The sequence below is a fragment of the Cellulophaga sp. BC115SP genome (assembly GCF_009905545.1).
GTDB classification, from domain to species: Bacteria; Bacteroidota; Bacteroidia; order Cytophagales; family Spirosomataceae; genus Flectobacillus; species Flectobacillus rivi.
The window spans coordinates 115,343-164,649 of the sequence record NZ_JAAALB010000012.1 but is presented as its reverse complement, the minus strand read 5'-3'; the positions used below and the strand labels follow the sequence as shown (position 1 = coordinate 164,649).

Genomic DNA, 49,307 nt, shown 5'->3' with positions numbered 1-49,307 from the left:
AACTAAAGGTACTTTAGGCTCAAAACCCCGACTTCCAATTGATAAATTTGGGATAATCCACTTCTCTATTGTATTTTACTCAACATTCCCTGTAAGTGATATTTTATGATTAGATACCACAAAATTCTCACTTATTTGGAAATGTTTTGCATTTGTTTAAACAGCTTCATTTCCAACATTACTAACGCAAAATCCCCTTTTTTGTTATCATTTAGCCATATTAATACAATTTCTAGCTTGGTATCTTATTTATTCAAGTGCTTTAATATTATCAATATATTTTTTTCCAACTGGTAATTCAACCTTCGATAATAAGACTTTCGAATGATGAAAACCTGTGATTTTCTGTTTGTTGACAATGTAAGAATTGTGAATCCTTACAAAGATTTGTTCCGACAATCGGCTTTCGATTCCTCGCAAATTACTACGTGTCAGAATAGGGTACGTTTTTTCGTGAATATAGATTTTTACATAGTCTTTTAAGCCTTCGATATAGATAATTTCGTCATAAAATATCTTAACTTTTTTGTATTCAGCATTCACAATAATGTACTGTTGAACTTCCTCTTGTGGGGGCAAAGTTCTCAATTTTAGTCTATCCTCTATCTTTTTAAGCGCAGCCGATATCCTCTCTTTTCGAATTGGTTTTACCAGATAATCTACCGCATTTAGTTCAAAGCCTTCCACTGCATATTGATTGTATGCTGTCGTAAAAACCACCAAGGGAGGATTTTCCAATGTTTTGACAAATTGTGTTCCCAAAACCTCAGGCATTTGAATATCCGAGAATAGTACATCTACCTCCTGAACTTGTAGAAAATCTAGTACATCACTTGGATCATGAAATTTACCAAGGACTTCTACTTCTGGAAATTGCAGTAGGTCATCTTCCAGAATATTGAGCGCAAACGGCTCATCATCAAGTAAAATACATCTAATTTTCATCTAAAATAAGTTCAAGTTTTACCTCAAAATAGCCCTCTTGATTATTAATTTCTAAGTTATATTTATGAGGATAAAGTAGTTCTAATCGTCGTTTGATATTACTAAGACCAATACCCTCTGTGTTGAGCGTTGTCTTGTTCAACAGCACTTTATTTTTTGACAAAAACAAAATTCCATGCTCTGTATTCTGTAAAGTAAAAATGATTTCTGGTGAATTTTTACTATCGATTCCGTACTTAAATGCATTCTCGACAAAATGAATAAACAGCAAAGGTGCAACGCTATATGGCTTGATAGATGGAGACACTTGAAACTCCACCTTCCCCTCAATGGGCAATCGCAAAGCTTGTAATTCTATATAGTTTCTCAGATGTTCAATTTCTTTGTTGATGTCAACATTCGAATCGCTTACTTCATAAATAATATATCGAAGTATTTCTGAAAGCTTAATAATAGTGTCTTCCGAATTAGGGTGACTTTTGCGGACTAGCCAACGAATATTATTGAGGGTATTAAATAAAAAATGAGGACTAATTTGGAGTTTGAGCATATTTAGCTCAGCCACAGTTTTTTCCAATTCCATTTGTTTGTATAATTCCTTTTGGCGCGCTTGCTCATTATACAAAAACAACATCGTACTTGCCAAAATACAAACTGTATAAAAAAATAAAGGACCAATAATTCTAGCAAACAAAAAATCCAAAGTACCTACTTTTACAGGATGTGGCGGTCCCATCAGTGAGATTAAATAATTGACACCCGCATAGGTCAACCCTCCTAATAACAACACGCCAAAGTATTTCCATCGCTTGGTCGAAAAGAATAGTTTAGGACCAATGTAAAGCAGGTGTGAATAAAAAATAATTGCCCAAACAATCATGTTGGTTGTATGAGTTTTGAAAAAAGCAAAATCTAGCTTTTGAAGCTTGCTGGGTTCATACAAAAAAATGATATAGGGAAACAGATAAAGGATTGTCCACGTAAGGATATGTCCCGTATATGGTTTGATGGCTTGTTTCAACATAAGTTTAACATGTTATTGATTAATTGTAAGGTTGTTATCAGTCATGGAAAAGTCCTACTTTGAGACTATTTTTTTATTTAGCTTAAATAGCTTTTTGTTAGACATTTTTAATCTGTTGATTTTAAACAACTTAATACAAAACACATAATCTTGTGACTTGTTATTCATTTCGACAACAAACTTACTGAATAGATTCTAATCCACGATGTTCATCCATATACAGTTCACATCATTGCGTCTACAGCCGAATGGAATTTCGAGAAATTGCCCGCAAATTTGAATCATCAATCGCAAGAGAGAGTGATGTTATTCAAAATGTAGTAAATAAAAATTTCCTCTGATAAACTCTCGAATTAACTCTATCAATCATGAATAAGATATTAACAATTATGTTGGTGCTTTTCTCAATGTCGGGATTCGCACAGATGCCCTCAGGTGGTGCAGGCAAAATGCCTGAATGGAAAGCGTATGGCAAAATAGTAGATGAGCAAGGCAAACCCGTAGAATTTGCTTCAGTCGTAGTACTTAAAAGCGTTGTTGACAAGGATACTAAGAAAGAAAAAGATGTTTTGGTAAAAGCTCAACAGACCCAATTGAATGGTGATTTTAGTTTTTCTGGTTTACCTATGATGGCTAAATTAAAACTTAAAATCAGTTCGGTAGGCTATAAAACGTTGGAAATGCCTTTGGCAGTATCTATGCCTAAAATGGAAGGTGGCGCACCAAAGCCAGGTCAACAACCTGACCCTGCGATGATGGCGAAAATGATGGCAGCGATGGACAAAGATCTAGGAAATATCAAATTAGCTTCAGAGTCTACTCTCCTTGATGGTGTAACCGTTAACGGTTCTAAGCCATTATTGGAAATGGATATTGACAAAAAGAGTTTTAATGTTTCTAAAAACTTAGTTACTTCGGGCGGTACTGCGGTAGACATCATGCGCAATATTCCTTCGTTGCAAGTAGACATTGACGGTAATGTTAAGCTAAGAAATGCATCTCCTGTATTGTACATAGACGGTCGCCCAACAACATTGAGCCTAGACCAAATCCCTGCGGATGCTATCGAAAAAGTTGAGGTAATCACCAATCCATCAGCTAAATACGATGCTTCTGGAAGTACTGCTGGTATCTTGAACTTGGTTTTGAAGAAAAACAAAAAGAGTGGTTACAATGGTATGGTAAACGTAGGGGCTGACCGTTTTGGTGGCTCAAATATCATGGGAAACCTAAGCGTTCGTCAAAACAAAGTAAACGTTTCATTGATGTTTATGAATATGCGTATGCGTAACAACGTTACAGGTAACAGCGACCGCTCAAGCACCATTGGTGGTACACAATCGAGTATCGCGCAGGACATCAATAGCAAAACAAAAGGTAACATGACTTTTGGTCGCTTAGGTATGGACTACTATGTATCAAACCGTGCAACACTTTCGGTGGCTGGTTTCTTCGGACAAGGTAATTTTGATCCAACTGAAGATTTGAAAATTACGACCAAAATTAATGGTGTTACGAGCTTTAGTAATAGACTTTCGAATACGGAAAGAGCTTTCAAACCAAGAGGTTTGCAATTAGGATTTAAACAAAACTTCAAAACAGAAGGAGAAGAACTTTCTGCTGACTTAAACTACTTTGGTGGTGACAACTCTTCCAATGCAGTTTACTCTACCAATTATTATAATGCACAAAATGTTATTACTGGAAATCAAATTCAGAAAAATATTGGTGAAGGGAACAACAAAGTTTTGACCGTTCAGACAGACTATGTAAAACCTTTGAAGGGAAAAATCACTCTAGAAACTGGTGCAAAAATCCAAATCAATTACAATAAAAACCTGAATAACAACACCTTAAAAGCTGTAGGTTCTGATATTTACAAAGATATTACTTCTGCTTCTGTAAATTATGAAGGTGAAAATTATGTGTATGCTGCTTATGTTTCATTTGCTGGAAAATTACCAAAATTGTTTTCTTATAAAGTTGGTTTACGTGGTGAAAGCTCAAAATATGATGGTTCGCTTTTAGCCAACAACCAAAAATTTAGCAACGAATATCCAATAAGTTTATTCCCTTCGATATTCTTAACCAGAGAATTATCTAAGACAGACCAATTACAATTGAGCGTAACAAGAAGAGTAAATAGACCAAACTTTTTCCAACAAATTCCTTACGTAGATTATAGCGATAGCTTGAATATTACTAGAGGTAATCCCAACTTGGTACCAGAATTTACTACCTCAAGCGAGATATCATATAGTCACTCAAAAGGTAATTCAACTTTCTTAGCTTCGGGCTATTACAAATATACTAATAACCTAATCACTAGATATTTGAGTCAAGAAATCAACCCAATAAGTGGTAAAACGGATCTGATTAATACCTATATCAATGCCAATTCGAGTGTAACGTATGGTACTGAGTTTACTTACACAACTAAATTGAAAGCATTTTGGGATTTAACGGCGAACTTGAACTTTTATAACTCAAAAATCAATACCCAAAACATCGAAAACGCGCAAGCTACAGATGCTCTTTGGACAGTGTTTGGTAAAATCAACAACAGTTTTACTTTACCTCAAAAATGGGTAATCCAGCTTTCGGGTGACTATCAAGGCAAAACCAATATGCCAATTACTCAAAACCAAGGTTTTGGTCCTCCAATGAGTCAGGCACAAAGTTCATCACAAGGGTATATCAAACCTTTTTATGGAGTTGACATTGCCATCAAGAAGAGTTTCTTGAAAAATGATATTGCCTCGGCAACACTTTCGGTTAACGATATTTTCAGAACTAGAGGAAACACACAAGTATCGTACGGTGAAGGATTTACACAAACTTACTATCGTTTGAATAACCCACAATTGGTGAGATTGAACCTCTCGATTCGTTTTGGACAGATGGATATGAGCATATTTAAGAGAAGTTCTAAAAATGCCTCATCGATGGACGGTATGCAAATGCAGTAGTTTTTTGGATAATAAATCATAGAAATAGTGACAAGGTGTATTATGATATTGTAATGCACTGAATAAACCACCGCGCATTTTGTACGGTGGTTTTTTGTTTGGCTTTGGGTAGCAAGCTTTGGAATACAAGCTAAAATCGAATTCAGTTTTGAGGGCAACCTATTTTAGGCAAGGGCAAAGGACAATTCATCACTCACAACTCAAAACTCCACACCATTAATTGATTCCTTGTTCGCTCAAGATATTTTTCAACAAAGGCTCAAGGTCTTCCTTTTTAGTTTGTGAACTTATATGCTTGGTAAGATTATCATAAATAGATTGGTCACCAATTTGGTCTATTTGATAAGTCAACACCTTAATCAGTCTCAAATACTTTCGTCGTTGATACCACACAAATCCAATAATCAGTAACGCTGCCAAAGTGATACCTCCGATTATCATGGAGGCTTGACGCTGTACGAAAGGTATATCTTTATGAACAATCTTGTCAATCCTACTTGTGAGCGTATCTATGGTCGGTTGAAGGGTATTATTGACTAATTGTTGGGTACGCATAGAAGTTTTTTCACTTAAGATATTACCAATAATTGAATCCAATTTTGCTTTAGAGGCAGGGCTATTCATGGAATCCAAGGCATTTTGAAGCATATTAGTCAAAAGTCTTTGCGAATTTTTGTCGAGTGTTCGCATGATTTTGACAACCAATTCATCGGTGAATTTCAAATCGCCTTTGAGCCGCCCAATTTGCCAATGCAGATTATCTCCCAATTTTGTCAACTGAATATTGGTGGTATCGCCTGCAATAGCAATCGCATGAATGAGTTTTTTAATATCAGGGTTCAGCGTATCTGCAAATCCCTTCAGTCCAGAAGCAGCATGTGGTAGGGCTTTGGTAGCACCCAGTACAAAGTTTTCTCCTGCTTTTGAGGTTAAATCACTTAAGGCAGGTTCGGCTTTATTGAGGGGTTTGGTCAAATCAATTTTGTCAACCTCATTTTTGAGAACGTTACATGAGGTAAAAAGTAGGGACAAAATCATCGCTAAAACAGACTGTTTTAGGATAGAAAGTGGTAGTAGGTGTTTCATAAGAGATTAAAAAGTGTGTTATGATAGATTTTATGCAAAATAGGCAATTCAACATTCATAAAACATCATAATCTATTATTCGGTCAAAAACAAAAGAGGGATGATTGTTTAAAACAATCATCCCTCTGGTATATTATATTCTGCTTAAAGCAATCTTATTGTTCTTCCAACACTACAGCTTTAGTTTTTCTAACATCCAATTTTTTACGATTGATTGTCAACAACAATGCTGGTAACAAAATCAAGTTGGTACACATCGCAATCAAAAGTGTAATAGAAACCATCACACCCATAGCAGCAGTTCCACCAAAACTTGAAGCTGCAAAAATAGAGAAGCCGCAAAACAATATTATCGCAGTATAAATCATACTTAAACCTGTTCCAAAAATCGTATTAGTAATCGATTCGCGAACGCTATTGCCTTTATCTTCCAATTCTTGACGATAGCGTGTCAAGAAATAAACTGTTCCATCCGAAGCAATACCGAAGGTAATACTAAAGATCAGAATTGTTGAAGGCTTGAAGTGAATATCAAAAAAGCCCATAATTCCCGCTGTCAATGCCAATGGAATCAAGCAAGGCAATTTTGATAAAATAATGATAGGAATCGAACGGAAAAGTACCATACCCACCAAAGCAATCAACACAATGGCAATCAATAAACTTTCGTACAAGTTGCCCAATAAGTAATCATTACTTTTCAAAAACACCAAACTATGTCCCGTTAGGCTTACTTTATATTGGTCTTTCGGGAAAATTTCATCTACCTGTGGTTGGATTTCTTTCATCAGTTCTTTGATACGAACCGAACCCACATCAGCCATTTGGTAACTGATACGTGTGATACTTTTATCATCGTTCAAAAACGGCTTGATTTGTTTTGAAGCTGACGAAGAATCTGTTTGAAGATATTCCGACAGTTTTGACAACTCAAACACACTTGGCATAATAAAGTATCTTGCTTCGCCACCTTTATAAGATTGATACAAGAAACGAACTGCTTCCACAATCGATAATGGTTTTGAAAACTCTTTATATTGTTTCAAGCGATTTTGAAGCGATTTAATTTTGTACAAAGCCTCTGCTTGATTATCAAAAACACCATTTTTACGTTTTGTATCAATCATAATTTCAAACGGCAATACTCCGTTGAAGTTTTCTTCGAAAAAGCGTAAATCTGTATAAATTGGATCCTTTTTAGGAAGATCATCTACCACATAACCAATCACGTTGATTTTGGTCACACCATAAGCAGATACCAACACAACCACCAACGCCGTCAAGTAAATCGCTGGGCGGTTATTATGTACCGTATGGTCAATCCAAGACAAGAATTTCTTTGCCCATTGTCCGTCCAAATGCTTCAAATGCTTTACCTGAGGCAAGCCCATATAGTACACCGAAATAGGAACCAACACCAAACATAGCACATAAGTTACCATTACGTTGAGCGCTGACACTACCCCGAACTCGACCAACAAGCTACTATTAGTAAAGTAAAATACCCCAAAACCAATAGCAGTAGTCATATTCGCCAAGAATGTAGATAAACCAATACCCGTAATCATGTTGCGAATGGCCAATTGTTTGTCACCATGCGCTAACAACTCAGCTTGGTAGCGGTTAATCAAGAAAATACAGTTTGGCACACCAATCACAATCAACAATGGTGGAATCAAACCTGTAAGCATCGTAATCTTATAGCCCATCATCACCAATGTACCTACCGAAAATACTACGCCAATCAGCACCACAAGAATCGAAACTAAGGTAAAGCGAACCGAACGGAAGAAAAACCATAAAATCGCCGCAGTTACCAATACCGCCAATCCCATAAACAATTCCATTTCATGAGAAACCTTTTGCATCGTAGCAGTACGAATAAAAGGCATACCTGAAAAATGAAGTGTTGTTTTGTGTTTTAGTTCAAACTGATGAGCTAAGTCTCTGATTTCCTGAACAATTGAAATACGTTTCTTCGAATTCAAATCCTTCTCATTGAACGTAATTGCCATCAAGGTAGTGTTGGTTTTCGAATTAACAACCATTCCTTCGTAGAACTTCAGATTAGCAATTTTGTCTTTGATTGAATCAACCTCAGCTTGAGACTTCGGCTTCTGAGTCAACAAAGGTTTTACGTCAAAACGCTTCGTTGTTTCATTTACTTTCAAATCAATCAAGTTAGTCAATGAAATTACATTCTTGATACCTTCATGTTTTTTGATTGCCTGCGAAAGGTCATACCAATCGTTGAAGTTATCTAATTTATACATCTCAGATGATTGGTATCCAATCACCATTAGACTACCATCTTCACCAAATAATTTTCTAAAGCGTTGATATTCTTGTTCAATAGGGTCGTTGGCAGGAAGGATTCGAGCAAACTCATACGAAAGTTGGATTCTACTCGCTTGATACCCCATATAAATGGTTGATACTATAATCAATCCAATCCAAAATAATCTATTTCGGATGATTAGCTCGGCAATTTTATTCCACATAATGTGTAATGTTAAATGATGATTGGGCCTTTTTTTAAATCACTGTTTGTATGCGATACTTCAAAAAGGCGGTGTTCAGTGATTTGGCTTGTTCCTAACTGTAAAAATAAATTGTATGTCTGAAGAGTTCAGTGATATTACCCAAAATTCATGGAGCATTGATGTCGATATAATATTGGGTTAATAACTGATACGGAACGAGAAGAAATATATTACTTAACGCATTTGAAGGCTTGAATCTTATGAGTGCGTTAAGGCAATTAAATTCTAATTTGAAACTTAGTTTGTCAAAGTCATGTAATATTTTGAGAATACTTCCTATGTTTTTTGAAAACGCTAGCGTCATTTCATCAAAATAGGTATCTGCTTGTTCGAGCGTCAATTTGGCCAATAGGCCATTTTCGCATTGATATTGCAACATAGTTCGCCCTGTAATGCTGTAGCTAATAACCATTACTGATAGCATCAAAGCAAAAATGGGCAATATGTTACTTTTAAAATATATCATGCTTTGTTACAAAATTAGTGTAGATGTCGGGAGTTGCCCAAAAAAATAGGACTTTTCCAAATTTTTCATCTTATAATCATACATAAAATAGTAAAAATCTAATTTACCATTTTGAGATAAACAAAAAAAGACAGCCCTTCAAGAGCTGTCTTCCATTCAGTATTTTGTATTTTTCTTATTTCTTTACCGAAAACTTATAAACAGTTGTTGTTTCGTAAGTTTCACCAGGCTTCAAAACTGTACTTGGGAATTTTGGTTTGTTTGGAGAATCTGGATAGTGTTGTGTTTCTAAACAAAGACCAAAGCGATGCTTATACACTTTACCGCCTTTTCCTGTGATAGTTCCATCCAAGAAGTTACCCGTATAAAACTGAATAGCTGGCTCTGTTGTGAATACTTCCAACACACGACCGCTTGTTGGCTCATATACAGAAGCTGCTAATTTCAAATTCTTTGTTGAGTCTGTTAATACCCAGCAATGATCATATCCTAATCCAAATTTAATTTGCTCATCCTTAGTATCATTGATTCTAGCACCAATTTTAGATGACTTTGTAAAATCAAATGGAGTTCCAGCTACTGGCTTCAATTCTCCAGTTGGAATCAACGTTGCGTCTACTGGTAAGAATTTATCAGCATTTAAAGTTACTTCATGATCTAGGATATCGCTATCAAAACCACCTTTCAAGTTGAAATAAGCATGGTTTGTCAAGTTTACAACCGTCGCTTTGTCTGTAGTTGCTTTATAGTCGATTTTTAATGAATTATCTTTTTGCAAAGTATAAACAACTTCTACTGACAAATTACCTGGGTAGCCTTCCTCACCATCTTTTGCGGTGTAAGTCAATTTCAATGATGGCTCTTCACCTTCAATTGGAGTAGCTTTCCAAAGAACTTTATCAAATCCCTTCAAACCACCATGCAAAGCATTTGGTCCGTTGTTTTTAGCAAGTGAATAGCTTTTACCATCCAATGTAAATTGTCCTTTGGCGATACGGTTGCCATAGCGACCAATCAAAGCGCCGAAATACGGAACACCTTTTTGATAACCCGCAAGTGAATCACATCCGAGTGTAATATCATCAAATTTACCATTTTTGTCTGGAGCTGTCCACGATACAATCGTACCCCCAAAATCAGAGATTTGAACGGTAGTTCCTGCTGCATTGTGCAAGGTGTAAAGCGTAGCTTGTGTACTATCAGAAACTTTTCCGAAAGCCGATTGTTCGATTTTCAAGCTATCAGAAGTACCTTGAGTAGATTCAGATTTTTTACTTTCGCAAGCCCACAATAAACTGGCTGTTAATAAACTTGCTACGAGAAGATTGTTTTTTTTCATAGTTTTTTTACTGTAAAATGGAAACATTTGGGTTATCAAGAATTATATCGGATGTCGGATTTTTGATTTCGAATTGATAAAGTTTCCCATATCTTGAAATCAAAAATCCTATCCAAAATTGCCTATTTTTTTTCTAATAATTCAAAACGCCACGCTCAATTAGTTCCACTTTCCTGCCATATCCTTCATAAACTTCTCTAGACCGATGTCAGTCAAAGGATGTTTAAGTAATGCCAAGATAGCACTCAAAGGACCAGTCATCACATCCGCACCGATTTCAGCACACTTAAGAATATGCACAGGATGGCGGATAGATGCCGCTAGAATTTCTGTTTCGAAACCATAATTGTCATAAATCGTACGAATTTGCTCGATTAATTCAGTGCCATCAAAAGAAATATCATCTAAACGACCCACGAACGGAGAAACATAAGTTGCACCAGCTTTTGCCGCTAATAAAGCTTGTCCCGCTGAAAACACTAAAGTACAGTTGGTTTTAATTCCTTTATCAGAAAAATAGCGAATCGCACGGATACCATCTTTAATCATAGGAACTTTCACTACGATTTTTTCATCCAATGCTGCAAGTATTTCTCCCTCAGCAATCATGCCTTCATAATCAGTTGAGATTACTTCGGCACTTACATCTCCATCAACGATAGCGCAGATAGCTTTGTAATGTGCAATGATATTGTCTTTGCCACTGATGCCTTCTTTCGCCATCAATGATGGGTTGGTTGTTACACCATCTAATACACCTAAATTTTGTGCTTCTTGAATTTCCTGCAAATTGGCAGTGTCAATAAAAAATTTCATGTCAAATACGTTTTAAAGTTGAAAACAGATTAAGGGTTGTGTAATCGGGCACGCAAAACAATACGCTTGCAAACCCGTCAAACTCGTCCGCTTTGTGCGTCGTAGTAATAATGACAGCCTTCATTCCAGCATTGAGTGCGGTGCGGGCTCCTGTGGGCGAATCCTCAAATACCAAACATTGCTCGTAAGGCACGTCCAATTGGTCGGCTACCTTAAAAAACACTGTTGGGTCTGGTTTACCCAAAGTCACATCGCGATCGCAAACAATCGACTTGAAATAATGACGAATGTTCAAATTGTCTAACACAAAATCTACATTTTCGGCACGCGCCGCTGTACCAATACCTATCGGAATACCAGCTTCATGAGCCGTTTGTAGCAATTGTGCTAACCCATCCACCAATCTGAGTTCAGGCAAAAATACCTCTCGGTAAATTGCCTCTTTCTCAAATGAAATTTTATCACGTTCTTCAAAAGAGTATTGCTCTCCAAAAATACGCTGTAAAATTTCATCATTTTTGCCATGACATGTAGCGATAACTTCCTCCAAAGTCATTTCTTTCCCTAGTTCGGCGAGTTTCTTTTGCCATGCACGATGATGAACCATCATGTTGTCCACCATGGTTCCGTCCATATCAAAAATTAGAGCATTTTGCATCACAAAAATTATTGTTTTAGTAAAAACTCAACATCTGCCTTACTTGCCTTAAATACCGTTCCATGACGAGTACCCTTCGGAAAATGAACTTCTTCAGAAATATCTATCCAATTTTTTAGGTCTTTCGATTTCAAAGCTCCCATTTTGTGGCGTGTATATTGGTCGAAATATACAACCCAATCCTCACCAATTTTAGTTACCGTTGGTCCTTCAATCCAATCTAATTTTGAGATTGGTTCAGATGCAGGCGAAAAACCACTGTTCAAATGTTTGCTCAAAGCAAGCTTCAAATTCTTTTTTACAGGGTTTTTGGTCTCATCTTTCATAATCATAGCATATTTTTTCTTGGAAACTTGAAAAATTGATACATCGATTACGTTGAAACCAGGGTCATAAAATAAGCGAGTAGGGGTAAATGTCTTGAAATCCTTTGTTGAAGTCGAATACATACGGTGGTTGTATTTGCCATCGCCTTTGCCACCTTCGGTACTGGCAAATCTATCAGGAATGGTAGTAGCCCAATAAATCAAATATTCCTTGGTTTTAGCATCATAATTAATCTCTGGTGCCCAGCAGTTGAGCGCAGTTGGCTCATGTGCCATCACAGGGATAAATTGTTGTTCTGACCAATGCACCAAATCTTTCGAACGTGCATAGCCGATGCCAAGGTCATTCCAAGAAACTGTCCATACCATGTGAAAGTAACCATCTGGACCTTTCAAAATACAAGGGTCACGCATGAGCTTGTCTTTGCTAACTGTTGGACGTAAAAATGAACTATCCTTTTTCAATGCAGTCCAATTATAACCATCATAACTATAAGCCAAATGCAAACCATCTTGACCATTATCTCTGAAAGAAGAAAACAAATAGACATCATTCTGTGCCATAGATGTTGTTCCAAGTCCAAGAAGCATTCCAACAAAGAGTCCTAAAAAAAATCGAATTTTCATATCAATAACTGAAATATTGGGTGGGTATAAGTATTGAGTGATTTATTGAATTAGTGGTTAAGTGATTTATTGAAATTTGTATCCATGGTTAGGAGTACTCGCCACAGATACAAATTCATTTTCAAATTATAAAATCTTCAAATTTTCAAATCGAAAATCTTACCAGAATATCGTATAAATCAATACGACAACGGCAGTAATCAATAGTGCACCAAAACGGAAAGCTTTGTCAGATTTAAACCAAGTACTATCCACAACAAAAGCTTTTGGATGGTCTTTTCCTTTTGATTCAATTAAACTGATGACAACAGTTACCAGTGCACAAATCCAGAATACAACACCCATACGGTTAAGGAAAGGCATATCTGGCGCTTGAACTTTTAACAATGCCGACATCGGAATACTCAAGATAGTAGCAGCTAATGCACCGTTGGCAGTAGCCTTTTTCCAGAAGAAACCTAACAAGAAAATTGCTAAGATACCTGGAGAAATAAATCCTGTGTATTCTTGAATGTATTGGAAACCTTGACCTAAGTTTTTCAACAATGGACTAATAGCCAATGCAATTACAAAAGACACTACAATAGATACACGACCCATCCATACCATTTGCTTTTCGTTTAGGTCTGGTGCGAAGAATTTCTTATGAATATCCAATACATAAATCGTCGAGATACTGTTGGCTTTTCCTGCCAATGACGCTACAATCGCTGCGGTAAGTGCTGCAAACGCCATACCTTTCAAACCTGTAGGAAGGATATTTAACAAAACTGGATATGCATTGTCTGGTTTCACAATACCGCCTTCTCTAATTCCTTCGACAATTGCCATATCTGCATTTTCTTGGAATAGTACATACGCTGCCAAACCTGGTAATACAACAATGATTGGCATCAACATTTTGAGGAATGAAGCAAACAACAAACCTGAACGAGCTGTTTTTAAGTCTGCACCTAAAGCGCGTTGCGTGATATATTGATTACAACCAAAGTAATTAAGGTTTACAATCCATTGACCACCAACAATAAACATTAATAAGCCTGGCAATTGGTTGTACGCATCAATCATACCTCCCTGACCATCATGCACTTGGTATTGTCCTTTGGCAAAAATCATGTGCAAATGACTATCCGCTTTGTCTTTAATCAAACTTAAGCCTTCGAAAATACCTGCTCCAGAACCCACTTTTGCTGAAAGTAAATCTAATGCCAAGTAAGTCGTTGCCAAACCACCTACGACCAAACAAACAACCTGAATTACATCGGTATAACCAATTACCTTCATACCTCCAAGGGTAATAAAAATCGCAAATATGGTCAAGAAGGTTGCACAAGCCATAAAACTAAAGCCTGTCATCGTCTCAAGACTCAATGCTCCTAGGTAGATAATAGAAGTTAGGTTGACCAAAATGTACAAAAACAACCAGAATACTGCCATAATCGTACTGATACGATTGTCATAGCGACTTGCCAAAAACTGTGGCATAGTGTAAATATTGTTTCGGATATACATCGGTAAAAAGAATACCGCAATCAAAATCAGCGAGAAAGCTCCCACCAATTCGTACACCGAAATAGCAATACCTAATTGAAAAGCCTGTCCACTCATACCGATAAATTGTTCGGCTGAGATATTTGAGGCAATAATCGACGAACCAATAGCCCACCAAGTAAGTGAACCTTCCGCCAAGAAAAAGTCTTTTGAGTCAGCAGTTTGCTTACCCTTATTTTTGTAAACCCAATAACCGTAGCTTGCCACGATAACGAAGTACACAAAAAAGATAATGTAGTCGAGAGATTCTAATCCGAGCTTCATAGATTAATAGAAGGTGATAAAAGATGGTGAGGCTTCACCAAGGGCTTTTAGGTTTAATTTGAAAATTACGTTTCTGTACCGAATTGAGAATGAAAAGTTTAGTTAATAAAAACCTTCCTTATCTTCTCAACTCAGTACGCTTATTTATTTTATAGTGTTTGACTTGTAGGTTGTTTCGCTATTAGTTTTCAAGAAAATAAAAACCAATAGCGAAACCTTTTTTACTTTTAGAGAAATGCGCTATAATACTTAGTTTTCAAAACTCAGAAATCTAAACTCATCACTTAGCATCCTTGACCGTAATACGCATTTTTGCCATGCTTACGCTCATAATGCTTTAAGCGCAAAGTGTCTTTAATGCGTGGGGTATTAGGATTGATTTGTAATGTCAAATAAGCCATACGTGCGACTTCTTCTAGAACAGCTGCGCTATAAACTGACTTTTCAGCCGTTTTTCCCCAAGTAAATGGTCCATGGTTTTGTAAAAGAACCATTTCCATTTCTTTGTAAGAAAGACCTTTATCAGCAAAACAGTTGAAGATTTGATTACCCGTTTCAAATTCATAATCACCTTCAATCATTTCGTCAGTCAACACAGGTGCGCATGGAATATCTTGGTGAGTATGATCCGCATGCGTAGTTCCGAAGATAGGAATGTCTAAACCAGCTTGTGACCAAGCCACAGCATACGTACTATGTGTATGTGTGATTCCGCCAATACCTTCCCAGTTTTTATATAACTGAGCATGTGTTTTGGTATCTGATGAAGGACGCATTTTGCCATCTACCACTTTGGCATCATAGTCCATAATAACGATATCCTCAAGTTTCAAAAACTCATAAGGTACACCACTTGGTTTGATAGCAAACACCGCTTGCGAACGGTCAACAGCACTTACATTACCAAAAGTAAAAAGCACCAAACCTAGTTTAGGAAGCTGCATGTTTGCTTCATAACATTCCTCACGTAGAGATTGATAAGTCATGATTGTAATTAATTTTAGGTAAAAGACTCGCAAGAGGTTTCTAGCGAGTTTTTACAATTGTATAGTAAAAGCTTTATTATTTCAGCTCCAATACTACTACCGAAGTAGCAGGTAATTTTACTTTAAGCGTACCTCCAGAAATACTTGCCCCTGTAAAAGTAGTTGGCTTTACTTTTTCAGGATTATCAAAAGTATTGTGGTCTTGTACTTTTGCCGACGTTAACACACGACCTGTAACCGCTTTCGCCGTGATTCCTTTCAAGTTGATAGAAATCTCTTGTCCTTTGTTAATGTCAATGTTAGTTAATGAAATATGAACAACACCCGCTTGGTCTTTTGAAGCCGAAACCGAAACCGCTGGCAATTTTTCAGTACCAAATACATAGTCATTCGACTTTATTTCAACAGGAATATTGGTCGCATCTTGGTGAACATTGTACATTTCCATGACGTGGTAAGTTGGAGTCAAAATCATTTTTTCCTCCTTTGTTAGCACAACTGCCTGCAACACGTTTACGATTTGAGCCAAGTTTGCCATTCTCACACGTTCAGAATGTTTGTGGAAAATATTCAAAGTTGCACCCGCTAACACAGCATCACGCATGGTATTTTGTTGGTACAAAAACCCTGGGTTTGTTCCTTGTTCAACTTCATACCAGCCGCCCCATTCGTCAACTACCAAAGCAACTTTCTTTTTAGGATCGTATTTATCCATAATCGCAGTATGCTTTTGGATAAGCTCGTCCATAAACAAAGCTTGTTGCATCGTTTTGAAATAATGTTCTTCTGTAAAATTCGCTGCTGGACCTTTTTTGTCCCAATTAATAACAGAATAATGGTGTAACGCAATACCCTCCAACATGTGGTGAGGAATATCACGCATCAATACTTCCGTCCAATTATAATCTTTCGAGTTGGCTCCAGAAGCAATTCTAAACAACTTCGAACCGTTATCCCAATCCGTCATAAAAGTGGCATATTGACGATAAATGTTGGCATAATATTCAGCCTTCATATTACCACCGCAACCCCAAGCTTCGTTTCCAACACCCCAGAACTTCACACCCCAAGCTTTATCCTGTCCGTTTTCTTTACGCAAATTTGCCATTGGACTTACGCCATTATGGTTTACGTATTGAACCCAGTCAGACAATTCTTTTACCGTACCACTACCCACGTTACCAGCCAAGTATGGTTCTGTACCTAATTCTTTACACAAATTCAAAAAATCATGTGTACCAAAGCTATTATCCTCTGTAACACCACCCCACCAAGCATTAACGATTGAAGGACGTTGTTTTTTAGGACCAATACCATCTTTCCAGTGGTAAGTATCGGCAAAACATCCCCCTGGCCAACGAAGATTAGGAATCTTCATTTTTTTCAAGGCCTCAATTACATCCTTACGAGCACCGTTGATGTTTGGAATCTTCGTGTTATTTTCACCAACATACAAACCTCCATAAATACAAGCCCCCAAATGTTCCGCAAAGTGACCATATATCTGACGGTTGATTTGAGTTTTAGCTTGCGAGGCATCAAGCGTTACTTCGTTTTGAGCAAATCCTTGTAATGACATAGCTGCAAGCGCTAATGTCGAAATCCATTTTTTCATAGTTTAGTTAATTAATTTAGGAGGACAGTTTGAGTGCAGTCTTTAAAGCAATGAGTATATTTTAAACACCATTCATCACTCAAAATTCTGCCGTATTACTTGCAAGGTTTAACGAGCGAATAGTGTCGAGAACACTACTCGCTCGTTTAGGATTATTTGAATGCTACTTCATTCCAACGCAACTCATTTTTAAGATTACGCAACTGAGTATCTTTATTGATTACGACTAACTCTACGCCAAACATATCAGCTAAATCCTCGATATATTCTGTAGTAAGGTTTTGGCTAAATACTGTATGGTGAGCACCACCAGCCAAAATCCATGCAGCACATCCTGTTGCCATATCTGGTTGTGGTTTCCACAATACGCGCGCTACTGGCAATTTTGGTAATTCTTCTGTTACATCTACGCCGTCTACTTCATTTACCAAGATTCTGAAACGGTTACCCATATCAATCAAAGAAACGTTCAAGGCTGCACCAGCACCACCATTGAATACCAAACGTACTGGATCTTCTTTACCACCAATTCCTAATGGATGTACTTCACATTTTACAGCACCTTTAGCAATACTTGGACAGATTTCCAACATGTGTGCACCCAAAACCATTGGATTAGCTGGATCGAAATGGTAAGTATAATCTTCCATGAAAGAATTACCTCCTTCCAAACCACTAGCCATGAATTTCATGACACGAACCATAGCAGAAGTCTTCCAGTCACCTTCACCACCGTAACCATAGCCAGCGGCCATCATACGTTGAGATCCGATACCTGGTAGTTGTTTCATACCATACAAATCTTCGAAAGTATTGGTATAGGCACCAAAGCCACCATCTTCTAAGAATGCTTTCAAACCAAGTTCGATACGTGCTGCTTCAAACAAAGACTCACGCATAGCACCACCTGCTTTCAAAGAATCCATTACTTGGTAAGTATCTTCGTATTCTTTTACCAATTGGTTGATTTCAGCATCAGAGAATTGGTTGATTACCTTTACTAAATCACCAACACCGTGTGTATTTACTGAGAATCCAAAAGTCATTTCAGCACCTACTTTATCGCCATCTGTTACTGCTACTTGACGCATATTGTCACCGAAACGAACCACTTTCAAACGTTGCATTTCGAAACGACCTGCCGCTACACGTGCCCAAACATTGATTTTTTGTAAAACATCTTCTTGCTGCCAGTGACCAACCACAACTTTACGGCTCAAACGCATACGAGACATAATGAAACCAAACTCACGGTCACCATGTGCCGATTGGTTGAGGTTCATAAAGTCCATGTCGATGCTCGACCAAGGAATATCACGGTTGAACTGTGTATGTAAGTGCAACAATGGTTTTTTCAAAATATTCAAACCACGAATCCACATTTTTGCTGGAGAAAAAGTGTGCATCCATGCGACAATACCAATACAGTTAGGAGCGAAGTTTGCCTCCTGACAGATATTATAAATTTCATCTGGTGTTTTCACCACTGGCTTGAAAATCACATTTACAGGGATAATCGAAGATGCTTGGAACGAGTCCGCAATGATTTTCGAATGCTCATCTACCTGACGAAGTGTTTCTTCACCGTATAAATGTTGGCTACCTGTTACAAACCACACTTCTAATGGCAAACCGCCAAATGTTTTTAAATTACTCATTGTTCTGATTGTCTTGATGTTATATTTTTTTGGAACTAGATTTGGCAATCGGCTATCGGCAGTCGGCTATCGGGAAAAACTGAAAGCTGACTGCTGAATGCCGACTGCTATTTATATATTCTCCTCGATATACTGACCGATGCCTTGGTATCTTTGATATAATGCTTCGTAGATAGGCACAACTTCTGGACGAGGTTCGTAAGTTGCATCAAATGCTGAAGCCATATTTTTCTGTGCCGAGGCCATATCTGGATATACACCAGCTGCAACCGAAGCACAAATCGCTGCACCCAAAGCACAAGCCTGATCTGAACTCGCTACCTTAATCGGCATATTCAATACATCTGCCAAGGTTTGCATTACAAATGGTGATTTTTTGGCTACTCCACCAATGGCAATAACTTGCTTGATAGGTACACCTTCTTGTTGGAATCTGTCAGAAATAGCACGAGCTCCAAAAGCGGTTGCCTCAACTAGCGATTTAAAGATTTTCACAGCATCGCTACCCAAGTTTAAGCCAATGATTCCTCCCTTGAGGGTATGATTTGCATCGGGTGTACGACGACCATTCATCCAGTCAACAGAGACAATATCGGTAGCTTTTACAGGCAATTCCAAAGCTTTTTCTGAAAGGTAAGGAATCAATTCGGCGCTAAGTTTGTCGGCTGCTTCCTGACCCAATAAATCACGCACAGGTCCTACAATCACCTTTTGGAACCAAGCATACAAATCGCCAAATGCCGATTGTCCAGCTTCCATTCCTAACATGCCAGGAATTATTGAACCATCTACTTGACCACAAATACCACGAATCAACAAATGTCCAATTTCCTCGTTTGGTGCTACCAACATGTCGCAAGTAGACGTTCCTATTACTTTACACAAAGAGTAAGGTTGAATGTCTGCCCCAACTGCCCCCATGTGACAGTCAAAAGCACCTACACCAATTACAGCTTTATCTGAAATACCTAGTTTATCAGCCCATTCTTTTGAAATGGTACCCATACTATTGTCTGAAGTATAAGTTTCGCTAAAAAGTCTATCTCTTAACCCACCCAAAAGTGGATCTAATTTTGTCAAAAATTCTTCAGAAGGAAGACCTTCAAACTCTTGATGCCAAAGAGCTTTATGACCCGCAGCACAACGGCTTCTTTTCATGGCGATTGGATCGGTATTTCCTGTCAATACGGCCGAAATCCAGTCACAGTGTTCTACCCAAGAGTACGCCTTTTCACGAATGGTTTCATCAACACGTAGGGTACGAAGGATTTTTGCCCAAAACCATTCAGACGAATAAATTCCACCAACATATTTCGTAAAATCCGTATCCCAATGATGTGCCAAGTGATTGATTTCCTCAGCTTCAGCATTGGCAGTATGATCTTTCCAAAGAATAAACATACCATTCGGATTTTCAGCAAATTCTGGCAACAAAGCCAAAGGTGTACCGTTTTGGTCAACAGCTACGGGAGTTGAGCCAGTAGTATCTACCGAAATACCTACAATATTTTGTTTTACCTCATCGCTCACACCTTCTAATGCTCCAGCTATCGAATTTTGCAATCCCTCTAAATAATCCAAAGGGTGTTGTCTAAACTGTGATGAAGCAGGGTCGCAATACAAACCTTGCTTCCAACGAGCATAATAATGAACGGCTGTACCAACTTCTTCGCCTGTTGCGGTATTTACTACCAATGCTCTTACCGAGTCTGTTCCGTAATCAACTCCGATTACAAATTGATTTTTCATTCGTTGAATATATGTTTAAAGCCGAGCTGAAATCAGCCAAATGCGTTAAATTGACACAATTTTATTTTTCAAAAAAGCGAATAAGTATTTTTTCTTATAAACCTTTTGTTATTTCCCTAAGCACAAGTTATTTACAAAATACTCATGTCCTATTCAGATTTATATGGCTTCACTTATTCGCTCTTAGTATTTTAGTGCTTTAGACTTTAAAATCAGACACAAAATAATGAAAAGCATTAAACTGTTTCTGATATTTTTCTTGATCTAATTTATATAAAATCGCCTTTTTGGTCGCCGAATTTTCGTTTTTCTCGCCTGTGTCTATCAATAATTTTGTCGATAGAATCTTACGGCTAAAATTGCGTCGGTCCAAAGGCGTATCATAAATCGCTTCATAAAGTTTTTGCAATTGAGGAATCGTAAATTTCTCAGGCAATAACTCAAACCCAATCGGATGCAAGGCTGCACGATATCGCAATCTTTCAAGCGCCAAATCAACCATATTGCTATGATCAAAAATCAAATCTGGGCGGTCTTTCAGACTAATCCAAAATGCATTTTGTGCTTTTGCTGCATCCTGACTGTGTGCGTGGATATTAATCAAAGCAAAAAAACAAACTGAAACTGTTCGCTCCACTGGGTCACGATTGATTTCACCAAATGTCTTAATTTCTTCGAAATATATATCCTTCAAACCTGTCAAGTCGTACAAAATACGGTTGGCTGCTACCTCTAAATCCTCATCCTCATTCAAGAAACCACCCATCAATGACCACTTGCCACGCTCAGGTTCAAAATCACGTTTGATTAATAATAACTTCAACTCTTCTCCATCAAACCCAAATACAATACAGTCGAGGGCTATAAGGATTCGAGTACTATGATTGTATCTTGTTAACATTATTTGTTATAGTTTTTATAAAGCTTTGGGCTTTGTCATAAATAGCCTGATTACTCCTAGTAAAATAAGTTATTCGATTAAGGTAAAGTGGAAAATAAGCCTTGTGAGATTTATTTTCTACTTTAAAACATCGAAATAACTTATTTTCACTCAAAAAAGGACTAAAATGAAGAAATTATTTCAATTTTAATCCTTTTTCAGGAAGTGAAGGGAACCAGTGATTCCCCCACTATACACTATTTATGAAATACAAATCGCTATGATTATTCAAAACGTGTTATTATGACACAATTTTAAATCAAATATTTGATTAATACAAAAAATAATGAGAAAAATTTAGAAGATTATAAAAATTATACCCCATAAGCCCCTGTAAACAAATGATTTGAATACTTAAACATCTACAGAAAAGGATAGGAGTATTCAGTTTTGAAAAAATGGGCTATCTATGTTACTTCCAAGAAAGCACTGGCCAATCATTTTTGAATTTCATATTTATCAATCCAAACTTTGACTTTCCTTCTTCTAAAGCATCGTAGAAATGTATGGAAGTAATAAGTTTTTTTCCATCACGTAGTAATCCCACATGTCCAGGTCCCAACCTCGTATCTTGACTGCGAAGCAAAACTGTACCGCCACCTTCGGTAAGCTTACGACCAGATTGATCTATGAAAGGTCCCAATGGGTTTTCCGAACGACCCACCACGATATAATAGGTACTATTCAAACCCTTACAACATAAGCCATTATTCACGAAAAGATAATAGTACTTTCCTTCACGAATCAAACAGGACGCTTCCCAATCGGATTCGCGACCACCAGCTAATTTTACAATTGAAGCTCCCACTTTGATCTTACCTGTTAAAGTATCCAACTCAACCCCTGCAATACCCGCATGAAAAGAACCATACGCCATATATACCCGTCCATCAGCATCTTTCAAAATGCTTGGATCGATGGCATTAAAATCCTTTTTCTCTTGTGACTTTACGACCATACCTTGGTCTGTCCATCCGTAGTTGTGACTATCAGGATTAAGGCTTGATGACGTCACCAATCCAATAGCAGAGGTTGGGGAACCAAAAGTTGAACATGAATAATACACATGATATTTTCCATTCATAAAAATCACATCAGGTGCCCAAAAATGCCCCTTGAAGCCTTTTACAGTGCTATCAATCCAAGCAGGATGTTCTCCGTTTTTGAATATGGGAGGCGTTTTGGTTTCCCAATGTTTCAAATCTTTTGAAAATGCTGGCGTAATTCCCCATCCAGTCGAAAAATACCAAAAGGTATTACCTTCCTTCACAACAGCACTAGGATCATGTACATAAGGATGCTCAGTTTGAGCCAAAGAAATTTCATATTGACACCACAACAGTAGTGCCATACAACCGATATAAATAGATTTCATTTTTGGAGGAGTTGAAAAAAAAAGGGGAAAATTGCTTTAATTTTCCCCTTCAAACTAACCTAATATTGAATCAAATTCGCAAATGATTTGCTATAATGTTTTTATCCTCACCACATAGAATGAATATGGTGCTAATTCAAGACTAACTTTTTTAGTCTTCGCATTTACCAAAATTTTCTTTTCAGAAGGACTCACTTTTAGGGCTTCCTCAAATGTATTTACGGCATTTGGATCACTTTGCATCACAATCAATTTAGCGTTTGGATCTAGTTTTTTTACGCCATCCAATTGAATTTCACGCACTTGAGCTTGACTATTATTGTTCGCAATTTTCAAGATAATTTCATTACTAGCTTTGTCCCAACTTGCTGAGGCATACAAACTGTCTTGTCCTATCAATGGTTGATTATTTTGAGTCATCGATAAAACGTGTGTGCCTTTGTTTAATGAATAAAGTTGTTGTACATAATAACTTGGAGTACCAAATGATTGCAAGTTGTCCACCCAAATCAAATCAGGATTCCATTGCCAACCTTCAACATGGGCAAATAGCGGAGCATAAGAAGCCATTTGAACCACAGCAGCATTACGTTCCAAGCCAGTCATAAATGCAGCCTCAGAAAGCGCAGCTCTCCAAGTGTTACGATTGCTAGCAGAAGCGCCATTGTTGGTATGAGATGCATATTCTCCTGCAAAAACTTTTGAACCATTGCGATCGTAGCTATCATAACGCCCTGCATTTTTCAAGAACCACTCTGGTGCACGGTAATAATGCTCATCAATAAAATCAGCGTTCATAGCACGCAATTCTTTATTCAAATAGTCAAAACGGTCGCCGTTAGGGTCTGTACCAGAGCTATTTATCAATTTGAAATTAGGATATTTTGCTTTGATAGCTTTCGTGAATACTTTCAAACGCTCGATGTATTGTGGTCCCCAGTTTTCATTACCAACCCCCATCATTTTCAGATTAAAAGGTGCAGGGTGCCCCATTTGCGCACGAACTTTTCCCCAAGTAGTATTGATATCGCCATTGGCAAACTCAATCAAATCTAAGGCATCTTGTACATACGGTTCAAGTTGATCCATAGGTACAACTTCTGCCGAATTGAATTGGCAAGCCATACCGCAGTTTAAGATAGGAAGTGCCTCAGAACCAATATCTTCTGCCAATTGTAAATACTCAAAAAATCCTAAACCAAAAGTTTGGAAATAATCTGGTGCAGGACGATGTGCAAACTCGATATTCCAACGGTTCATGATCAATTGGCGTTCTTCGATTGGGCCAATTGTTTTTTTCCATTGGTAACGGTTGTTCAAATCAAAGCCTTCAACAATACATCCTCCAGGGAAACGAATAAAGCCTGGTTTTAAATCGGCCAACTTCTGAATCATATCGGCACGCATCCCTCCAGGGCGTCCTTTCCAAGTATCTTCTGGAAATAGAGAAATCATATCTAAGTCGATTTGACCATTTCCTTCAAACCACAAACGAAGTTTACCTTTTGCCTCAGTAGCTTTGGCATTGAAACTCACAGCTTGTCTATGCCATTGCCCATCCGTTTGAGATGGCGTCAGCGTACCTTCTCCAATTACTTGTCCTTTGGCATCAAGTAACTCAGCATGAACTTTAACAGGACTTCCTGACTGGCGGTACATCACGGAAAAATCATATCTTAATCCATTTTTGATACCCATTCCACGGAAACCCTCATTGGTCAATCCAAGGTCTCCTTTTTGTGCGTTTTCAACCTTAACACTCACAAAGCGAGGGTTGGCAGTGTTTTTATCAGCACGATTTTGAATCAATACTTCTCCTTCATGAAAAGTTTTTCTTTCTATTTTCCAACCCATCAATGGTTTTTGGAATTCGAAAGAACGGTTTTTAACCAATTCGGCATAAATACCTCCATCGGCACCGAGGTTGATATCTTCAAAAAATATCCCCCACATAGTAGGTTGTATTTCTGAAACTGGTTGCGCAACATTCACCTTTATCGGAGTAGGTGCTTGTGCTTGCGCCAACAAAGTGGTAGCCACAAATAGACTAACGGTCTTTATTATACGGTTCATATAAATAGATAAATGGGATAAGTTAATGTTTCGTATGTATATTGCTTTTAGTAAAAAAATTATCGGTTAATAGTGTATCAGTTATTAGATTAAACTCACAATCAAAAAGACAAATCAAAGAGCATTACAGACATATTATTAATTTAATCTTTATTATCACTTAGAGCGTAATATTTTAGTCTTTGATTATTTTCTGATACCACCAAATAAGACTTCTGAGCACTACGAATGAGTTGAATTGCCTTAACGTCACCTCTTAAAAATAAACCCTGATAACCAATAGGTTGAGGTACAAAGCGCTTTTGTTTTGTTCCTAATAAAATTAACCCATAACTGGCGTCAATTCTTCCTGTGGTTATTTCGGTTTGAAATTCATTGCCTCCCAGAATCAAATCTAGTATTCCATCGGCATTGACATCAGTAGCTTCGATAGCGTTAATTGGCGCTAGTTGAGCCTCAATGGGTAACTCATGCGTGACAAACTTCCCTGCTTGATTTTCGAGCCAAACGCTTTGACCATAGTCACAGCTCAAATCAATAAGTGACTCTTTTCCAATATGTTCCAATAAATCAATCATATTTATTTCAGCAAAATCGCGGTGCAATAAAAATTTCTTTTTTATCGTGGGCGTTTGTTCCGCAAATTGATTGCGGTCTAAATCGGGATACAATTCAAAATTTCCTGTTTTGTTTTTCAAAAAGTAGGCTGGAAGCAACTCATTTGTACAATTATTGTCAATATCTTTGGCAAAAAGATGATACGGTCTTGTTTCTGAAATATGATATTTTTGATTCATTCCCCAATTTCCCAACACCAAATCTTGGTCACCATCGGCATCTAAGTCTTTGGCAATAATACTTCGCCACATTCCTTTTCTTTGAGTCAATTCGCTAGCTTCAATATCTAAGCTTAATTTTCCATGTTGATTTTTGAAAAATTGAACGGAAGTCCATTCTCCTACGATTACTAAATCAATCTGATTATCGTGATTATAATCTGTCCAAACTGCCCCTGTAATCATTCCAGCATACAGAAGGTCAGGTGCTAATTGAGCGGTTTGTTCTTTAAAAAAACCATTTTGGTTAATCAATAAATAACTCTGAGGAAGTTGAGGAAAATGTTCGGCATCGAGACGACCACCTACAAAAATATCTTGGTCGCCATCATGGTCAACGTCTGCAACTGCTAAGGTAGTACAAAAAGTTTGAAGCTGTGCAGGGATTGCCATTAAATTCTGTTGGAAATTGCCTTTCCCATCATTTAAAAATAATTGTACCGAACTTTGATAGCCTCTTGGGTACTCGGTACTTCCACCTGCCAGAAGCAAATCCAAATCGCCATCGTTGTCGGTATCTACCAAAACCGAAGCCAAATCTTCTTGCAATTTTGAGGTTTGAACTAATACTTGCGCTTTAAAACCACCCGTTTTTTCCTGCATAAAAAAACATCCATTTTGACGAGAAGCTCCTCCTACAAAAATATCCTCAAGCCCATCCCCATTGACATCACCTTTGGCAAGACATGGACCTAATTGTGAATACTTTTGAGGTTGTAATCGACGATTATAGTAATCAAAAAAAGAAGTTTCTTGATGTACAAAATCAAGTCCAATACCTTTGTCTTCAAAGAATACAGTATGGATATTTGCTTAATCATTCGCATCACTTTGTTTTAAAAGTAAGCTTGTATTTACTTTTACTCGAAAAATCTTTTGCACTTTTTGATTAGGCCAAGTTACTATTAATGAATCAATTAGATTAGATTCTCCTAAGCCAATATGTAAACGATTTTCGACAGAAGAAGCATATCCACGAACGGGTTGTTGTTCGAGCATTTGTACTTTACCTTCTGTATAAATTTCAACCTTTGTACCAAAACCATCTAGATTTCCTTCATTTCCCTTTAAGGTAATCGTTAAAAAGTGAACCTTATCATTATCATCATTCAGGGTATTCTGGTAAAGAAACGCCTTTTGATTAGTATTATTGATGACTAAATCTAAATCACCATCATTGTCAAAATCGGCATAAGCAGCCCCATGCGAAATAGAAGGATTTTCGAGTCCAACATCTTGAGTAATATCTTCAAATTGAAGGTTTTGAGTATTTCTAAAGAAAAAGTTATTCAGCTTAATGGCTCCAAATTCATCCAATTTTTTCCGTAAATCATGAATACTTTTTGTGTCAAAAGCATTTAAACTATTGTTTCCACCGCCAAATTGGTAACTACTTTGTTGGGCTTCTTTGGTAAAATTTAGAAAATCATTGTTGGTCAAATCCTTGGCTAATCCATTAGTGATATGTATGTCTTTCCAGCCATCATTATCAAAATCAGCACAAAGCACACTCCAACTCCAATCTGTTTCTGCCACTCTAGCCAGATTACCTATTTCACTAAAAACAGGAATCTGTTGTTGATTCACACGTTGATTTCCTCGATGAAGCTGTAGCATATTTCGAGAAAACTCAGGTTGATAACCCAATTTTCTTTGCAAATCATATTTCTCAGGACTAACACCCAATGCCATCATTTTTTTACGCTCATTGGTGGGTGGGAGCATATCCAAAACCATGATATCAGGCAACAAATCATTGTTGAGGTCAGCGGCATCGACCCCCATACTGTTATAGCTCTGATGCTGTGTGGCTTGAGCTATAACATTTTTGAAAGTTCCATTTTGTTGGTTCAACCATAGTTTATCATTACCAAGATAATCATTGGCAACATAGATATCAGGATAGGTATCTTGGTTAAAATCGGCAACTGTTACTCCCAAGCCATAGCCATCTTCCAAAATACCTGTCTGCTGAGATACGTTCTGAAAAACAGGATGTCCTAATTTCTTATCAAAGCCAAGATTTTGATAAAGGTGATCAGCAGCAGGCGATGTTCCAGAAGAATCTGGCGAAACCAGTTTATTGGGTTGAGGATTAAATAGTTGGTGATTCAATACATATACATCCAAGTCGCCATCTTTATCATAATCTAAAAAACAAGCTTGTGTCGAAAAGCCTTCATCAGCCAGTCCATAGGCTTGAGCTTCTTCCTTGAATATCAAATTTTTCTGATTAATCAATAAAATATTTCTTCGATTTTGAGGATTTTTATGGTGTGAAACACAAAGGTAAATATCCTGCCATCCATCTTGATTAATGTCTACGATGCTCACACCTGTACACCAAGACAACTCTGGAATATTAGCTTTCGTAGTGATGTCCTCAAATTGCATTTTTCCTTTATTCAAATACAAGCGAGGACGCACCTGACTACCTACAAAAATCACATCTTGTAAACCGTCATTATCGAAGTCACCAACACCTACGCCTGAGCCAATGTACATATATTCATTCGTGTAAAAATTCACAGAATCAGATTCTGTCAAAATATTACTAAAATCGATATGCGACTGACTACTCGAAACGGACACAAAATGCAAAGGGCTGTTAGACTTCTTTTGACATGAAGTAATTCCACCCAAAAAGATGAAAAACAAAAGGGTATATCTTTTTGAAAATGTCAACAAAAAATGGCTCGTAAGCATTTGGTAAGTTATTTTAGTGGTACGTCGTTTATTATGAGCTTATCAATTCCTGAATATTGAATTTTAAAGTTTATGGTGTGACTACTACTAATTTTTTACACAATGCCATTTCTCAAAACTATTTCTTCTTTCCCCAAATAGCAGTTCCTTTATTATTTAACCCTGAAAAAAGGATTGTTTCCTTCTTGTTTTCCCAATCACGACCTCTCTCGACCAATACTTCGTCGGTAAAACCATTACTCCATTTCATAGTAAGCCAAGGCGCTGAATATGACCATGTATTGGCAGTACTTCCATTAATGCCGCCATTGGCATCTAATGAAATAGTAGTGGCTACTTGAAAATCAGGCGAATTTTGTTCCTTATCATACCCAGGTACAACTCTATAACCTAGAATAACTTGCTCCCAATCACCCACTAAATTTTCTTTCGTAATAGCAGTGGTAAATTCTCCTGCATAACGTTCAGGCGAAACCACTGGCCAACCATCTTTTGTCCAAAATATTTTACGCACATGCAAAATCATAAAATTAATATCTTGTCCCGGACGACCCTGATGCGCCATATAATACTGTCCAGCATTTTCGAAAACACTACAATGCGCCACACCTTGCCAACCCGCATGACCTGCAAATTGATAAGGAGCCAATATCATCGGACCATGGTCAATATCCTCATTCAGGTTTCGGCCTTCGAAATCATAAAAAGGTCCTTCGGGAGAGTCAGAACGCCCTACTCGGACATTGTACTTGGTAGCTAACCAATCATAAGAGATAAATAAAAAGTATTTTTTGAGGTCTTTGTTATAGATAATTTCAGGTCCTTCGATATTACCATTATATTGCCCATTGGTAAATCCACGATTCGCGATTCTTTTACCTTTATCACCTGCTACCAATGGTAAACCAGCGGCAGGATTAAGTTTCAGCATATAAATTCCATCCCAAGCCGAACCATAATAAAAATAGTGTTCTCCTGTTGGTGTAACTACCACAGTTGGGTCAATCGCATTAGTTTGTCGTGTATTATCATTTTGAGAAGTAACCACCAAACCTTGTTCTTTCCAAGGTCCTAAAGGCGAACTAGCCGTGGCCAATCCAATCACACTTAAACGAGGGTCACCAGAAGAAAGTGAGTAGTACAATCGAAATTCATTTCCAACTTTCATTACATAAGGCGCCCACAAAGAATTAAATGGCTGAATTCCTTTTTGCTTGATAAAATTTACTCCTAACGTTGGCAATCCATCAAATACCCAACCATAAAACTTCCATTCTATCAAATCTTTTGACTGACGAATCTGAATTCCTGGGCGAATATCTGTTCCATAAGCTACATCGGTGTTGTAGCAATAATAGGTATCACCTTCCTTGATAATTGATGGGTCATGTACGTTATAAGGTCCCCAACGCAAATAATTACTAGCCGCTGCCACATCTGCATAAGAGTCTTTGATAGAATTAATATCAAAAGCTGGCGCAGTAGGAGTAGGATTGGGGGTTGGAGTTGGCGTGGGATCAACTGCACTTTTTGAACAAGCACTTATTCCCAAGATTAGTAAGAATAAGGTAATGTATAAATATTTTTTTGTTGAGAAAAGCATACGTCTTTAAGTTGAAATACCTTATTGGTAGTTACCAGTGAAGCATCAAATACTTTTTAGGTTTAGAGGCAAAGCCTAAATTTGAGAGATGTAAGCCATAGACAATAGGCAGCATAAGTAATTTTTAAAGAGAAACACTTACTTTGCCTACTGTCGACAGCCTATCTATATTTTACTAGTAATCAAACTATTACAAAAAAGTTCTAGTAACCAGCATTTTGCTTAACACCAGGATTCGTATTCACCTCACGTTGTGGTATTGGATAAAACTCTCTACCTGCTTGGTAAGTGTTAAACTCAGGGTCACGAAGCTTCAGTTCTGCTAGCTTTGTGGCATCCTGCAACCAACCCCAACGACGAATATCATCAAAACGGTGACCTTCTAAACAAAACTCCAATAGTCTTTCGTGTGCCAATTGCTCACGCATTTGAGCAGGAGTCATATTTGGTTTTGTGGTTGCCAAATTTGGTAACCCTACACGCGAACGAACTCGCTGAACATATTGGTAAGCCTGCGCTGTTTGTCCTGTTTCATTCAAACACTCTGCATACATCAGCAAAATATCCGAATAGCGCAACAATCGATCGTTGATGCCCGAACGCCAATCAAATTCATCGGCTTTAGTTTCATCGTTTTCATATTTGCGACAGAACAAATCATTTAAGTCGTTGGGATTTGTATAAAAAGTAGCAAAGTCTTTTCCATATAATTTCATACCACCGGGTTTGTTATAAAAAATCGTTGCCTCCAAACGAGGGTCATCTTTCCCTGCGGCGGTTTTTTCGACCAAAAATTCATTGAATACCGAGCGAGTTGGTTGCACGTCTGTCCAGCCAAAACCACGCGGCCCATAAGTAATTGCACGACCCGAAACCGCTCCCCAACCTGGAGCAGGCTCGCCACCCCAGTTCATATCTTTACCGCCCGCATCACGAGAAAATTGAACTTCAAACAATGATTCTTTATTATTCTCTGCAACTTCAGTGAAATTATCACGGTAATTTGGCATCAAATCATATACACCCAAATCGATAATCGCCTTGAACTGCGTAGCAGCTTCGGAATATTTCTTAGTAAACAAATACGCTTTTCCTAAAAACCCTAAAGCTGCACCCTTGGTCGCGCGACCTGTTTGACCTTTATCAGGGCCAGCCACATTATCATAACTTACAGGAAGTAATTCAGAAGCTTTTTTCAAGTCAGAAATTACTTGTGCCCAACCTTCCTCTACAGTAGATTGTTTAACATAAAAATCTGCTGTGCTTTTTACCGAAGTAGTTGGAAGCATCACATTGCCAAACAAATTGACTAAATGATAAAAGTAAAGTCCGCGCAAGAAGTAAGCCTGTCCCAAAACACGGTCTTTTACTGCTTGATCCATGGCAATTTTTGGTACGAAATCTAATACCTGATTGGCTTTAGAAACACCTTCATAATACGCACCAAACGCCCAGCCATAAATCGCATCATTCCCTGTATTCAAGGCAAACTTCCCTGAATTGTACATTTGGTCCCAAGGACTATTACTCTTAATATCATCGCCACGGGTATCGAGCAACAATGGCGTACTACGCATATAGCCACCATCGATAATCAACGTTTGGTAGGCAGCATTTACCCCTTTAATCGCATCATCTTGTGACTGCCAAAAAGTAGCCGAAGTTTGCTGGTTGGGGTTTGTTTGCTCCAAGTCTTTTTCACAGCCTGTAGCCAACACCATTGTGGCAACGAACGCTATTATATATTTTTTATTCATGGAAAATCTAAAATTAAACGATTTTGTAAAGTAACTCACAGACCGATAGTACTCCCAAAATGGCATGTATAACAGTCTACATCAAATTAGAAACCTACTTGCAAACCAAGCATAATGGTACGAGGGTTTGGATAGGAACCATAGTCTAATCCTCTACTCAACAAACCATCACTTGCAAAGTCAGGGTCATATCCACGATACTTCGAAATCAAGAAAATATTCTGACCCGATGCGTATATTCTGATTTTACTTACACCTTTAATTTTGTTTAAAATACTCTGAGGAACGTTGTATCCAATTTGTGCATTTTGCATACGCAAATACGAGCCACTTTCTACGAATCTGTCAGAATCACGTGTATTGGCATTTGGATCACCAATGACTGGACGAGGCACATTGGTATTGGTATTAGTTGGTGTCCAATAATTCAGAGCATCTACGTGATGATTACCGTATTGCTCAGCCATCAAATCACGATATACACCATTGTAAACCTTGTTACCTGCCTGACCTTGCATAAAGAATGATAAATCAAAGTTTTTGTATGATGCGCCAAAGTTCAAACCGTAGTAAAAGTTTGGAATAGAAGAACCCAAATAGGTGCGGTCGCCTTCGGCTGTGATTTTGCCATCGCCATTGAGGTCTTTAAACTTAATATCTCCAGGAGCAGCGTTTAATTGTGTAGCATGATTTTTTACCTCATCCGTATTCTGGAATATACCTTCGGTTACATATCCATAAATCTCTCCTACAGAATGTCCAACTTCTGTTTTACTGGCCGCGCCGTAAATCGGTTCGTTGTTTCCACCCAAGGCTAATACTTTGTTTTTGAGCGTATGTGCATTAGCAGAGATTTCATATTTAAAATCTCCTGTCTTTTTACGATAAGTTGCCGTTAATTCAACACCTGAGTTGCTAACAGAAGCGATATTGGTCGTAACGCTTGCGTTGGTAGAACCCACCGAAGCAGGAATAGGGATACCCACCAACATATCGTAAGCACGGTTATCAAAATATTCAGCTGTAAATGAGATTTTATCATTCAAGAAACCAAAATCAACTGCTACATTGGTTGTTCTTTTAGATTCCCATTTAATAGATGGGTCAACCACTTGCGTACGAGTAGCACCTGGAGCTAAAGTATTGTTGAATACATAATTAGCATTGGTATTGACATAGGTATCATAGAGATATTGCCCAATAGACTGATTACCTAATTCTCCAAAACCACCTCTTACTTTCATACTATTGATAAATTCTGGCAACTGAATATCATTGTGAACATTCCAAGCAGCAGCCAATGACATGAAGTTACCAAAGCGATTAGATGGACTAAATCTTGAAGAGCCATCACGACGGAAATTGAATGTCAATAAGTATCTATCTCCATAATTGTAGTTCACACGCCCCAGATACGATTGAAGTGCAGCATTCCACTGATATTCGCTAATTCCACGACCTCCTGAAGCCTCTAATCCAGAACTTAATGTTAAAAAATAAGGCTCCGTAAGACCTAAAGCCGTACCAGTCATAGACGCCCACTCATCTTTTTGATGTGTAATACCTGCCAAAACATCAATCTTATGTTTACCAATTTCTTTCAGATACGTTGCAGTATTTTCAATCAAGAAAGTATTAGCCCCCCCACGTGTTTGAGATAAAAACGCCAATGGAGTAAGGTAGTAAAAACCTAAATCATATTTTGGTTCAAAGAAGAAGTCTTTCCAATCTGTACGGTCGTAACTAACACTTAATCTATACTTTAGATTTTTAGCTAATTCCAATTCGCCCCAGAAATTGCCTAAAATACGATTACGATCTCCTGTACTTTTCAACAAAGCATTCATCCCTACTACGTTCAAAGTAATAGCTCGTTGTGTGTTATTGTCGCTACCACCATAGCCGCCTAAACGATTTGAATCATAAACTGGCATAGTCGGAATGGCAGTCAATAAACTGGTTACACTTCCACCAAAAACAGCATGCTCACGGGTATTGGCATTATTTACCTTATGTGACTGTGTGTAGGCAAACTTTGCCCCAAAAGAGAAAATACCTTTTTTACCTGTCAAGTTACCATTCAAGCTATAACGTTTATAGTTTTGTGGGCCAGTATAGGTACTACTTTGGTCAAAATAGCCTACAGAAACACTTCCTCTTAGTGCCTCAGTACCACCCGAAAAGTTGAGGTTATGGTCGGTAATTTTACCAGTTTTAAAACCCTCTTTTTGCCAATCAGTATCTACTTTACTGATAAAAGACGGGCTTTTCGGGTCATTTGCAGGCGCTACCAATAAGCCAGCATTCAACTCTGCTGCACTTGTAATATTTTGATAACCAACGCGATTGGTCACAGGAATACGTCTGGCAATTTCTTGCACACCAGCATATCCTGAATAATCAACTTTCAACGGTCCTGCTTTTCCTTTTTTCGTTGTAATAATCACAACGCCAGTGGCTGCACGAGCTCCGTAGATAGCACCAGCAGAGGCATCTTTCAAAACTTGAACACTTTCTATATCATCTGGTGAAAAATCAAATGGAGCATCTACAGGAACACCATCAATCACGAACAATGGACTGTTGTTATTGAAAGAACTAATACCACGAATCTTGATACTTACAAATCCACCTGGCTCCCCAGAGCCATGCACTGTAACCCCAGCCACTTGACCTTGAAGCATTTTGGCTACATCATAAGTCGCTGTTTTCTTGGCATCTTCCATTTTAACGATACCAACAGAACCCGTCAAATCTTTGACTTTTTGCGTACCATAACCAACCACAACAACTTCGTCTAGTTTGGCAATGTCAGCCGTTAACTCAACATTGATAGTACTGCGACCACCCACACGAATTTCTTGTTTTAAGAACCCTACAGATGATATTTCAATGACAGCATTGGCATCGTCTACCTCAATTTTGTAGTTTCCTTGTGCATCAGCTACCGTTCCTTTGTTCGTTCCCTTAATTCGAATAGTAGCACCAGCCACAGGCTGATTATCTTCACGGCTTGTCACTCGACCAGACACGTGCAATACTGCGCCAGACACTATAATATCTTCGAGAATGGCGTTTGACTGTACGTTTGGGTTAAAATTTCGGTCGGTATTGGCTGTATTCAAAACATGGATATTACCACGTACTTGCTTGAATTGAAGGTTTACCTCTTTGGTCAAGAAATTAAGAACTTCCGAAAGCCTCTTGTTTTGCACATTCAACGTAACTTTTACCTGCTCGTTGAGATAAGCATCATTGTATGAAAAATGAAATTGCGTTTGCTTTTCGATTTCTTTGAATACCTGAACAATCGTAGCTTTTTCTACTTTCATGTTCAGACGAGTATCCTCGATATTTTTGGCTTGTGCACCAAAAATGCCTAGAATATTAATTTGTAAAATACTCATGAGGAGCATTAACATAGTCGTAAATCGTTTTTTTAACTGGAGAAGCGACTTGGGTCGAAGGATTTTCATATATTTGATTGGGATTTTGATGATTGAAATAATTAAAATTCCTAGTTCTGCTCTATCGCACAGACGCCAATCTTTTTAGATAGCTCAGAACTCAATCAAGGAGCCGACGCATAGTCGGCTTTTTTTGTTTGGTTAGCTGGAGTTTTGAAGCAAAGAATTCATAATTAATGTTTAGATATGTTAGCGAAAAATATGAATATGGTTGGTGATATTGCTTTTGGAAATAGCTTATCTATTTGATACGATTTTTACTTCTTTTCCCTTGATTTCAAAATCAAATCCTGAAGTAAATCCTATACCTGTCAAAACATTTTCGAGAGATTCGTCATAAAACTCACCACTGTATCTCCCTTTCAATTTTAGGGCTGGGTCAACTATAATTTTAACACCATACCAAGTTTCGATTTTTGATAAAACGCTTGGCATGTCTTCCTTAGAAAAGTACAATATATTATCCTTCCAAGCGAGCTCAGATTTTGGGTCAAACGTACTGACCTCTATCTGCTTTTGAGTTTCATGCCAGACACCCATTTTACTAGGAGTAAGTATTTTCGATTGATGATTTTCGACAACACTCATACTTACTTTTCCTGTTCTTACAGCCACCTTTCCAATGGCATCTTTTTCAGAATCATTTACAGAAAAACTTGTTCCCAAAACTCTAGTTCTCAAATGTTTTGATTCTACCACAAACGGTTTTTGTAGATTTTTCACAACATCAAAAAATGCTTGTCCATTCAGTTCAACTTTTCTAATTGTATCTTGAAAATCAGAATTATACGAAATAGAACTTCCTCCTTGAAGCGTGACAATTGAGCCATCAGGAAGAATCACTTTTATTCTTTCGCCAGGATTAGCACCATAAAATTGCTTATTTCCCATGGTCAAAACAGAAGTCATCAAACGCTCTTTAGCAAATTCTGTTTGTAATGAATAGGTAATTCCAATAACCACGGAAGCTGCCACCCACCAAAATCTTTTAAGATTATTCGTGAAAATTGAAATAGCGTGTTGCTTTTCTGCGTCAGAATTTTGAGCAACAGTCGATTTGATACTTTCAAACATCGCATCTAACTCCTGTTTGTCTAAATGATACTGATGCTTATAGGCAAGGTTTTGAATAATATTTTTGGCAAGCTCAAACGTCTCTTTTTTGTCAGGATTATTCAAAAGCCAATTGTTCCAAAACTCGTTTGAAACATCATCTGGCTCTTTTACCCATTTTACAAATGAAGAGTTACTCAGAAATTGCTCTATATTGGGTTGATTCGATTCCATAGTTTAGTTCTTTCAAATACAGAAAGACAAAAACTCAAGGAATGACCATAGTAATCGAAGAAAAAATTTTACTTTTTTTAGAAAAAATGAAATATTACCATTTAACATTCTGATAATGAAATATTTACATTATCAATAAAAATTATCAAATACTAGCTATTTAATAACTTTATAAATTTTTTTTTGCATTTTATTGAGTAGTAAATCAAAAAATATCCTACATTTGACCTAAGGAATGAACAATTCCCTTTTTAATTAGCCTCAATTGTGTAATAATGACACATATAGGCCTTTAAATTGAATTAACAAGCCATATATTTTAATTGAATAGCCATGAAGAATTTCTCCGAAGAGCAAATTTGGAAAGCATTTAAAGATGGAAGCGATGAAGCCTTAAGTTTTATCTACTATCAATATGCCCCAAAGTTATATAACTATGGCAGACAGTTTTGTGCTGAAGCAGACCAAGTAAAGGATGCAATTCAGGATTTATTTTGCGAAATGATTCAATCAAGAGGGCGTCTAGGAGATACAACTTCGATTAAGTTTTACTTATATGCGAGTTTGAAACGTAAACTGATGAGAGTTCAGGAAAAGCAACAAAAACAGTTTGCTTTTATAGGCTTAGAAGGCGGTTTTGAACTTAATATTTCTGATGGAAATGACTTATTTAATCAGATATTTTCAGCAGATACCAGTCAGATCATAAAAGAAGCATGTGCAAAGCTTCCCGAAAAACAACGAGAAGCTATTGCCTTATACTTTTTTGAAGGGCTAAGTTATGAAGAAATTGCCCAGATTATGGCTATGACTAAAGTGAAGTCAGCGAGAGCCTTAGTCTATCGTGCCCTAGAATCATTATCTGAAGATTTGACCATACAACAGCATGTTTCACAGGCTATTACAGCTTTGTGGGCTATATGCCTAACCACTAATTAATGATTGGCTTGCTGAGCCATTTTTTCGCCACGCTTTCGGGCTAGATAACTTGCACCAATAAGTTGTCTAGCATGATAAATCATAATGGGTAATAAATAAATCCCAACCTCAGCACCTGCACCAAACAACACTTTACTCATAACAGTACCATGCACTAATGATTTTTTGGACCCACAGAATATGGCCGTTGAAGTGTCAGCTTCGTTAAATCCAAGTCGATGTGCACACCATTTTATCAATTGATACACTACTTGAAATAGTACAATCATACCTACAGACAACCAAATAATATTACTTATGGGTAAAGTTGCAAATATATGGTGGTCAAACGAATCACAAAAAGATTGATATACAATCAAAATGATTACTGTTTGATCGACCATCTTTAAGGCAACTTTGTTTTTTTGTGCCCAAGCGCCTCCAAATTTGTTTAGACTCATCCCGATAATTACAGGTACTATTACTTGTAAGACTAACTTCATTAGGACATCTGTCAAATCGAAATTACTGTTGACTTGCCCCATAAACATTGACATCCATAATGGTGTTAATACAATTCCCAACAAGCTCGAAAGCGTAGCATTGAAAATAGCAGACACCACATTACCACCTGATAATGAAACCATTACAACCGAAGAAGAAACCGTAGAAGGCAATGCGCCTAAATAAAATATTGCTAACCATAAGACAGGTTGCCCAATAGAATCGAACCAAGGTTTGACCAAAAGTGCAAGTACAGGAAAAAATATAAAGGTACTCGTTTGGATCAAAGTATGTAGTTTCCAATTACTGATTCCGACTAATAACTGTTTGGTATCTAATTTCAAACCATATAAAAAGAAGGTCATACTAACCCCGTAAGTCGTTGCAAAACCCAATGCTTTATCTAAGGTAACTGCTCCTAATTGTGGATATAGATAAGCTAAGACAATAGCTCCTATCAAAGAAAGAATAAATCCATCTATTCCATATTTTGCCAAAAATTTCATATTTACTTTAATTATTGATTTCCTAAAAAAACAAAAATAGGGCTTCATGGCTTTGTTTTAGCATTTTCAGAAAATTTTAATAAAATATCTTGCAATTAAATTGTTTACAATTTAATTTTACACAAAAAAAACAAGCAAATGAATCAACTCAAGTTAGAAAACCAGCTTTGCTTTCCTTTTTACGCTATTTCAAGGCAAATAACTGCCCTGTATAGACCATTGCTCGAACCACTCGACTTGACCTACCCACAATATCTAGTCTTGTTGGTTTTATGGGAATCCAAAAGTTTATCTGTGAAGGATTTAGGGAAAAAGCTATTGCTCGATAGTGGGACATTAACTCCGCTGTTAAAGCGTATGGAACAAGATGGATTAGTAATCCGCCAACGTGACAAAGCAGATGAAAGAGTCGTATTGGTAAGCTTGACTGAGAAAGGAATTACACTAGAAAATGAGGCGAAAGATATCCCCTTCAAGTTAGCCTCATGCTTGGCACTTTCGATGGAAGAGTTTATCAATTTGAAAGCCCAATTAGATAAACTAATGGAGACAACCTCAGCTTTGAAATAACAGAAAAATACAATTTTAATCATAATTCAATAAACTAATATTTGCTCTTATTAGTGGTATGTTTTTCTAATAAAGCAATAAAATTATACAATCATGCAAGCATTATATCAGGCATCGGCAACAGCGACAGGTGGTCGCAATGGACAAGTAAAATCTTCAGACGGAGTATTGGATTTAGAAGTAAGAATGCCCAAGGAATTAGGAGGAACAGGAGGTGCATTTACCAACCCTGAACAACTTTTTGCTGCTGGCTATTCAGCGTGTTTTGATAGCGCTTTGAATCTTGTGATTCGTATGCAAAAAGTAACTACGGGTACAACTTCTGTAACAGCAGAGGTTGCTATCGGTAAAAACGACGCAGGAGGCTTTGGTTTATCAACAACATTGAAAGTACATATTCCAGGTGTAGAAAAAGAAGTTGCACAAGCGTTGGTTGAAAAAGCCCATGAGGTATGTCCATACTCAAATGCAACGAGAGGTAATATGCCAGTTACACTAGAAATTGTGTAAAACTGGCAATAGCTTAAGTTTTGTCAAAAAGTCTGATCAGCACACGAGTTGGTCAGACTTTTTGTCTTTAAGAGTGGATGTCATTTGGACTTATGTATTTTTCTATTATTTTTACAAGACAATAACGAGCATTGTAGCCTTGTAAAATTTTCTAAACTGTTATATGAAGAAGTATATAGCCTACCTGAGAGTTTCGACTAAAGGACAAGAACGCTCAGGCTTAGGATTAGAAGCACAGCGAGCTATCATTTATCATTATGCAACTCTTGATAAAATTGAAGTAGCGCAAGAGTATATCGAAGCGGAGTCGGGTAAAGATATAGACAACAGACCGATGCTTCAATCTGCGATTGCCGATTGCTTAAATGACAAAGATGCGTTTTTGATAGTAGCCAAGTTAGATAGACTCAGTCGTGACGTGAAAGATACTTTTGATATTTTAGAAAAAGTTCGAGGGAAATTTGTAAGTTGTGACATTCCTACTCAAAACGGGGTTTTGGATACCTTCACGTTAGCAGTTTTTGCAGGTTTGGCGCAACGTGAACGTGAACTGATAAGCATCCGAACTAAAGCTGCCTTACAGGCAAAGAAGAATCGGGGCGTGAAATTAGGTAAACCTGAAAATTTTACAAATGAATCAAGAGCCGTGGGAGCCGCATCGACAAAACAAAAAGCCTTAAAAAATTTAAACAATCGCTTGGCTTCGGCCTTAATTGAAAGATTCGACCGAGGATTGTACACCCTTCAACAAATTGCAGATGAGCTAAACTCTAAAGGATTTAGGACTTCGAAGGGAAAAATGTTTCACCCAACTACCGTAAAAAGATTAATTGAGCGCCGAAAAGTACCTATTTCAAGCATTTTGAAGGCGTCGTAGGTAGCTTATTGTAAGGCGTCGTAGGCTGTTATCGAGAATATTCAATTCTCAGCGCCTTCGACGCTTTTATTTTTTTAGCAAACTCCTTAAAAAAGAGTTAGTTGCGTGCCTATCAGATGCTCTATTTGAACACGCTTATTTCTTTCAAAATATTCAAGTGCACGAGTCAATTCCTTTCTATTCCGACAAATTAAATACGGCTTCTTATTATGTGGACGTACCAGTCGAACATCCAATTTAAAAACCGTACCTACTCCATATTTCTGACGAAGTTTTCGACTGCACTCTATACGAAGTGTGCTATCAGCTGTTTGTCCATCCAGAGGGCGTAATCGTACACGACCTTTTTCTAGGATAGATTCAGCAAAAACATCCAAATACCAAATAGGTTGTTCGTTAAAAAGTGAATATCTCATCGGATTCAATCAAAATTACCGAGTTGGCAAACTCAAACCAAACTGTTAGTAAGATACTAATTTTTTCAATATCTTGTATAATTCCAAAACGTAGGAAGAATCAAATTCCTTTTATCTCATAGAAGCTTATTCAAAAATAATTTTGCCTAAGAATCTGTCCGCTTAATAAGTTTGGCTAAAAATTTGAGGATATTTTATAGTAAAGAATAGGCAAAGTGTGCTTTTAATAGTGGAGTTTTGAAAAGAAATATTCAAATTATTACTATCATAATCCAAACGAAAACGTTACCGATAACGATTGCGTAAAAAAAATATTCATCCTCGTTGGAATAATTTGAATACTATCCTAATTTAGTTGTCAAATTTGCGGTAATATATTACTTTTACAAAAAAATCTTATTTTCCTGTATCACAGGTAATTCTCATGATTTTAAGCGCTCTCTGAGCTAAAACATATTATCATAGTTTTTATAGAAAATTGGGTGTAGTTACTGGCACTATAATATTTATGGTGTCAGTTTTTTTTGTGCCTATACCAAAGTGATTATTCTCATTTCAAGAAAATATTAAACTTTTCTTTGTAAATTCCTATCATAATTCACTTTGAAAAAACATTGTATGAACTTCTCTCATTCTCCTAAAACACTTGACTTGATTCAAAGAGTTGAGCACTTCGTCCATAAATACATTTTACCCATTGAAGAAAAATTTCGAGAAGAACCCTTTATCTCGAATCCAAAATTTCAAGAATGGTCTCTCGATGAAGGGATAGAATCTTTAAAGAAACTAGCAAAATCTCAAGGATTGTGGAACCTCTTTCTTCCAGAAGTTAGTGGCTTGAGCAATGTTGAATACGCGCCTCTTGCCGAAGCAATGGGATATTCGTTATTGGCTCCAGAAGTTTTTAATTGTAATGCTCCTGATACAGGCAATATGGAGGTACTCTGGAAATACGGAACTGCTGAACAAAAAGAAGTATGGCTTACTCCTCTCTTGGAAGGCTCTATTCGCTCTGTTTTTTGTATGACCGAACCAGCAGTTGCCTCAAGTGATGCAACTAATATGAAGGCTACGATTGAAGACAAAGGCGACTATTTACTCATAAATGGTACCAAGTGGTGGAGTACGGGCATAGGGCATCCTAATTGTAAAATTGCGATATTTATGGGTTTATCAAATCCAGAAGCAGCCAAGCACGCCCAGCACTCAATGGTACTAATTCCGCTAGATGCAGAGGGAGTAACCATCAAACGAATGTTGCCTGTATTTGGTACTTATGACCCGCCGTATGGTCATGGGGAGGTGAGTTTTGAAAATGTCAAAGTCCCTAAATCAAATCTTATCGGCGGACTAGGAAAAGGCTTTGAAATAGCACAGGGTCGCTTAGGTCCTGGTCGAATCCATCATTGTATGCGGGTGCTTGGAGCAAGTGAACGAGCCTTACAACTAATGATAGAAAGAGGAAAATCAAGAACCGCTTTTGGAAAGTCGCTTATTGAACTTGGAGGAAATACAGATATTATAGCCAATGCTCGAATGGAAATCGATATGGCAAGATTGCTCGTTATGAAAACTGCCTTTTTACTAGATACTTATGGTATCAAAGGTGCCTTAAGTGAGGTCTCACAAATTAAAGTAGTTGCACCGACAGTTGCTTGTAAAATCATAGACCAAGCAATGCAACTATTTGGAGGTAAAGGACTTAGCAACGATACGCCACTCGCTGGGTTATATGCCTACGCTCGAACCTTAAGACTAGCTGACGGTCCTGATGAAGTTCATAGAAATGTGGTGGCAAAACTAGAACTAAAGAAATATCGAGAATCCTAAAAGGGCTGAAAATGGAAAACTTATTGATTGATAAACCCAAAGAAGTTCGTAACGAAGACCAACTAGATTTGGATACATTGAAAAGCTATTTAGCCAAAGAGTTCTCTATCACTATTGACTCCATTACCTTGAAGCAGTTTAGTGGTGGAGCCTCTAATTTAACGTATCAAATTACAATAAATGATAAAGAATACATTCTGAGGTGTCCGCCTAAAGGTACCAAAGCCAAGGGGGCACATGATATGGCAAGAGAGTCTAGAATAATGACGGTATTGTCACCTTACTACCCCTACGTACCCAAAATAGAGTTACACTGTAAGGATACTGCCATAATAGGTCGAGAGTTTTACATAATGGAAAAAATCTCAGGAATTATTCCTAGAGCAAATCTTCCTAAAGGTTTAGAATTAAGTCCTGAAAAGGTACGAAATCTATGTATTAGGGTAATAGACAAATTAGTTGATTTACATAAAATCAATATTGAAAATACTGATTTACAAGAATTTGGCAAAGGAAAAGGCTACGCAAATAGGCAAATCACGGGTTGGGTAGAACGGTACAGAAAAGCCAAAACATGGAATGTGCCTTCTTGCGAATATGTGATTCATTGGCTAGAAAACAACATTCCGTCTGAAGAATATACCTGTTTTATTCACAATGATTTTCGTTTCGATAATATCGTTCTTTCAGCAGATGAACATTTAGAAGTAATCGGTATTCTGGATTGGGAAATGGCAACGGTGGGCGATGGACTGATGGATTTGGGCAATAGTCTAGCTTATTGGATTCAGGCAGATGATGATTTTGTTTTTAAAATGTTCAGAAAACAACCCACACATCTAAGAGGAATGCTAACTCGTAAGGAAGTCATTAGCTACTATTGTGAACGAATGAGCCTAAAAAATGTAGATTTTACCTTCTATGAAGTATATGGACTATTTAGATTATTGGTGATAATTCAGCAAATTTATTTTCGGTATCATCATAAACAGACTAGTAATCCTGCATTCAAAAACTTTTGGTTTATGGTCAATTATCTCAACTGGCGTTGCAAACGAATAATTAAGAAAAATAATTAAAAATACAGGCGATAAGGAACTCTTTTCGCCTGTATTTCTAATTACAAATAATGGATCATGTTATATTATTTTTTATACAACTTAACACGACCGTCTTTGATAACACCTTTCCAGTTTAGGCCAAAACCAAAATCGTAGATATTACCTTCTGAGTCTTTATGACATTCCATATCCTGCGGAACATCCTCAGCTTGTTTTTCTACAGTACTCATATTGGCTGGCATCTGAATTGGCAACAAAGCAGATGGTTCTTTTTTACCAGAAATAATTTCAAAAATGGCTTGGTCTTGTACTTTAAAGTTTACTAAAATACCCTCTACCTCCTTCTCAAATTCATTAAATACCATCGGATTATCCATAGAAACTGAAACGATAACAGGCTTTCCTTTCATTTTAGCTTTTGTCTCTAAAATCATATCCAAATCTGTAGAGTTTGCAGCTTTAATGGTTTTACCCTTATAAGAGCGGTTCGTCGAAGCCTCCAAAGGATCACCACCAGCAATACTCGTCTCACGAGCCTCAATAGCAGTGTATTCTTTATACTGCAGACTTATCGGTAAATAGCCATTACCGCCTTTTGCTAAATCAGCTTTATCATAACCAATACCAGAGGCAGGGTTATTCACAAATACGATAGCACAATCTGCCTCATCAGGATTATCTGTAACATTGTAATACTTTTTAACAATATTCAAATTGACAGGATAATCTAATGATTCAGGGGTTTCCATGCCTAGGAAGTTACGAGATTTGGCAACGAAACGCTTAGGTATATATACCGTTTTACCCAAACGAAGTGGTAAGGTATTTCCTTTGTTTTTTAGCATTACAATCGAACTCGTCTGCGCTTCGAAACCCTCACGCATAAATGTAGGATTACCTACTACTTTCACCGTTTCTTGAACATCCAAATAAGGGTTTTCAAACAAACCTACACGGAAAATATTACGTAACAAACGAACCGCTGATTTTTCCATGCGAGCACGCATCCAAGTCTCTCCGTGCTCCTTTACACCCATCGCATAAGCATCGATAATAGGTTTAGAATCATTGTTACCACCAAATTGATCAACACCAGCCATCAAAGCTTTATAATGCAATTCCGCTTCAGTAAGTTTTTCCAAGCCCCATGGCTTACCATCAACAAAATTATCCATCACTGTATGCGCATGGGTAATACTCCAGTCAGTACAAACTACGCCATCATAATGGTATTTATCTCTAAGTAAGTCTGTAATGATATATTTGTTGTAACTATTACCTACGTTTTCATTATTCTTTGTATCAAATCCCCAAGAAATTGTATAGTACGGCATCACAGCAGAAGCCATCTTAGTTTTCCCTTTTAGTTTAAAAGCACCCTCTGTAAAAGGAATAAAATGTTGTGAATAGTTTTTACCAGGGTAAACAGCATACTTCCCAATAGCATAGTGAGCGTCACGACCAGCTTCGCCAGAACCACCACCAGGCCAGTGTTTCACCATCGCATTCACACTTCCAAAACCCCAACCATCCTTAATTTCTCTATCACCATAAGAAGTTTGAAAACCATCAGAATATGCTTGCGCCATGGCTGCACTCAGATAAGGATTTTCGCCAAAAGTTCCACTAACACGACTCCAACGAGGTTCGGTAGCAATATCTACTTGCGGGGATAAGGCCGTAGCAATCCCCAAAGCACGGTATTCGGCAGAAGCGACTTCTCCAAAACGATGTGTAATTGAAGGATTAAAGGTTGCAGCTAAACCCAAAGAGCCAGGCCACATCGAAATAGTACCACCAGCCGCAGCATTATATTCGGCACTTGCCAAAGTTCCATGTCGAGGGTCAGAACTATTATTGGCAGGAACACCCAATGCAGTACTTTCGACAAAAGCTTGCATTTTATTATTCCATTTAGCAGCTACCTCAGGGCTTTTTACTGTAGTCAACAGAACGTGTCGTAGATTATCTTTATCCAAAAATGTTCTCTGCTGGTCGGTCATGTCCGAAGGGTCAGTTTCACCTTCCTTATAAGGCTTACCATTATAGGTTCCAGAAAAATATCCCATAGGTCTTGCAGGCAACGACTGGTGACCTGAATATAACATCAAGCCTGCAATTTGCTCGACTGACATCTTTGATGCTAAATCCTTAGCACGAACGTCGATAGGCAAACGCCAGTCTTCATATTTATCAAGCTTTCCGTTTTTGTTCAAATCTTTAAATGCCCAGCCATCTACTGTCAATATTTTCACACCAGAACTCGGAGCATAGCCTAATTTAACGCCACCTTTGTTTTGAATAAGAGTAAAATCGCTCTTCGATTGTGCTGTATATTTCTGAGCTTGGGCACTCAGTGATAGCGCCAAAGTAGCAACAAATAATGGTATATGTTTATATTTCATATCGTAAAAATTAATAAGGTTATTATTGAATTAATATGATACAAAGAAAAGGATTATTACCATTATTTGATTAAATTTTTATATAATTCATGTTAATTTTTAGTCAGATAAGGGAAATAAATCGATAGATACAAAAAAAGGATAACTCAGTAGGGTTATCCTTTCTATCACTATTTTACTTGAATTATTATCTTTTGTTTATCATTTATTAAACAGGAATTACATCTACCGAAACCGACAATTGGTGCCCACCAGAACTAAAGATTACTCCTTTCAATGGAGCTACATCGCTATAGTCACGACCATAAGCTGTAATAATATGACGCTCCTGAGGAATCATGTCATTCGTCGGGTCAAATTCACACCAGCCCATCTCAGGGATATACACCGAAATCCAAGCGTGAGAAGCATCCGAGCCTTGTAACTTCTGTTGTCCAATTGGAGGAAGCGTTTCAATATACCCGCTAACATATCTCGCTGCCAGTCCCATACTTCGAAGACAAGCAATCGCTAAATGAGAAAAATCTTGACAAACCCCTCTTCGTTCTTTTAACACCGTTTTGATAGGCGTATAAATAGAAGTAGTATTTGAAACAAACTTAAACTCTTTGAAAATCTTATGACATAACTGCATGACACCTTCATAAAGTACAATATTACCTTGCAAGCAACTAAGCGCAAACTCTTGTATTTCAGCGTCCCAATTAATAAATGGACTTGGTAGCATATATTGTAAAAGTTCAACTTTAAGTTCACGGTTATTCCAAAGCATATTTTTACAATCTTGAACTGATATGGTAGATATATTCTTTTGAATTTTGGGTAAACTATGTACTTTACTAACAGCCTGTACAATCAATTCTTGATGAGGAACATGGATTGAAAAATAGTGGACAGTATTTCCAAAATAATCTTTTCTTTCAATAATTTCATTGGGAGATGGTGTTATTGTTAATTTAAAACTATCACAAACTTGACCTTCCAAATCTTTCGGTTTCAAACACACCAAACTATGATAATTATTAACTGTCTCGTAATATTTATAGGAAGTTTTATGAATTAAGTTATATTTCATTCTGACTCGAATTTTCGGTACTACTCAAAAAAGAATGTTGTATTTCAGTATGAGTAAAGTACAAATTTGTCAAAGAGTTGTTTACTGATAAGATTAAATCGAATACATCTGCCAGTAAGCTATCTAAGTATTCACGATACAAGGTATCTTGCTCGAAAATGACCATTTGAGAAACATCAGCGAGTTTGATTTTCATAGTCGCCTGAAGGACAGCCTTCTGTGCCAAATTGAGACGCTCTGTATGTGATGGTTTAGGTAATTCTGATAAACAACGCCCCAGTTCATCCAACTGAAAAGCCAAAGAATAAGGTAGTTTTGTTTCCAAAAAAATCATATCAAGCATGGCTTCCAAATTCAAGTTGGATTTATAAAGCTGTCGATAATGAATCAACAAATGATGGTTGATAAGAACTGCTTCAATAAGTTCATTCTCAATGTGGGATTCGCTTTTAAAGCTAAAACAAGCACGAATTGTACTAATTTTTAGTAAAATTCTTTCAATAAATTTTCCAGATTCGAACAAATAAAACCCACTATCCCTTGGCATAGTATCGGCTACAATTCCGTAAAAAGTAAATAAACGTGCATGAAGTTTATCTAATAGCTTTTGCATGGTGTTGCTATTAGAATAAGCATCGTCGGGTCGTTTAATTTTTTTAAATGTATTCTCAATCGAGTAAATAGCACGCCATGTATCATGATTCCACCGATCACTAACTGAAATCACACCTCTCAAAAAAGCTTCAGTACTGGAAGCCACGGAGCCCAATATTTTAAGATCATGAACTATCTTGTGTATTTCGGAGTAAGGATTAGCCAATAGCTCAGGTTTTTCCTCATCTAAAAATCCAGGATAAGTTAACGTCAAATGTGTTAGACCTTTCAACAAAACTTCGATATGTTCTGACTTTGAAGCATTCCCAAACTTGACACTTTCATGGAGTGCATTAATCAACAACTTGATATATTTGGTAGTCGACATAGTTCGCTCGGCATAACGACCAACCCAAAAAAGATTCTCAGCACTTCTACTAGGCAAGGAAGTATGATGATGCACCGACTCTTTGGGCATTTCGATGCGAATCTCCTTTTGCGCTATTTCAGTGTCAGATACAATCCAAGTATCTTTAGAACACCCCCCATGTTGATGTGAAACTTCAAAACGACCTTTTACAGCAGAACTTCTTGTCAGCCCACCTTGCATAACCATATAGTCGTCGCCATTGGCTACCAAGTAAGCTCGAAGCGCCGCCAAACGAGGCACCAACTTCCCATTTACCAAGGCTGGTGTGGTCGAAAGTCCAATTTCTTCTTGGGCAACGTATTCGTGAGGTGCCAGTAAAATTTGTTGTATTAACTCTTCTCGCTGTTCTGGCGTTAACAATCTGCCATATACAGAACGAAAAACTTGCTTACGATTCGCTTTTTTAATGATAAGTTGAGGCAGGTTTTCAATCACATAATTGAGTTCATGTTGATGTCCACACCACCATGTGGCAATGGAAGGTAATATCAACTCTTCTTTCAGAAAAAAGCGACAAGCAGCCGCCATAAAAGCTAAAAGACCACTATTTTCAAGAACTCCAGCTCCTGGTGTATTGACCACTGCTACATTGCCTAAGCGCATAGCCTGTAATAAGCCAGGAATGCCCAATCGAGAATCCTCCCGCAACTCAAGCGGATCACACCAATCGTCATCTACTCGACGAATTATCACATCAACCTTTTCTAAGCCATCTATTGAACGTAGCCATACAAAACCATCTCTCACTACTAAATCATCGCCCTGAACCAAAGTATAGCCCAAATACGAAGCCAAATACGCATGCTCGAAATAGGTTTCATTACCTGAACCTGGGGTCAGGTACACAATAGTCGGGTGTTCTCGACTTTTTCCTGTCAGAGCAGTAACTTCTTTATGAAAAGTTTTGAAAAATGGAGAAAGACGATTGACCGTCATTCCAGTAGT

The 49,307-nt window shown here is 37.5% G+C and carries 35 protein-coding genes (1 of these 35 cut by a window edge); 7 read left to right on the top strand and 28 right to left on the bottom strand.

The genetic code is table 11. The features are described from left to right. Window positions 1-249: 249 nt before the first annotated feature. The gene (locus GVN22_RS11810; RefSeq protein WP_166551231.1) at window positions 250-945 is read right to left on the bottom strand and encodes a LytTR family DNA-binding domain-containing protein; all 696 of its coding nucleotides are present in this window, start codon (window positions 943-945) and stop codon (window positions 250-252) included. Then, on the bottom strand, window positions 935-1,969 hold the full coding sequence (locus GVN22_RS11805) for a sensor histidine kinase (protein ID WP_166551230.1): 1,035 nt from the start codon (window positions 1,967-1,969) through the stop codon (window positions 935-937). Before GVN22_RS11805 ends, GVN22_RS11810 begins: the two co-directional genes overlap by 11 nt. A 368-nt stretch (window positions 1,970-2,337) precedes the next feature. Between GVN22_RS11805 and GVN22_RS11800 the strand changes: the two genes are divergently transcribed. Further along, window positions 2,338-4,938 (top strand): TonB-dependent receptor, encoded by a 2,601-nt coding sequence (locus GVN22_RS11800; RefSeq protein WP_166551229.1) that lies wholly within the window; start codon window positions 2,338-2,340, stop codon window positions 4,936-4,938. A gap of 216 nt (window positions 4,939-5,154) precedes the next feature. On the opposite strand, the gene GVN22_RS11795 is transcribed toward GVN22_RS11800, so the two are convergent. The 21 genes from GVN22_RS11795 to GVN22_RS11695 form a co-directional block, all read right to left on the bottom strand. After that, window positions 5,155-6,024: a hypothetical protein gene (locus GVN22_RS11795; RefSeq protein ID WP_166551228.1), complete on the bottom strand. Its 870-nt coding sequence runs from the start codon at window positions 6,022-6,024 to the stop codon at window positions 5,155-5,157. 155 nt (window positions 6,025-6,179) lie between these two features. After that, a complete protein-coding gene (locus GVN22_RS11790; RefSeq protein WP_166551227.1) occupies window positions 6,180-8,525 on the bottom strand; it encodes an RND family transporter in 2,346 nt (781 codons plus the stop codon). Between the two features lie 148 nt (window positions 8,526-8,673). Then, window positions 8,674-9,033, bottom strand: a complete 360-nt coding sequence (locus tag GVN22_RS11785) for a hypothetical protein (RefSeq protein WP_166551226.1) — start codon at window positions 9,031-9,033, stop codon at window positions 8,674-8,676. Between the two features lie 175 nt (window positions 9,034-9,208). Beyond that, window positions 9,209-10,372, bottom strand: coding sequence for an aldose epimerase family protein (locus tag GVN22_RS11780; protein ID WP_166551225.1), 1,164 nt, complete (start codon window positions 10,370-10,372; stop codon window positions 9,209-9,211). Window positions 10,373-10,531: 159 nt separating this feature from the next. Beyond that, the gene (gene fsa, locus GVN22_RS11775) at window positions 10,532-11,188 is read right to left on the bottom strand and encodes a fructose-6-phosphate aldolase (protein ID WP_166551224.1); all 657 of its coding nucleotides are present in this window, start codon (window positions 11,186-11,188) and stop codon (window positions 10,532-10,534) included. A gap of 1 nt (window position 11,189) precedes the next feature. After that, window positions 11,190-11,846: an HAD family phosphatase gene (locus tag GVN22_RS11770; RefSeq protein ID WP_166551223.1), complete on the bottom strand. Its 657-nt coding sequence runs from the start codon at window positions 11,844-11,846 to the stop codon at window positions 11,190-11,192. 8 nt (window positions 11,847-11,854) lie between these two features. After that, a complete protein-coding gene (locus GVN22_RS11765) occupies window positions 11,855-12,799 on the bottom strand; it encodes a glycoside hydrolase family 43 protein (protein ID WP_166551222.1) in 945 nt (314 codons plus the stop codon). Between the two features lie 159 nt (window positions 12,800-12,958). Next, window positions 12,959-14,614, bottom strand: a complete 1,656-nt coding sequence (locus GVN22_RS11760) for a sodium/sugar symporter (RefSeq protein ID WP_166551221.1) — start codon at window positions 14,612-14,614, stop codon at window positions 12,959-12,961. Window positions 14,615-14,898: 284 nt separating this feature from the next. Then, entirely contained in the window at window positions 14,899-15,600 is a 702-nt protein-coding gene (locus GVN22_RS11755; RefSeq protein WP_095168303.1) for an L-ribulose-5-phosphate 4-epimerase, read from the bottom strand. Window positions 15,601-15,676: 76 nt separating this feature from the next. Then, a complete protein-coding gene (locus GVN22_RS11750; RefSeq protein ID WP_166551220.1) occupies window positions 15,677-17,215 on the bottom strand; it encodes an alpha-N-arabinofuranosidase in 1,539 nt (512 codons plus the stop codon). Window positions 17,216-17,367: 152 nt separating this feature from the next. Next, the gene (gene araA / locus GVN22_RS11745) at window positions 17,368-18,873 is read right to left on the bottom strand and encodes an L-arabinose isomerase (protein ID WP_166551219.1); all 1,506 of its coding nucleotides are present in this window, start codon (window positions 18,871-18,873) and stop codon (window positions 17,368-17,370) included. Window positions 18,874-18,984: 111 nt separating this feature from the next. Then, entirely contained in the window at window positions 18,985-20,622 is a 1,638-nt protein-coding gene (locus tag GVN22_RS11740; RefSeq protein ID WP_166551218.1) for a ribulokinase, read from the bottom strand. A gap of 199 nt (window positions 20,623-20,821) precedes the next feature. Then, the gene (locus GVN22_RS11735) at window positions 20,822-21,523 is read right to left on the bottom strand and encodes an NUDIX domain-containing protein (protein ID WP_166551217.1); all 702 of its coding nucleotides are present in this window, start codon (window positions 21,521-21,523) and stop codon (window positions 20,822-20,824) included. 451 nt (window positions 21,524-21,974) lie between these two features. After that, on the bottom strand, window positions 21,975-22,937 hold the full coding sequence (locus GVN22_RS11730; protein ID WP_166551216.1) for an arabinan endo-1,5-alpha-L-arabinosidase: 963 nt from the start codon (window positions 22,935-22,937) through the stop codon (window positions 21,975-21,977). 90 nt (window positions 22,938-23,027) lie between these two features. Continuing rightward, window positions 23,028-25,010 carry an alpha-L-arabinofuranosidase C-terminal domain-containing protein gene (locus tag GVN22_RS11725; RefSeq protein WP_166551215.1) on the bottom strand — a complete coding sequence of 661 codons (1,983 nt, stop codon included), beginning with the start codon at window positions 25,008-25,010 and terminating at the stop codon, window positions 23,028-23,030. 143 nt (window positions 25,011-25,153) lie between these two features. Beyond that, complete coding sequence (locus GVN22_RS28415) at window positions 25,154-26,623, bottom strand: FG-GAP repeat domain-containing protein (protein WP_370520412.1); 1,470 nt, start codon at window positions 26,621-26,623, stop codon at window positions 25,154-25,156. 36 nt (window positions 26,624-26,659) lie between these two features. After that, entirely contained in the window at window positions 26,660-28,504 is a 1,845-nt protein-coding gene (locus GVN22_RS11715; protein WP_166551213.1) for a CRTAC1 family protein, read from the bottom strand. A gap of 166 nt (window positions 28,505-28,670) precedes the next feature. Further along, window positions 28,671-30,155 (bottom strand): arabinan endo-1,5-alpha-L-arabinosidase, encoded by a 1,485-nt coding sequence (locus GVN22_RS11710; RefSeq protein ID WP_166551212.1) that lies wholly within the window; start codon window positions 30,153-30,155, stop codon window positions 28,671-28,673. Window positions 30,156-30,358: 203 nt separating this feature from the next. Continuing rightward, entirely contained in the window at window positions 30,359-31,912 is a 1,554-nt protein-coding gene (locus GVN22_RS11705) for a RagB/SusD family nutrient uptake outer membrane protein (RefSeq protein ID WP_166551211.1), read from the bottom strand. Between the two features lie 86 nt (window positions 31,913-31,998). Next, the gene (locus GVN22_RS11700) at window positions 31,999-35,388 is read right to left on the bottom strand and encodes a TonB-dependent receptor (protein ID WP_166551210.1); all 3,390 of its coding nucleotides are present in this window, start codon (window positions 35,386-35,388) and stop codon (window positions 31,999-32,001) included. Between the two features lie 228 nt (window positions 35,389-35,616). Beyond that, the gene (locus GVN22_RS11695) at window positions 35,617-36,666 is read right to left on the bottom strand and encodes a FecR family protein (RefSeq protein WP_166551209.1); all 1,050 of its coding nucleotides are present in this window, start codon (window positions 36,664-36,666) and stop codon (window positions 35,617-35,619) included. A gap of 333 nt (window positions 36,667-36,999) precedes the next feature. Between GVN22_RS11695 and GVN22_RS11690 the strand changes: the two genes are divergently transcribed. Continuing rightward, complete coding sequence (locus GVN22_RS11690) at window positions 37,000-37,605, top strand: RNA polymerase sigma factor (RefSeq protein WP_166551208.1); 606 nt, start codon at window positions 37,000-37,002, stop codon at window positions 37,603-37,605. Here the strand turns inward: GVN22_RS11690 and GVN22_RS11685 are convergent. Beyond that, complete coding sequence (locus tag GVN22_RS11685; protein WP_166551207.1) at window positions 37,602-38,594, bottom strand: bile acid:sodium symporter family protein; 993 nt, start codon at window positions 38,592-38,594, stop codon at window positions 37,602-37,604. The two genes, GVN22_RS11690 and GVN22_RS11685, sit on opposite strands and share 4 nt — an antisense overlap. Before the next feature lie 138 nt (window positions 38,595-38,732). Between GVN22_RS11685 and GVN22_RS11680 the strand changes: the two genes are divergently transcribed. The 3 genes from GVN22_RS11680 (at window position 38,733) to GVN22_RS11670 (ending at window position 40,551) form a co-directional block, all read left to right on the top strand. Beyond that, window positions 38,733-39,164, top strand: coding sequence for a MarR family winged helix-turn-helix transcriptional regulator (locus GVN22_RS11680; protein WP_166551206.1), 432 nt, complete (start codon window positions 38,733-38,735; stop codon window positions 39,162-39,164). Between the two features lie 93 nt (window positions 39,165-39,257). Further along, window positions 39,258-39,674 (top strand): organic hydroperoxide resistance protein, encoded by a 417-nt coding sequence (locus GVN22_RS11675; RefSeq protein WP_166551205.1) that lies wholly within the window; start codon window positions 39,258-39,260, stop codon window positions 39,672-39,674. A gap of 163 nt (window positions 39,675-39,837) precedes the next feature. Continuing rightward, window positions 39,838-40,551: a recombinase family protein gene (locus GVN22_RS11670; RefSeq protein ID WP_166551204.1), complete on the top strand. Its 714-nt coding sequence runs from the start codon at window positions 39,838-39,840 to the stop codon at window positions 40,549-40,551. A gap of 86 nt (window positions 40,552-40,637) precedes the next feature. On the opposite strand, the gene GVN22_RS11665 is transcribed toward GVN22_RS11670, so the two are convergent. Next, the gene (locus GVN22_RS11665; RefSeq protein WP_166551203.1) at window positions 40,638-40,967 is read right to left on the bottom strand and encodes a hypothetical protein; all 330 of its coding nucleotides are present in this window, start codon (window positions 40,965-40,967) and stop codon (window positions 40,638-40,640) included. A gap of 618 nt (window positions 40,968-41,585) precedes the next feature. Here GVN22_RS11665 and GVN22_RS11660 point away from each other — a divergent pair. Continuing rightward, window positions 41,586-42,797: an acyl-CoA dehydrogenase family protein gene (locus GVN22_RS11660; RefSeq protein ID WP_166551202.1), complete on the top strand. Its 1,212-nt coding sequence runs from the start codon at window positions 41,586-41,588 to the stop codon at window positions 42,795-42,797. A gap of 11 nt (window positions 42,798-42,808) precedes the next feature. Further along, window positions 42,809-43,876: a phosphotransferase family protein gene (locus tag GVN22_RS11655; protein ID WP_166551201.1), complete on the top strand. Its 1,068-nt coding sequence runs from the start codon at window positions 42,809-42,811 to the stop codon at window positions 43,874-43,876. 65 nt (window positions 43,877-43,941) lie between these two features. On the opposite strand, the gene GVN22_RS11650 is transcribed toward GVN22_RS11655, so the two are convergent. From GVN22_RS11650 to GVN22_RS11640, 3 genes are all read right to left on the bottom strand, one after another. Then, complete coding sequence (locus GVN22_RS11650; protein ID WP_166551200.1) at window positions 43,942-46,263, bottom strand: glycoside hydrolase family 3 N-terminal domain-containing protein; 2,322 nt, start codon at window positions 46,261-46,263, stop codon at window positions 43,942-43,944. 208 nt (window positions 46,264-46,471) lie between these two features. Next, the gene (locus tag GVN22_RS11645) at window positions 46,472-47,338 is read right to left on the bottom strand and encodes a transglutaminase family protein (RefSeq protein ID WP_166551199.1); all 867 of its coding nucleotides are present in this window, start codon (window positions 47,336-47,338) and stop codon (window positions 46,472-46,474) included. Further along, window positions 47,328-49,307, bottom strand: the 3' portion of a protein-coding gene (locus GVN22_RS11640) for a circularly permuted type 2 ATP-grasp protein (protein ID WP_166551198.1). It continues 594 nt past the right edge of the window; only the last 1,980 of its 2,574 coding nucleotides appear in the window; its start codon lies off the right edge, out of view — the gene reads right to left on this strand; it ends in the stop codon at window positions 47,328-47,330. Before GVN22_RS11640 ends, GVN22_RS11645 begins: the two co-directional genes overlap by 11 nt.

Excerpts from the sequence above, each read along its gene's own strand:
- GVN22_RS11790 (WP_166551227.1), bottom strand. The coding sequence starts at position 8,525 with ATGTGGAATAAAATTGCCGAGCTAATCATCCGAAATAGATTATTTTGG.
- GVN22_RS11805 (WP_166551230.1), bottom strand. The coding sequence starts at position 1,969 with ATGTTGAAACAAGCCATCAAACCATATACGGGACATATCCTTACGTGG.
- GVN22_RS11800 (WP_166551229.1), top strand. The coding sequence starts at position 2,338 with ATGAATAAGATATTAACAATTATGTTGGTGCTTTTCTCAATGTCGGGA.
- GVN22_RS11675 (WP_166551205.1), top strand. The coding sequence starts at position 39,258 with ATGCAAGCATTATATCAGGCATCGGCAACAGCGACAGGTGGTCGCAAT.
- GVN22_RS11730 (WP_166551216.1), bottom strand. The coding sequence starts at position 22,937 with ATGAAATCTATTTATATCGGTTGTATGGCACTACTGTTGTGGTGTCAA.
- GVN22_RS11780 (WP_166551225.1), bottom strand. The coding sequence starts at position 10,372 with ATGAAAAAAAACAATCTTCTCGTAGCAAGTTTATTAACAGCCAGTTTA.
- GVN22_RS11710 (WP_166551212.1), bottom strand. The coding sequence starts at position 30,155 with ATGCTTTTCTCAACAAAAAAATATTTATACATTACCTTATTCTTACTA.
- GVN22_RS11690 (WP_166551208.1), top strand. The coding sequence starts at position 37,000 with ATGAAGAATTTCTCCGAAGAGCAAATTTGGAAAGCATTTAAAGATGGA.
- fsa (WP_166551224.1), bottom strand. The coding sequence starts at position 11,188 with ATGAAATTTTTTATTGACACTGCCAATTTGCAGGAAATTCAAGAAGCA.
- GVN22_RS11650 (WP_166551200.1), bottom strand. The coding sequence starts at position 46,263 with ATGAAATATAAACATATACCATTATTTGTTGCTACTTTGGCGCTATCA.
- GVN22_RS11760 (WP_166551221.1), bottom strand. The coding sequence starts at position 14,614 with ATGAAGCTCGGATTAGAATCTCTCGACTACATTATCTTTTTTGTGTAC.
- GVN22_RS11670 (WP_166551204.1), top strand. The coding sequence starts at position 39,838 with ATGAAGAAGTATATAGCCTACCTGAGAGTTTCGACTAAAGGACAAGAA.
- GVN22_RS11655 (WP_166551201.1), top strand. The coding sequence starts at position 42,809 with ATGGAAAACTTATTGATTGATAAACCCAAAGAAGTTCGTAACGAAGAC.
- GVN22_RS11695 (WP_166551209.1), bottom strand. The coding sequence starts at position 36,666 with ATGGAATCGAATCAACCCAATATAGAGCAATTTCTGAGTAACTCTTCA.
- GVN22_RS11750 (WP_166551220.1), bottom strand. The coding sequence starts at position 17,215 with ATGAAAAAATGGATTTCGACATTAGCGCTTGCAGCTATGTCATTACAA.
- GVN22_RS11785 (WP_166551226.1), bottom strand. The coding sequence starts at position 9,033 with ATGATATATTTTAAAAGTAACATATTGCCCATTTTTGCTTTGATGCTA.
- GVN22_RS11660 (WP_166551202.1), top strand. The coding sequence starts at position 41,586 with ATGAACTTCTCTCATTCTCCTAAAACACTTGACTTGATTCAAAGAGTT.
- GVN22_RS11765 (WP_166551222.1), bottom strand. The coding sequence starts at position 12,799 with ATGAAAATTCGATTTTTTTTAGGACTCTTTGTTGGAATGCTTCTTGGA.
- araA (WP_166551219.1), bottom strand. The coding sequence starts at position 18,873 with ATGAGTAATTTAAAAACATTTGGCGGTTTGCCATTAGAAGTGTGGTTT.
- GVN22_RS11795 (WP_166551228.1), bottom strand. The coding sequence starts at position 6,024 with ATGAAACACCTACTACCACTTTCTATCCTAAAACAGTCTGTTTTAGCG.
- GVN22_RS11680 (WP_166551206.1), top strand. The coding sequence starts at position 38,733 with ATGAATCAACTCAAGTTAGAAAACCAGCTTTGCTTTCCTTTTTACGCT.
- GVN22_RS11725 (WP_166551215.1), bottom strand. The coding sequence starts at position 25,010 with ATGAACCGTATAATAAAGACCGTTAGTCTATTTGTGGCTACCACTTTG.
- GVN22_RS11810 (WP_166551231.1), bottom strand. The coding sequence starts at position 945 with ATGAAAATTAGATGTATTTTACTTGATGATGAGCCGTTTGCGCTCAAT.
- GVN22_RS11770 (WP_166551223.1), bottom strand. The coding sequence starts at position 11,846 with ATGCAAAATGCTCTAATTTTTGATATGGACGGAACCATGGTGGACAAC.
- GVN22_RS11740 (WP_166551218.1), bottom strand. The coding sequence starts at position 20,622 with ATGAAAAATCAATTTGTAATCGGAGTTGATTACGGAACAGACTCGGTA.
- GVN22_RS11645 (WP_166551199.1), bottom strand. The coding sequence starts at position 47,338 with ATGAAATATAACTTAATTCATAAAACTTCCTATAAATATTACGAGACA.
- GVN22_RS11665 (WP_166551203.1), bottom strand. The coding sequence starts at position 40,967 with ATGAGATATTCACTTTTTAACGAACAACCTATTTGGTATTTGGATGTT.
- GVN22_RS11685 (WP_166551207.1), bottom strand. The coding sequence starts at position 38,594 with ATGAAATTTTTGGCAAAATATGGAATAGATGGATTTATTCTTTCTTTG.
- GVN22_RS11705 (WP_166551211.1), bottom strand. The coding sequence starts at position 31,912 with ATGAATAAAAAATATATAATAGCGTTCGTTGCCACAATGGTGTTGGCT.
- GVN22_RS11700 (WP_166551210.1), bottom strand. The coding sequence starts at position 35,388 with ATGAAAATCCTTCGACCCAAGTCGCTTCTCCAGTTAAAAAAACGATTT.
- GVN22_RS11755 (WP_095168303.1), bottom strand. The coding sequence starts at position 15,600 with ATGACTTATCAATCTCTACGTGAGGAATGTTATGAAGCAAACATGCAG.
- GVN22_RS11735 (WP_166551217.1), bottom strand. The coding sequence starts at position 21,523 with ATGTTAACAAGATACAATCATAGTACTCGAATCCTTATAGCCCTCGAC.